This window comes from Bordetella genomosp. 10 (genome assembly GCF_002261225.1).
Classification (GTDB): Bacteria; Pseudomonadota; Gammaproteobacteria; order Burkholderiales; family Burkholderiaceae_B; genus Bordetella_C.
Map to the genome: position 1 here is coordinate 2,103,318 of NZ_NEVM01000001.1, position 56,220 is coordinate 2,159,537.

The following is a 56,220-nucleotide window of genomic DNA, read 5'->3' on the forward strand; positions in this document are numbered from 1 at the left end:
GGCGAAGGACTACAGCCACATCCTCTTCCCGGCCACGGCGTCGGGCAAGAACGTGGCCCCGCGCGTGGCCGCCAAGCTGGACGTGGCGCAGATCTCCGACATCACGGCCGTGGAGTCGGCCGACACCTTCCAGCGTCCGATCTACGCGGGCAACGCCATCGCCACGGTGCAGTCGGGCGACGCGGTGAAGGTCATCACCGTGCGCACCACCGGCTTCGATGCCGTGGCGGCGACGGGCGGTTCGGCGGCGGTGGAAAACGTGACGGCGGTGGCCGACAGCGGCCTGTCGTCCTTCGTCAGCCGCGAAGTCGCCAAGAGCGACCGTCCGGAACTGGCCGGCGCGCGCGTGGTGGTGTCGGGCGGGCGCGGCATGGGCAGCGCCGAGAACTTCCACATCCTGGAGCCGCTGGCCGACAAGCTGGGCGCCGCCCTGGGCGCTTCGCGCGCCGCGGTGGACGCCGGCTATGCGCCCAACGACTGGCAGGTGGGCCAGACCGGCAAGATCGTCGCGCCGCAGTTGTACGTGGCGATCGGGATCTCGGGCGCCATCCAGCACTTGGCCGGCATGAAGGACTCCAAGGTCATCGTCGCCATCAACAAGGACGCCGAGGCGCCGATCTTCGGCGTGGCGGACTACGGCCTGGTCGGCGACCTGTTCGAGCTGGTCCCGCAACTGGCGAGCGCGCTTTAAGTAGACCCTCGCCATGACAACGCCCCGGCATCGCCGGGGCGTTGTCGCGTCCGGGGTCCGTCATGCCGTGTCCGGGGCCGTGTTGGCGTAGACTGGCGGATATTCCTTCAGGCTGCCACATCAGGCAAAATCAGAGCGCGCCGCCCATGCCGTGGCCCCACGCGCCCATGCAGCCGTTTCGGAGACGACATGACGTATACCGTACCGCTCGCGGACATCCGCTTCGTTCTCAAGTCGCTGGCCGGGTTGGACCAGGTCCTGGCCCAACCCGGCTTCGAGGACGTTTCCCCCGACCTGGTCGACGCCATCCTGGAAGAGAATGCGCGCTTCGTCGAAGGCGTGGTGGCGCCCTTGAACCGGGCCGGCGACATGCATCCGCCCACCTGGCGCGATGGCGCCGTGACGACCTCCGCCGCCCACGTCGAGGCCTTCAAGGCCTATGCCGCCGGCGGCTGGCAGGGCCTGCAGCATCCCGCCCAGTGGGGCGGCCAGGGCCTGCCCAAGGTGGTGGCGGCCTGCGCCAACGAAAACATCAACGCCGCCAGCCTGGCGTTCTCCCTGTGTCCCTTGCTGACCGACGGCGTCATCGAGGCCTTGCTGACCGTCGGTAGCGAGCAACTGCGCCAGACCTACGTGCCCAAGCTGGTGTCGGGCGCCTGGACCGGCACGATGAACCTGACCGAGCCGCAGGCCGGCTCCGACCTGGCCCTGGTGCGCACCCGCGCCGTGCGCCAGGACGACGGCAGCTATCGCCTGAGCGGCCAGAAGATATTCATCACCTACGGCGAGCACGACCTGGCCGAGAACATCATCCACCTGGTGCTGGCGCGCACGCCGGACGCGCCCGCCGGGGTCAAGGGCATTTCGCTGTTCGTCGTGCCGAAATTCCTGGTGACGGCGCAGGGCGAGCCCGGCGCGCGCAACGACGTCTGGTGCGCCTCGCTCGAACACAAGCTGGGCATACACGCCAGCCCGACGGCCGTGCTCTTGTACGGATCGGGCAAGGGCGAGGTGGGCGAGGGCGCGGTCGGCTATCTGGTCGGCGAGGAAAACCGCGGCCTGGAGTACATGTTCATCATGATGAACGCCGCGCGCTATGCCGTCGGCCAGCAGGGCATCGCCGTGTCCGAACGCGCCTACCAGCAGGCGCTGGCCTATGCGCGCGAGCGCGTGCAGGGCCGCGCCATCGAGGGTTCCGCCGGCCCGGTCGCCATCGCGCATCATCCGGACGTGCAGCGCATGCTGCTGACGATGCGGGCACTGACCGAGGCGACCCGCGCCGTGGCCTACGCGGCGGCGGCGGCGCGCGACCTGGCCGTTCATCACCCCGACGCCGACACCCGCGCGCGCAACCAGGCGTTCTACGAATTCCTGGTGCCGGTGGTCAAGGGTTTCTCCACCGAGTGCGCGGTGGAGGTTGCCTCGCTGGGCGTGCAGGTGCACGGCGGCATGGGGTACATCGAGGAAACCGGCGCGGCCCAGCATTACCGCGACGCGCGCATCCTGCCGATCTACGAAGGCACCACCGCCATTCAGGCCAATGACCTGATCGGCCGCAAGCTCCTGCGCGACGGCGGCGCGACGGCACAGGCCATGCTGGAGGCCATGGGCGGCACCGCGGCCGAGCTGGACGCCGAGGCGGCCGCGGCGCAGGCGGCCGGGCAGCAGGAGGACGCCGCCGCCATCGGCCTGCTGCGCGACAACCTGCGCCGCGCCATGCATGCCCAGGCCGAGGCCCTGGGATTCATGCGGAACCAGGCGGCGGGCAACGTGCGCGCGGTCTTCGCCGGCAGCGTGCCCTTCCTGATGCTGACCGGCGTGCTGCACGGCGGCTGGCAGATGGCGCGCGCCGTGCTCGCCTGCCGCAAGATGGCGCGGGCGGGGGAGGGGGACGCCGCTTTCCTGCAAGCCAAGCAGGCGACGGCGTTCTTTTATGGCGCGCATATCCTGCCGCGCGCCGGCGCGCTGGGCGCGGCCGTGCGGGCCGGCGACATCGTCGATACCTGGGCGGCCCGCGCCAATATTACTTAGCGTTATATAAACCGTCAGCTATTGTTGTTTTACCGCCCTGACGAAATGATGAAGAATGCCGCCATGCGGGCAGTTTCGAGGGCCGCCGCTTAACTGCTGGACTTTCACCTGATGAGGATCACCATGAGCCAATTGCGCCTGGGCGACACCGCCCCCGACTTCGAACAGAAATCTTCCATCGGTCCTATCCGTTTCCACGAATACCTGGGCGATAGCTGGGGCGTGCTGTTCTCGCACCCGGCGGACTTCACGCCCGTCTGCACCACCGAGCTCGGCTATACCGCCAAGCTGGCCGACGAATTCGCCAAGCGCAACGTCAAGGTGCTGGCGCTGTCGGTCGACCCCGTCGATTCGCACACCAAGTGGATCGACGACATCAACGATACGCAGAACACCAAGGTCAACTTCCCCATCCTGGCCGACGAAGACCGCAAGGTTTCCGAGCTGTACGACATGATCCACCCGAACGCCAACGCCACGCTGACCGTGCGCTCGGTGTTCGTCATCGATCCCGCCAAGAAGGTGCGCCTGATCATCACCTATCCGGCCAGCACCGGCCGCAACTTCAACGAAATCCTGCGCGTCATCGATTCGCTGCAACTGACCGACAGCCACAGCGTGGCCACGCCGGTGAACTGGCAGGACGGCGACGACGTCATCATCGTCCCGTCGTTGAAGGACGAGGAAGTCATCAAGCAGAAATTCCCCAAGGGCTACAAGGCCGTGCGCCCCTACCTGCGCATCACGCCGCAGCCGAACAAGTAAGGCCGAACAAGTCAGGCCGACGACGAACGTCGGATCCTGAACCCTGAACGTTGAACGTTGAACGCCGGCATCCGGAAGGATGCCGGCGTTTCTTTTTGTCGCGCCGCCTTGCCTGCATTGCCCGGCGGTATTTCATCCAGCAATAAAGAACAAAGATCTTATTCGTTGGGAATGCAGGCAGGGCCCTTCACAATGCCGTACGCCTAATGCCTCGTAAGCATGAAAACCCTATATCGACACGACTGCGGGGAATGATGAAAACCAGCTCGGACAAGCGCGCGTTTCTGAAGCAATCCCTCGCCCTGGGCGCGGCCGCGGCCAGCGGCGGCCTGGGCATCCTCGGCGCCATGGCCTCGGCGCGGGCCGCGGACACGCCCAAGCCGGTCGAGCTCCTGAACGTTTCCTACGACCCGACCCGCGAGCTGTACGCCCAGTACAACCCGGTCTTCGCGAAGTACTGGAAAGCCAGGACCGGCCAGGACGTGGTCATCAAGAATTCGCACGGCGGCTCGGGCGCGCAGGCGCGCACCGTCATCGACGGCGCCCCCGCCGACGTCGTCACGCTGGGCCTGGCGCCCGACGTCGAGGCGCTGGTCACCCACGGCGGCTGGGTCAAGGAAGGCTGGCAGCAGCGCCTGCCGCACAATTCCTCGCCCTACACCTCGACCATCATCCTGCTGGTGCGCAAGGGCAATCCCAAGAACATCAAGGATTGGGACGACCTGGTCAAGCCGGGAGTGTCCGTCATCACGCCCAATCCCAAGACGTCGGCCGGCGCGCGCTGGAATTACCTGGCGGCCTGGGAATTCGGCCGGCGCAAGTTCGGCGGTGACGCCGGCGCCAGGGACTTCGTCTCGAAGCTGTTCAAGAACGTGCCGGTGCTGGATTCGGGCGCGCGCGGCTCGACCATCACCTTCGCCCAGCGCGGCGTGGGCGACGTGCTGATCTCCTGGGAGAACGACGCCTACCTGGCTTTCAATGAATTCGGCCCGGGACAGTTCGAAATCGTCGCGCCCAGCGTCAGCATCCTGTGCGAACCGACGGTGGCCGTGGTGGACAAGAACGTCGACCGCAAGGGCACGCGCGCCGTGGCGGAGGCCTACCTGAACTATCTCTATTCGGATGCGGCGCAGGACATCATCGGCCGCAACTTCTACCGTCCGACCGGCGAGCAGGCCAAGGCCAAGTACGCCAAGCAATTCGCGCAGATCGACCTGGTGACCATCGACAAGAACTTCGGCGGCTGGCCGGCGGCCAACAAGACCCACTTCGCGGATGGCGGCGTTTTCGACCAGATCTATGTCAAGCAATAGGCCAGGAATATTGCGCGGGGCCGCCCTCGGCGGCCGCCGCGGAGAGCACCCATGACCCAGGTTTCCGCCGCCGATACCCTGGAGGCCGCCGCGCTCGCGCATGGCGGCCTGCGCGTCGTCGTTCCGCCGCCCCCGGGCCGGCGGCGGGGACGCCGCGTGCTGCCCGGCTTCAACCTGACCCTGGGGGTGACGCTGTTCTACCTCGGGTTGCTGGTATTGCTGCCGCTGTCCGCCCTGTTCATCAAATCCTTTGCCCTGACCTGGCCGCAGTTCGTCGCGGCGGTGTCCTCGCCGCGGGTGCTGGCCGCGTATCGCGTCACCTTCGGCTCCTCTCTCATCGCCGCGCTCATCAACCTGGTGTTCGGGCTGCTGGTGGCCTGGGTGCTGGTGCGCTACCGCTTTCCCGGCAAGCGCATCCTGGATGCCCTGGTGGACCTGCCTTTCGCGCTGCCCACGGCCGTGGCCGGCATTTCCCTGGCCGCGCTGCTGGGGCCCAATGGCTGGATCGGCCAGCACCTGGCGCCGCTGGGCATCAAGCTGGCCTACACGCCCGCCGGCATCGTGGTGGCCCTGACCTTCATCGGCCTGCCTTTCGTCGTGCGCACGGTGCAGCCGGTGCTGGAGGACGCGGAAAAGGAACTGGAGGAAGCCGCCGCCAGCCTGGGGGCGACGCCGTTCCAGATCTTCCGCAAGGTCATCCTGCCGTCGATCGCGCCCGCGCTGCTGACCGGCTTCGCCATGGCCTTCGCGCGCGCTGTCGGCGAATACGGTTCGGTGGTGTTCATCGCGGGCAATATGCCCATGGTGTCGGAAATCACGCCGCTGCTCATCCTGGTCAAGCTGGAGCAGTTCGACTATGCCGGCGCCGCCGCCGTGGCGTCCGTCCTGCTGGTGGCGTCCTTCCTGTTGCTGCTGGCCATCAACGGACTGCAGTTCTGGCAGCGCAGGCTGCATGGAGGCAGGCCATGAGCGTATCTATCCGGCCAGCAGCGCGCCGGGGCGAGGCGCGCTGGGTGCGCGTCGCGTTGATCGCCGTGGCGGCGGTCTTCCTGCTGTCCTTCCTGGTGCTGCCCTTGAGCGTGGTGTTCGCGGAGGCCTTCCGCAAGGGCGTGGGGGCATACTTCAACGCGCTGGCCGACGACGATTCGTGGGCGGCCATCCGCCTGACGCTGCTGACGGCCGCCATCGCCGTGCCCCTGAACGTGGTGTTCGGCCTGGCCGCCGCCTGGGCCATCGCCCGCTTCGAGTTCCGCGGCAAATCCGTGCTGGTCACCCTGATCGACGTGCCTTTCTCGGTATCGCCGGTGGTGGCGGGGCTGGCCTACATGCTGGTGCTCGGCGCCCAGGGATGGATAGGCCCCTGGCTGATGGACCACGACCTGAAGATCATCTTCGCCGTGCCCGGCATCGTCCTGGTGACCACCTTCGTGACCCTGCCGCTGGTCGCGCGCGAGCTGATTCCGCTGATGCAGGCCCAGGGCAGCGAGCAGGAGGAGGCGGCCGTGGTGCTGGGCGCCGGCGGCTGGCGGACGTTCTGGCACGTGACCTTGCCCAACGTCCGCTGGGGACTGATCTACGGCGTCATTCTTTGCAATGCGCGGGCGATGGGGGAATTCGGGGCGGTGTCGGTGGTATCCGGCCATATCCGCGGCCTGACCAATACAATCCCCCTGCAAGTCGAAATTCTCTACAACGAATACCAGATCCAGGCGGGCTTCGCGGTGGCGTCGCTGCTGGCCTTGCTGGCGCTGCTGACGCTGTGCGTGCAGTCCTTGCTGGCGTGGCGCCATGAGCGGCGCGTCCGGCAGGCGGGCCACGCCGAGGCGGAGGCGCCGCCGGCCGGCGCGCAGGCGCCGGGCGCCAGGCCGGCCTGCGCGGCGGCCTGAGGCGCCGGACCGAAGCATCGGACTGAGGCATCATCGGATCGAACCCCGGGCCAGGAATCGCACCGCGCCGCGGGAAGGAACAGACAGGATAGACATGGATATCGAAATCAAGGCGGTCAACAAGCGCTTCGGCAATTTCCAGGCCTTGCGCGACATCAATCTGCATATCGACTCGGGCGAGCTGGTGGCCTTGCTGGGACCGTCCGGCTGCGGCAAGACCTCGCTCCTGCGCATCATCGCCGGCCTGGAAACCCCCGACAGCGGCAGCGTGTATTTTTCCGGCGAGGACAGCACCGACGTGCACGTGCGCGACCGCCAGGTCGGCTTCGTTTTCCAGCATTACGCGCTGTTCCGCCATATGACGGTGTTCGAGAACGTCGCCTTCGGCCTGCGCATCCGGCCGCGCGCCCAGCGTCCGTCCGAAGCCGCCATCCAGGAAAAAGTCCATGCCCTGCTGAACCTGGTGCAACTGGACTGGCTGGGCGACCGCTATCCCGCCCAGTTGTCCGGCGGCCAGCGCCAGCGCATCGCCCTGGCGCGCGCGCTGGCGGTCGAGCCGCGCGTCCTGCTGCTGGACGAGCCGTTCGGCGCCCTGGACGCCAAGGTGCGCAAGGAGCTGCGGCGCTGGCTGCGCCGCCTGCATGACGAACTGCACGTGGCCAGCGTTTTCGTGACGCACGACCAGGAAGAGGCGCTGGAAGTCGCCGACCGCGTGGTCGTCATGAACGCCGGCCGCATCGAGCAGGTCGGGACGCCGCGGGAGGTCTGGGAGCATCCCGCGACGCCTTTCGTCTACGGCTTCCTGGGCGACGTCAACCAGATCGCCGGCCACGCCGCCGGCGGCATCTGGCGCGCCAGCGGGGTGTCGCTGCCGGCGCCGTCCTTCGAGGGGCTGGATGAGCAACGCGCGGTGGCCTACGTGCGGCCGCACGAGCTCGAAGTCCTGCGTTACGCGCCGGCCACCGACGGCATCGCCGTGCGGCTGAACCATGCCTACCTGGCCGGTCCCAGCGCCTTCCTCGAACTGTCGCGCGAGGACGGCGGCCTGCTGGAGGCCCAGGTGCCCGAGGAAGATTTCCACGCGCTGGGGCTGAACGAAGGCGAACAACTGCTGGCGCGTCCGCGCCGCGGCCGGGTTTTCGCGGCCGAAACCGAAGCGCGGCGCGCGTAAAGGCATACGCATCATGGAGTCCGCGTCATGAGTTCTATCCCTGGCGTCCGCGCCGCGCTTTCTTCAGCCGTCGCGCCGTCCGGCCTGGCCGCCGATCGCTCCACCGGCCTGCCCGCCGATCTCGCCGGCAAATGGCGGGCGCTCGGGCAGCGCCTGGCCGATATCGCGCGTCGCTATCCGGACGCCGCGCTGGCCTCGTCGCTGGCGGCCGAGGATATGCTGTTGACGCATGCCATCCTGGACGGCGGCATCGGGCTGGGCATCTTCACGCTGGACACCGGCCGCCTGCATGCGGAAACCCTGGCGCTGCTGGACACGATAGCGGCGCGCTACGGCCGCCGGCCCGAGGTCTTCCACCCCCAGGCCGACGCGGTGCGGGCGCACGTCGACGCGCACGGCGCTTATGCGTTCTACGAGAGCGTGGAACTGCGCAAGGCCTGTTGCGAAATCCGCAAGGTGGAGCCGCTGCGCCGCGCGCTGGCGGGCCGCAAGGCATGGATCACCGGCCAGCGCCGCGCCCAGTCCGCCACCCGCGCCGACCTGCCCGAAGAAGAGCAGGACGTCGTCTTCGGCCTGTACAAGTTCAACCCGCTGGCCGACTGGACCGAAACCGAGGTCTGGACCGCGATCCGCGCCTTGGGCATCCCCTACAACCCGCTGCACGACCAAGGCTATCCCTCCATCGGCTGCGAGCCCTGTACCCGCGCCATCCGCCCCGGCGAGGACGTGCGCGCCGGCCGCTGGTGGTGGGAGTCGTCCGATTCCAAGGAATGCGGCCTGCACGCCGGCAACCGTTTTTCGATCAAGTCCCAGGCGCCGTGATCCTGGCCCCGCGTCCCGGAAGCTTCGCAAGAACTTCCGCGGCACGGCGCCGGGTTCCGGCAAGTCCCCACAGGTCCGATATGTCCACCGTACAACAACACACCCGCAGCCATCTGGATTGGCTGGAATCCGAAGCCATCTTCATCCTGCGCGAAGTCGCCGCCGAGTGCGAGCGGCCCGTCCTGCTGTTTTCCGGCGGCAAGGATTCCTGCGTCCTGCTGCGCCTGGCGGAAAAAGCCTTCCGCCCGGGACGTTTTCCCTTCCCCCTGCTGCACGTGGACACCGGCCACAACTTCGGCGAGGTGATCGATTTCCGCGACGCCCGCGCCGCCGAGCTGGGCGAGACGCTGATCGTGCGCAGCGTCGAGGATTCGATCGCGCGCGGCTCGGTGGTGTTGCGGCGCGAAACCGATTCGCGCAATGCCGCGCAGGCGGTGACGCTGCTGGAAGCCATCGCCGAGTTCGGCTTCGACGCGTGCATCGGCGGCGCGCGCCGCGACGAAGAGAAGGCGCGCGCGAAGGAGCGCATCTTCTCCTTCCGCGACGAGTTCGGCCTGTGGGATCCGAAGAACCAGCGGCCCGAGGTCTGGGACCTCTACAACACCCGGGTGCATCGCGGCGAGAACATGCGCGTGTTCCCCATCTCCAACTGGACCGAGCTGGACGTCTGGCAGTACATCGAACGCGAGCAACTGGCCTTGCCGTCGATCTACTACGCCCACCGGCGCGACGTGGTGCGGCGCAACGGCCTGCTGGTGCCGGTGACTCGCCTGACCCCGTCCCGGGACGGCGAGCAGGTCGAGAACCTGTCGGTGCGCTTTCGCACGGTCGGCGACATCTCCTGCACCTGCCCCGTGGCGTCGGAGGCGTCGGACAACGCCGCCATCATCGCCGAGACCGCCATCAGCGACATCACCGAACGCGGCGCCACGCGCATGGACGACCAGACCTCGGAAGCGTCCATGGAACGGCGCAAGCGCGAAGGGTATTTCTAAGCATCCAAGCACCGACCGGAATCGAACCTCACCATGAACGCCATCAACGACTCCTTCCTGCCGTCCGCCGACGGCGGCGTCATTCGCCTGATCACCGCCGGTTCGGTCGACGACGGCAAGTCCACGCTGATCGGCCGCCTGCTGTATGACAGCAAGGGCGTGTTCGCCGACCAGCTCGACGCCATCGCGCGCGCCAAGCACAAGCGCGTCAGCGGCGACGGCATCGACTTCTCCCTGCTCACCGACGGGCTGGAGGCGGAGCGGGAGCAGGGGATCACCATCGACGTCGCCTATCGCTACTTCGCGACGCCCCGGCGCAAGTTCATCATCGCCGACGCGCCCGGCCATGAGCAGTACACGCGCAACATGGTGACCGGCGCCTCCACCGCCGACGTCGCCGTCATCCTGATCGACGCCACGCGCGCCGCCGACGGCCGCTTGCTGCCGCAGACCAAGCGCCACAGCATGCTGGCGCATCTGCTGGGCATCCGCCACATCGTGGTCGCGGTCAACAAGATGGACCTGGTCGATTGGGACCAGGCGGTGTTCGCGCGCATCGACGCCGCCTATGCCGGCCTGGCGCGCCGCATCGGCATCGAGCGCTACCAGGCGCTGCCGATCTCCGCGCTGCGCGGAGACAACGTGGTGAACCGTAGCGAGGCCGCGCCCTGGTACGAAGGCCAGCCGCTGCTGTCCTTGCTGGAAGCGCTGGACACGCGCGACGCCGCCGCCGACGCGCCCCTGCGTTTTCCGGTGCAATGGGTGTCGCGCCATGACGGCGACACGGCGACCGACTTCCGCGCCTATGCGGGCCGCCTCGCCAGCGGCATCCTGCGCGTCGGCGATGAAGTGGTGGTGCAGCCCGCCGGCGCGAGCGCGCGCGTGCGCCGCATCCTGGCGCACACGGAAGCGCGCGCGCACGCCCATGCGGGCGACTCCGTCATGGTGGAGCTGGATCGCGACGTCGACGTATCGCGCGGCGACGTGCTCGCGCACGCCGATGCGCCGGCGCGCGTCGCGCGCGAGTTCGAAGCGGAGCTGTGCTGGTTCGATGCGCAGGCCTTGAATCCCGCGCGCAAGTATCTGCTCAAGCACGGCACGCGCTTGACCTCGGCGCGCATCAAGGAGGTGCGCACGCGCCGCGACATCCACGAACTCGATGAGATCGAAGCGCAAGGCAGCGCATTGTCGATGAACGATATCGGCCGCGTGGTGATCGCGACGCGCGATGCGTTGGCGGTGGATGCCTATGCGCAAAACCCGGCCACCGGCGCCTTCATCCTGATCGACGAAGCGACGCACCAGACCGCGGCCGCGGGCATGCTGCGGTGAACGCCGGCGGGGCGGTTTGTCAAGCCCCGCCGTTGTACTGCTGAAGTGATCACTCTCGCTGAAAGACAGCGTTCATGCGGGTTTTGCGGCAAAGCCACAGCAGAAAAATTTAGCTCCGCACGCGCCGTGGTCTTGGAGTAAAGTGAACCGTCGTCGCAAAACGACGATCAGTGGGTTGCATAAAGTACTGGATGCTTGTACAGTACTTTCATGGAACGCACCGATCATTTTGTTTCCGCCGGTTCTGGGTCCCCGGCTGCCGCCCCCGCCGCCTTGCGCGGTCGGGGTGCGGTTACTAATGTCGGCCATCGCTTCCAGCAAGACGAGCGCAGCGCCGCCGTCGATCACGACCCCGCTCAAACTGTCCCCGTTTATTTCCAGCCGCCCCGCGGATTGGCCACCACCGTGGCGGTCGAGCAGGCGCGCCGCATCCTCTCCCGCAACGATTCGCCGGATATCGGCTTCGACCAGGCCATCAATCCCTACCGCGGGTGCGAGCACGGCTGCGTCTATTGCTACGCCCGGCCCACCCATGCCTACCTGGGCTATTCCCCCGGCCTGGACTTCGAGACCCGCCTGGTCGCCAAGGCCAACGCCGTGGACGCCCTGCGCGCGGAACTGGCGCGGCCGGGCTATCGCGTCTCGCCCATCAACCTGGGCTCCGCCACGGATATCTACCAGCCCATCGAGCGCGACTGGCGCCTGACGCGCGGCCTGCTCGAATTGCTGCTGGAAACCGGCCATCCGCTGACCCTGGTGACCAAGAACGCCCTGGTCGAGCGCGACCTGGACCTGCTGCGCGCCCTGGCCGAGCGCAACCTGGTCGCCGTGTACGTCAGCATCACCTCCCTGGACAACGACCTGTCGCGCACGCTGGAGCCGCGCGCCTCGGCGCCGCAGCGCCGGCTGCAAGCGGTGCGCACGCTGGCCGAAGCGGGCGTGCCGGTCGGCGTCCTGGTCGCGCCCGTCATTCCCTTCATCAACGACGTCTACCTGGAACGCATCCTCGAAGCCGCTGCCCACGCCGGCGCCTACTACGGCAGCTATACCGTGGTGCGCCTGCCCTGGGAAGTGAAGGATGTGTTCGAACAATGGCTGCTGGCCCATTTCCCCGACCGCGCGCAGCGCGTGCTGCACCGTATCGAGGACATGCGGGGCGGCAAGCGCAACGATCCCCATTTCGGTACCCGCATGCGCGGCACCGGCGCCTGGGCCGATCTGCTGCGTCAACGCTTCGAACTGGCCGTGCGCAAGCACGGCCTGAACCGCCAGCGCTTGCTGCTGGACACCCAACGATTCGTCGCGCCGTCCCCCGTGGGCGGCGCGGCGGGACGGCAGGTCCGGGCGCCGTCCCCGCAATTGAGCTTGTTCGACCCGCCCGGCCCCGCTGTTTCATCCGCCGCGCAGACGCCTACGCGCTAGCCAGGAGCCCATCATGACCGTTGCCGCTCAACCGCAATTTTCCGCCCCGTTTCCCCGTGAATTCTCCGGCAGCATCGCCGGCACGTTTGGCGCCATCGCCGGCGCGACGCCGGGCGCGGCCCCGGCCGGCCGGCGTCCGGGCAAGCTGCCTGGCAGGCTCGCCGGCAAGCTCACGGGGAAATGGCCGTTCCGCCCGGCGCCCCAGGACCAGGTTCCCGCAGGGCGGGGCGCCGAGGGCGCCGTGGGCGATACCGCCCGGCCGGCGCCCGCATCCAGCCCTGCCATCCCCGCCGGGAATCCCGCCCGCGGCGGCGAAGTCAGCGTTCGCGAAATGGTGACGGATATCCTGCTCGTCGGCATGTGGGGCGCCATGATCCCCGGCTTGATGTGGCTGGGCGCCGCGCTGGGATTCTGACCCGGCGGGATACCGGGCAGGTATGACGCCTATACCTCTTGTCCCTTATCCCCTTGCCCCTTACGTAACTGACTGATTTCATGTAGAATTGCGCGTTTGCCAAAACTCATCCTCTGCGTGCGGCTAAAACGGAAGCGTTTCTGTCATGGAAACGTTGGCCCGTAGCCACGTCCCGCATGGCATATCCCTATAACGCGTACGCACATAGTGCATGCGCTCATGTGCGTCTTCTTATAAGCGCCCATGTATAGGCGTTCATGCGGCCGTGGAAACCAACAGTCGTGGCGAATCTACTGGCGAAACATCCTGTCGGCCGACCTGTGCCTTCTCCCCGAAGGCGCATGAAGTCCGTCGCGATGGCCACGAATCCCGCACAGACATGATGAATCTGGAGTTCATATGAACCTCATCGCTATCCTGGAACAGGAAGAAATCAAGCGCCTGCTGGGCGACAACAAGACGCTGCCCGAGTTCGCCCCCGGCGACACCGTGGTGGTCAACGTCAACGTGGTTGAAGGTAACCGCAAGCGCGTCCAGGCCTTCGAAGGCGTGGTCATCGCCAAGCGCAACCGCGGCCTGAACTCGTCGTTCATCGTGCGCAAGATCTCGTCGGGTGAAGCCGTCGAGCGTACGTTCCAACTGTACTCGCCGCAAATCGCCTCGATCGAAGTGAAGCGTCGTGGCGACGTGCGTCGCGCCAAGCTGTACTACCTGCGCAACCGCTCGGGCAAGTCGGCTCGCATCAAGGAAAAGCTGGTCAGCCGTCAGGCTGCCGCCCAGTCGGCCAAGGCCGCGTCCTGATCGCGATGTCCGCCTCCGGCATGCGAGACCGGCCTTCCGGCTTGTCCGCATGCCAGGAGGCGGAGGCAAGGGCGGCGGTGGTATGCCGCGCTTTCCGCGACTGCATGGGAAAGGCTCCCATGGGAAAAGGCACCCTGCAGGGTGCCTTTTCCATTCCCGGCCCTGACAGGGTATTCTTCATAGGCTATTCCCCACGGGCTTATGTCTGACTCTTCTTCTCCTTCGCGGCCGCGCCGTCCTTCCGTGCGGCCGTTTTTCGATCCGGCGACCCAGCCCTGGGTCACGGCCGATGATGGTTTGCCGCCGTTGCCTTCCGAACGCCTGACGGAGCCGGCCTTGCGCCAGCGGCTGGCCGGGCCCACGTCGTGGTCGGTGCAACTGCCCCTGAACGACGACACCCGTTATCCGGGACGCGAGGGTCCACCCGTGCTGGCGGCCGTGCTGGTGCCGCTGGTGTCCCGCCCGGACGGGGTGTCCGTGATGCTGACCCAGCGTGCCGCGCACCTGCACGACCATGCGGGGCAGATCAGCTTTCCCGGCGGCCGTATCGAGGACAGCGACCCCAGTCCGGTGGCGGCCGCCTTGCGCGAAGCGCAAGAGGAAACCGGTTTGGCGCCCGATTATGTCGACGTGCTGGGCAGCATGCCGTCCTATATGACGGCCACCGGTTTTTCCATTACGCCCGTCGTCGGCCTGGTGCAGCCGGGATTCACCCTGGCGCCCGATGCGTTCGAAGTGGCGGAAGTGTTCGAAGTGCCCCTGCGCTTCATCGTCGACCCGGCGAACCATCGCCTGCACCGCGCGGAATTGGCCGATGGCCGGGTGCGGCAGTACTACTCCATGCCCTGGGGCCGTTATTTCATCTGGGGCGCGACGGCCGCCATGCTGCGCAATCTGTATTACCTGCTGGGCGGCGGACGTTAGCTACAACCACAGGCCATAACCACGGCCATAACCACGGACACAGCGCGCGGGCGCCGGTTTCAGTACCGCGCCTGCGCCGCGTTTTCCTCCACGATGCGCTGATAGAGCGCATGGCGCGCCGGCTCGATCAGGCCCTCGCGCAGGGCGGCCAGGACGCCGCAGCCGGGCTCATGCAGGTGGGCGCAGTTGTAGAAGCGGCAGTTCGCCACGAAGGGCGCGAACTCCGGGAAGCCGCGCACGATGTCCTCGCCCGAGAGATGGCCCAGGCCGAAGGCCTGGAAGCCGGGCGAGTCGATCAGGTCGCCGCCCTCCGGAAGATGGTATAGCCGAGTGCTGGTGGTGGTGTGCTTGCCCATGTCCAGCGCGGTGGAATGTTCGCGCGTGGGCGCGGCGGCGCCCGGCACCAGGGCATTGAGCAGCGTGGATTTTCCCATGCCACTCTGGCCCAGCAGCAGGTTGGCGTGGCCGGCCATGTGCGGCGCCAGGACGGCGCGGGCGTGGTCCGGGTCCTGGGCGCTGACTTCCAGCACCGGCACGCCCAGGCGGGCGAGCGGCGCCAGCCGCGCGCGGGCCTCGGCCAGCCCGGTTTCCAGGTCCACCTTGTTCAGGACCAGATAGGGCTCGATGCCGGCGCTCCAGGCGCCCGTCAGGGCGCGGCCGGCGAGGTCGTCGGAGAAGGTGGGTTGCACCGCCACCACGATGAACAGCCGGTCCACGTTGGCCGCGAACTGCTTGCTGCGCATCTCGTCGGAGCGGTACAGCAGGTTCTTGCGCGGCAGGATGGCGTCGATGGCGCCTTCGTCGCGTCCCTCCAGGGAAACGGTGACCTGGTCGCCGACGGCGGCGCCGGTCTTCTTGCCGCGCGGAAAGCACAGGCGTTGCGTGCCGTCGGCGAACTCGACCAGGAAGTGCCGGCCGTGGGCGCCGATGACGCGGCCCTGGACCTGGGGCGCGCGGTTGGCCGGGGAGGGGCTGCCTTGCTGGCGCGCCCTCATGGCTGGACTGCCACCACCGGCGCGACGGGCGCCTGGCTCAGGTGCCGGATGCGTATCGCCGCCGGCGGGTGGCTGTCATAGAAGGCCGAATGGATGGGATCGGGGGTCAGCGTGGCGGCGTTGTCGTCGTACAGCTTGACCAGGGCGGACACCAGTTGCCTGGCCGAACTCTGTTCCGCGGCGTAGCGATCGGCCTCGAATTCATCCCGGCGCGAATACCAGCTCGCCAGCGGCGTGAACAGGAAGGTGAAGACCGGCACCACCATGAAGAGCAGCAGCAGGGCCATGGCGTCGTTGCGGCCGCCCAACTGGGGCATGACGCCCAGTTGCGTGTAGAACCAGGGTTGCCCCGCCAGCCAGCCGAGCAGGGCGAAGAAGCCGAGCGCCAGCACGAAGCTCATGACGATGCGCTTGACGATGTGGCGGTGGGCGAAGTGGCCCAGTTCGTGCGCCAGCACGGCCTCGATCTCGGGGCCGTCCAGGCGCGCCAGCAGGGTGTCGAAGAACACGATCCGCCGCGATTTGCCGAAGCCGGTGAAATAGGCGTTGCCGTGGCCGGAGCGGCGGGAGCCGTCCATGACGAACAGGCCGTCGATGGCGAAGCCGCAGCGCTGCGCCAGTTGCCGGATGCGGCTGCCCAGTTCGGCATCCTCCAGGGGCGTGAACTTGTTGAACAGCGGGGCGATCAGGGTGGGGCCCAGCAGCAGGGTGAGCAGGCTGAAGCCGACCCAGAGGGCCCAGGCCCACAGCCACCAATAGGCGCCGGCGCGCGCCATCAGCCACAGCACGGCGGCGGCCAGCGGCAGGCCGATGACCGCCGTCAGGATCAGTCCCTTGACCGTGTCCCGGAAAAACAGGCCCGGGGTCATGCGGTTGAAGCCGAAGCGGCCTTCCAGGCGGAACTGGCGCCACAGCGTGAAGGGCAGTTCCAGCAGCCCCAGCAGCAGTCCCACCACGGCGATCAGCAGCAGTTGGCGCGCGAAATCGTTGTCGACCAGGCCGGAAATCCAGGTGGCGATGGCCTGCAGGCCGCCCAGCAGCGTCAGCACGATGAGGACGGCGGCGTCAAAAAAGCGTTCTTTCAGGCCCAGGCGGACGCGCGCCACGGTGTAATCCGCCGCGCGTTGATGGCTGACCAGGCCGATACGGGCGGAAAATTCCGGCGGCACGGCGTCGCGATGGCGCACCACGTGCCGGATTTGCCGGCTGGCCAGCCAGACCCGGACGGTGATGCCTGCCAGCAGCAGGGCGACGAACAAGAGTGTAAGCATGGGAACGATGAGCAGCCGGTGTGAGAAAATCGCGGTTTTATAAGGCAAATTATATGGCTCTGAACGAGAACCGCCTGGTTTGGCTGGATATGGAAATGACCGGCCTGGATCCGGAAAAGGAACGCATCATCGAAGTGGCGGTGGTCGTGACCGAACCCGACCTCACCGTGGTGGCCGAAGGACCGGTCATCGTGGTGCACCAGCCCGACAGCCTGCTCGACGCCATGGACAACTGGAACAAGTCCACGCACGGCAAGAGCGGCCTGATCGACAAGGTCAAGGCCTCGACCGTCGACGAAGCCCAGGCCGAGGACATCCTGCTGGAATTCCTGGCCAGGCACGTGCCGGCGGGCAAGTCGCCGCTGTGCGGCAATACCATCAGCCAGGACCGCCGCTTCATGTTCGCCTACATGCCGCGCCTGGAACAGTTCTTCCATTATCGCAACCTCGACGTCAGCACCCTGAAGGAGCTGGCGCGCCGCTGGCGCCCGGAGGTCTACCGCGGCTTCGACAAGAAAAGCCGGCACGAGGCGCTGGCCGATATCTACGAATCGATCGCCGAGCTGGCCTATTATCGCGAGCATTTCCTGAAGGTCTGAGCGGCCGGATTGCCGGGAGGGGGCTCCATGCGATTCAGCCTGCGCCAGATGGAGGTGTTCCGGGCCGTCATGCTGACCGGCTCCATCAAGGGCGCTTCCAGGCTGCTGTTCACCTCGCAGCCCGCTCTCAGCCGCATCGTCGCCCACACGGAAAGCACGCTGGGCCTGGCGCTGTTCCGCCGCGTCAAGGGCAAGCTGGTGCCCACCGTGGAAGCCGAGGCCCTGTACCGGGAGGTCAACCACTGCTATGAGCACGTGCTGCGCATCGACGAGTTCGCCCGCGGCCTGGCCAGCGGGCAGTCGGGCACGCTGAACCTCGCCTGCAGCCCTGCTCTCAGCCGCGGCGTGGTGGCCGCCACGATCACCGAATTCGTGCGCCAGTATCCCAATATCCAGGTGAATTTCGTCCAGACCCTGCTCAACGGCATGGCGCAGGAAGTCCTGAGCAAGAAAGTGGACCTGGCGATTTCGGTGCTGCCCATCGAGCATCCCAACCTGCGCGTGGAGCCGTTTCTGGAGGGACGCATGGTGTGCGTGGCGCCGCGCGGCCACGCCCTGTCGCGCAAGCGGCGGGTCAGCCTGGCCGATCTGGGCGGCTATCCGCTGATCGCGCATCATCCCGGCATTCCCTTCGGGCAACTGGTGTCCTCGGCCTTCGAAAAAGCGGGCGTGGCGATGCGGGTGTCCGTCTACATCCACCAGACCGACATGGCGTGCAGCCTGGTGCGCGCCGGCGCGGGCGTCGCCGTGGTCGACCAGTTCACCATGGCCGGCATGGCCTGGCCCGGCATCCAGGTGTTGCCGCTGGCGGAGGACATTCCCTTGCAGCCCAGCATCGTGCGCTCGGTCTTCGATACCGGCCGCAGCCACGCCGACAAGTTCATCGAGCTATTGCGCAAGGCGTCGTGACGGGCCGCGCGGCGAGCGAGGCCGCGGTCTCCCCCTCAGAATTCCTCCAGGAAGCGCATGCGGAAGCGGCGGCCCTTGATGTTGCTGCCGGAGATGCGTGAAAACGCCTGCTTGGCGATCTGGCGGTCCAGGGCCACGTAGGCGTTGAATTCGGTGATGTTGATCTTGCCCACCTGCTCGAAGGCCAGGCCGCCGTCGCCGGTCAGGGCGCCCAGCAGGTCGCCGGGACGCAGCTTGTCCTTCTTGCCGCCTTGTATGCACAGCGTGACCATGGGCGCGCGCAAGGGCCGGTCGGCCTTGGGCCGCAGCGATTTGATGTCCGCCCATTTCAGGGGCGCCCCCTGGTATTCCTCGATCAGGTTGGCCCAGCGCATTTCCTCCGGCGAGCACAGGCTCAGGGCCAGCCCTTTCTGGTCGCCGCGGCCGCTGCGGCCGATGCGGTGCACGTGGACCTCGGTGTCCTTGGTCACGTCCACGTTGATCACGGCGCCCAGGTTCTGAATGTCCAGGCCGCGGGCGGCGACGTCGGTGGCGACCAGCACGGCGCAACTGCGGTTGGCGAACTGGATCAGGATTTCGTCGCGCTCGCGTTGTTCGAGGTCGCCGTTCAGGGCCTGGGCGCTGGTGCCCTGGGACCGCAGGTGTTCGACCAGGTCATGGCTGCGGATCTTGGTGTTGCAGAACGCCAGCGTGGAGACCGGACGGAAGTGGGTCAGCAGCGTGGACACGGCTTCCAGCCTTTCGTCTTCGCCGATCTCGTAGAAGATCTGTTCGATGCGGCTGGCGTCGTGCAGGGCTTCCACCTTGACCTCGGCCGGATTGCGCAGGAAGCGCGCGCTGAGCTTGCGGATGTTGTCGGGGTAGGTGGCCGAGAACAGCAGGGTCTGGCGCTTGGCCGGGCAATGCGAGGCGATGGCGACGATGTCGTCGTAGAAGCCCATGTCGACCATGCGGTCGGCCTCGTCCAGCACCAGAGTGTCCAGGCCGGAGAGGTCCAGGCTGCCGCGTTCCAGGTGGTCCTGGAGCCGGCCGGGCGTGCCCACCACCAGGTGCGCGCCGCGGGCGAGCGATTCGGCCTGGGGACGCGCGGCGGCGCCGCCGCACAGGGTCAGTATCTTGACATTGGGAATCAGGCGGGCCAGCCGGCGCAGTTCCTGGGCCACCTGGTCGGCCAGTTCGCGGGTCGGGCAGACGACCAGCCCTTGCGGGACCAGCCGGCCGGCATCCAGCTTCTGCAGCACGCCCAGGCCGAACGCCGCGGTCTTGCCGCTGCCGGTCTTGGCCTGCGCGATCAGGTCGCGGCCTTCCAGGATGAGCGGCAGGCTCTGCGCCTGGATCGGCGTCATGTGTTCGAAACCCAGGCCTTGCAGGTTGTCCAGCAAGGCGGGCAGGAGGGGCAGGGAGGAGAAGGGCGTGTTGGTCACAATGGGGCGGGTCGCGAAAACCGCGGAATGTTGGGCTGACTGTGCTGTTTCGACCGACAGTGTATGCCTTTGCCGCCGCCCCGAGGCAACAAGCGATTAGCTTCAGGCTATACCCCACCGCCGATTCAGCACTCGCCACCGGCGGCACCGGTGCCTAGGATGCCGGCAGAGGGATCCGGTCCGGCATCCCCGCGCATCGTTGGAGCGAGACGGAAATGAAACTGGGTTTGATCGGGGTAGGCAATATCGGCCGGCACTTCGCGCAGCGCCTGCTCGACGCGGGCCATGAGCTGCTGGTGCACGACCGTTCGGCCGCGGCGCAGGCGCGCGCCGTGCAGGCCGGCGCGCGCGGGGTGGACAGCGTGCGCGCCTTGGCGGCCGCCGCGCCGGTCGTGCTCCTGTGCCTGCCCATGCCGGCCATCGTGGCCGAAGTGGCGCTCGAACTGGCGGACGTCCGGGGCTTGCGCATCGTGGTCGACATGTCGACCACCGGGCCGTCGGTCACCAAGGAGGTGGAGGCGATCCTGTCGGCGCACGGCGTGACGACGATAGGCGCGCCGGTCAGCGGCGGCACGGTGGCGGCGGAAAAGGGCACGCTGGCGGTCATGGCCGCCGGTCCGCGCGCGGCCTTCGAGGAAATGGAGCCGGTGCTGCGCACGATCGGCAAGAACCTGTTCTACCTGGGCGAGGACGCCAGCCTGGGCCAGACCACCAAGATCATCAACAACACCCTGTACGCCACCAGCATGATCGCCAGTTGCGAGGCGCTGGTCTACGGCGTCAAGGCGGGCCTGGACCCGCGCACGCTGCTGGACGTGATCAACGTTTCCAGCGGCCGCTCCTTCGCCACCCTGGAGCGCATCCCGCAATGCGTCCTGGACCGGAGCTTTCCCGTGCGCTTCACGACCGAGCTGCTGCACAAGGACGTCAAGATGTGCCTGGACGAGGCCGAGAAGCTGGGCGTGCCCATGCGGGTCAATCCGGCGGCGCGCCAGTTCCTGGCCTTCGCGCTGTCGCAAGGCGACGGCCCGCGCGACAACGTCGAGGTCATCCGCCACATCGAACGCTGGGCCGGCGCCGAGTTCGGCGCCAAGCCGGGCGAGTAAGCGCGGCGCGCGGTTCCGTTCGCGCGAGACGCGAGTGCATCAATAAAAAGAAGACCTTCCCGTTCCAGGCGCCATGCATCACGCCGCGCGCGTCGCGAGCCGCATGAGGCCGCCGGGAAGGTCGTGAAAACGACGAGGAGATTTCGATGTTGCGACGTTTCGTTGCGGTCCTGCTTTGCGCCGCGCCCCTGCTGGCCGGCGCGGCCTATCCGGAAAAACCGATACGCCTGATCGTGCCGTTTCCGCCGGGCAGCATTACCGACGTGGTGGCGCGCAGCCTGGCGCAGGGCCTGAACCAGGAATTGAAGCAGCCCATCGTGGTGGAGAACCGGGCGGGCGCCAACGGCCTGGTGGGCACCGCTTCGGCGGCCCGTTCGGAGCCGGACGGCTATACCTTGTTCATGGTGGGCGTCAGCACCGGCGCCAGCAATGTCAGCGCCTTCCGTTCGCTGCCTTACGACCCGCGCAAGGACTTCGCCCCGATCGGGCTGGTGGCGGATGCGCCTTTCATGCTGGTGACACGCGCGGACCTGCCGGTGAAGAACGTGCAGGACCTCGTGAAGTACGCCAAGGCCCATCCGGGCAAGCTGTCCTACGGCTACGGCTCGGGCAGCGCGCAGTTGTGCGCGGCGCAGGTCGTCGCCATGGGCGGCTTCCAGGCCACGCCGGTGGCGTATCGAGGCGTGCCGCAGGCCATGACGGACTTGATGGGCGGCACCATCGATTTCACGATCGCCGACATGGTCAACGGCTTGCAGCAGTCGCGCGCCGGACGGGTGACCGCGCTGGGGGTGACCAGCAAGGCCCGTTCGGCGCTGGCGCCCGACATCCCGTCGCTGTCCGAGGCGGGCCTGACGGGTTACGACCTGACCGTGTGGTTCGGCATGGCCGCGCCGGCGGGAACGCCCGACGCCATCGTGCAGCGCGTCAACGAGGCTTTGCGGCATGCGCTGGGCGAGGCCGCGCTGCGCGAGCAATTCAAGGCCAACGGACTCGCCGTGCGCTATTCGTCCGCGGCGCAGTTCAAGCAGGTGATCGATACCGAAATCGACAAGTGGGGAAAGATTTTCGCGGACGCGAAATTGACGCCCCAATGACCATCGGCGGGCTCGCCCGCTTTCCTTCATCCATTCACTCACATCTCCAGGAGCCAGAGACATGCCCGTGGAAATCCGCAAGAAACTGCTGACCGTCGAATCCATTTACCACGAGGGCGGTCCCCCGCGCGGCGAGCCGATCAGGATGGCCAGCATCGCCGTGGTGTTGAAGAATCCCTATGCCGGCCGCTACGTGGAGGACTTGTCCGGCCTGGTGGAGGACGCCAAGGTGCTGGCCAAGGCCATCGTGCCCGAGCTGCTGGCCGCGGTGGGCGGGCCCGACAAGGTCGAGGCCTACGGCAAGGGGGCCATCGTCGGCCTCGCCGGCGAGCTGGAGCATGGCGCCATCTGGCACGAGGCGGGCGGCTGGTCCATGCGCGCGGAGTTGCCCAAGGCCAAGTCCATCGTGCCGGCGGCCAAGGTGGTGGCGTCGGCGGGGACGCGGTTGCAGATTCCCATGCATCACATCGAAGCAGCCTACGTGCGCAGTCATTTCACCACCATGGACGTCGGCGCCATCGACAGTCCCCGGCCCGACGAGCTGCTGTATGCGCTGGTCGTGTCCACCGGCACGCGCGTGCACGAGCGGCTGGGCGGATTGCGCGCCGACAAGATAAGCGTCGGCGACGGACAGCGTTGAAGCCGCGCGCGGCCGCCGGCCAGCCATGCCGGACCGCCGGCGGCCGCGATTCGTGGCGTATCCGAGCGATGTACCTGACAGAGCGGACACGATAGTCCGCCGGAGGAGACAAAATGACAAGCAGACTCGCGGCCGCGTGCGCGGCCTTGTTCTGTTCCGCGGCGTTGCAGTCGGCCCAGGCCGCCCAGGCAGCCGATACATGGCCGGCGCGGCCCGTGACGCTGGTGGTGCCGCTGGCGCCGGGCGGCAGCACGGATTCGACCGCGCGCCTGATCGCGCAGCGCCTGCCGCACTACCTGGGCCAGCCGGTGGTGGTGGAAAACCGCGCCGGCGCGGGCGGCAACCTGGGCGCGGATCACGTGGCCAAGTCGCCCGCCGACGGCTATACCTTCCTGTTCTCGACCACCACGCTGATCGCCAACGTGACCTTGTACAAGAACATGCCGCTGGACGTGCGCAAGGACCTGCAGCCGGTCTCGCGCGTGTCGCTGATCCCCAATGTCCTGATGGTCAACACCAAGCTGCCCGTGACCTCGCTACAGTCCTTCATCGACTACGCGCGCGACAGCAAGACGCCCGTTTATTACGGCTCGGCGGGCAACGGGACCTCGCAGCACCTGTCCGGCTCGCTGTTCAACGAGATGGCGCACCTGCACATGCAGCACGTGCCGTACAAGGGCGGCGCGCCGGCCAACATGGATCTGTTGTCCGGGCAGATACAGGCGGTGTTCTCGCCGCTGGTCGAGGTGCTGCCCTTCATCGACAGCGGCAAGCTGCGGCCGCTGGCGGTGACGACCGCCCGGCGCTCGCCGCGGCTGCCGGACGTCCCGGCCGTGGCGGAGACCTTGCCCGGCTACGAAATCGTGCTGTGGAACGGCGTCTGGGCGCCCGCCGGCACGCCGGCGCCCATCGTCGACAAGATGAACAAGGCCATCAATGCGGTGCTGGGCGAGGCGAGCGTGAAGAAGACGCTGGCCGACCAGGGCTCGACGCCGGCCGGCGACAGCGCCGCGGCGTTCGGCAAGCTGATCGATGCGGAGATCGTCAAATGGGGCAACCTGGTGCGCGCCTCCGGCGCCAAGGTGGAATGAGCCGCCGGCGCGCCGCAAGGGTGATGGCGACGGCGACGGTATCGCAAGGGGGATGACAACGGTATCGTTATAGGCCTCGGTATCGTTATAAGCCCGTCATATGCCCGGGCGGCCGCCGGACCGCCCGGACCCCGCCTTGGGCAGGCGCCGGCGTCCCGGCTTTCCGGGATCGAACATCGTTTCTGAAGGAATGGGAAAAACATGAAACCCGTGTTGTTGGTGCTGGTGTTCCTGTCGGAAGAACATCGCGCCCTGGTCGCCGAACGCTTCGACATGATCTACGCGCCGAACGCGCAACTGGGCGCGGACCGCCGCAACGGCGAAGCGCAGATCGCGGCGCGCGGCCATGAAATCGAGGTGGTCCTGACCAATGGCACCAATGGCCTGCTCGCCAGCGAGATCGACCGCCTGCCGAAGCTGAGGCTGATTTCCACGGTCGGCGTGGGTTATGAAAACGTGGCGGTGGACCGCGCGCGCGAGCGCGGCATTCCCGTGTCGAACGCCGCCGGCACCAACGACGACGCGGTGGCCGACCACGCCATGATGCTGCTCCTGGCGGCCGTGCGCCGCCTGCCTTTTCTGAACGGCGGCGTGCGCCATGGCCTTTGGCGCGACGATATCCCGCGTCCGCCGCAGGTGTCCTTCCGCCGGCTGGGCATCCTGGGCATGGGCGCCATCGGCAAGAAGATCGCGCGCCGCGCGCTGGGCTTCCACATGGAGATCGGCTACCACAACCGGCGCCGCCGCGAGGACGTCGACTTCGCCTATTTCGAGGACCTGGCCAGCCTGGCGCGCTGGTCCGATTTCCTCGTGGTGGCGGCGCCCGGGGGCGCGGCGACGTACCACATCGTCGATCGCGCCATCCTCGATGCCCTGGGACCGCAGGGCGTCCTGGTCAATATCGCGCGCGGCACGCTGGTGGACACGGAGGCCGTGGCCGAGGCCTTGCGCGACGGCCGTCTGCACGCGGCGGCCCTGGACGTCTACGAGAACGAGCCGACGCCGCCTGCGGCGCTGCTCGGTTTCGACAACGCCGTGCTGACCCCGCACATCGCGGGCATCTCGCCGCAGGCCATCGACGCGTCGGTGCGCAAGTTCCTGGAGAACGCCGAGTGCTTCTTCGCGGGCAAGCCGCTGGTGACGCCGGTTTACTAAGGTAGGGCGCTGCGGCCGCCGGCTGAATCAGGCCGCTGCGGCTGCCGGTCCATTCAGACCGCTGCCGCTTTCGGCCGCATCAAGCCGCTGCCGCCTCCGGCGGCGGCGCCCGCAGCGTGCGCCGCACGATGCGCCAGTACCAGGCGTGCAGCAGCACGGCCGACAGGGCCAGGCCCGCCATGGCCATCAGCCACATGGTGCCGGCGCCGCGCGGCGAGTCGGGAATCAGCGCGTCGCGCAGCCAGTCCAGGCCGCCCGCGCCGGGACCGAAGCCCAGCCACCAGCCGCCGATCAGTCCGAACAGGCCCAGCGCCAGCACCTGCAGCAGCAGGGGCACCACCGCCACCTTGTAGGCGCGCAGCAGGTAGCTGTTGATGCACTGCATGGCGTCGAACAGATGGAAGACCGGGATGACGTACAGCAGGCTGGCCGCCACCGCGGCCACCTGCGGATTGTCCGTGTAGGCGGCGATGATCAGCGGTTGTCCCGTCCACAGCACCAGCGCCGTCAGCACCGCGCCCATCAGCCCGAGCGCCAGCCCGGCCAGCCCGGTGCGATGCGCCAGGCGGGGCTGGCGCGCGCCGATGGCCTGGGCCGTCAGCGCCGCGGTCGCCACGCCCAGCGCCATCGGCATCATGTAGCACAGCGCCGCCAGGTTGGACATGATCTGGTGGCCGCCGCTGACCAGCGTGCCTTCGCGCGCCACCAGCAGGGCCATGAAGGTGAAGGCGCAGACCTCGACCAGGTAGGAGCCGCCCATGGGCAGGCCCAGCCGCAGCAACTCCTTCAGCGGCGCCCAGCGCGGCCGCCCCAGGCGCAGGTGGAAGCGGGCGTAGTAGCGGTCGGCCCGCAGCATCCACAACCCCAGGCCCAGGCTGACCCAGGAAACGATGGCGCTGGACAGGCCGGCCCCCGTGGCGCCGAGCGCCGGCAGGCCGAGCTTGCCGTAGATCAGCACCCAGTTCAGCAAGGCCTTCAGCGCCACGCCGGCCAGGTTGATGCCCATGACCAGCTTGGGCCGCGACACGGCGGTGCCCAGGGCGTAGACGGTGCGGAACACCAGCGCCGCCGGCAAGGCGAGGACCAGGGCCCGCAGATAGGAGGCGATGCGCGCGCGCACCTCGGGCGCGACGTCGCCGGACAGCGACAGCCACACATCGGGGAACAGCATCAGGGCCGCGCCCACCACGGACAGGCCCAGGGCCAGCCATATCCCCTGGCCCCAGGTCGCGCCGACCTCGTCCGCGCGGCCGGCGCCGTAGTGCTGGGCGAGGATGGGAATCAGGGCATGCACCACGCCCATCAGCCCGACGAACACGGTGATGTAGACCGACGCCGACAGCGACATCGCCGCCAGGTCGTCCGGGCTGGCGTGGCCCGTCATGGCGGTGTCGAGTACGCCGAAGGCGATGCCCGCCCATTGGCTGATCAGGACCGGCCAGGCCTGGCGCGCGATGGCGCGCAGCGCCGCGCCGAAGGAGGCGGCCTGCGGAATGGACGCGCTCATCGGCTGGCGGCGGGGAGGGGACGGACGCGCAGCAGGCGGAAGACTTCCGTGCGGTCGGCCACGCGGCCGCCTTGCCACAGTACTTCGGCGCCGTCGCTGTAGGCGGCGGTGCCGTCCTTCAGGCTGTTGCGCGTCGTCTGTTGCAGCACCACGGTGCACTTGCTGTCGTAGGGGAAATTCAGGTTGTCGAAGACCAGGAAGGAAGCGCGCTGGCCGTTGCCCAGGCCCAGGCCGCGTATGCATTCCCCGGGCCGCACGTTCTGCGCGATGGCGGCCGCCAGCTCGTGCGACGCCTGGCGATAGCTGCGCGCATAGTCGACCGGGGGCTGCCACAGCAGCACCAGCAGTATCCAGGTGGAGGCCAGGCCCGCCGCCGACATGACCGTGCCGCGCCACAGGGCGGTGGGCCGCACGCGCAGGCGCCAGATGACCAGGGCGATCCAGCCCGCGGTGACCAGCAGGCCCAGCATCGTCGCCGGCCAGGAGATCTCCGGCACGTAGCCGGTGGTCTGGCGCGCGATGTTATGGGCGATCTTGGGCGGAATGCCGAAATTCAGCGCGACCCATCCCAGCCAGACCGTCGCGGCGGTCAGCGAAAAGCACATCACCGCGAACCAGTCCAGGGTGTTGACCACGGCGCGGCGCAGGGTGGGCAGGGAGAAGGCCGCCAGCACCGCGCAGGGCACCGACAGCATCACGAATTCCGATTCGCTGGGCTCGTCGATGAAGATCAGCAGCAGCACGGCGCAGATCATCAGGCACAAGGGCAGCCAGACGTGCGGCGAGAAGCACCAGGCGCGCCAGCGCCAGAGCGCCAGCAGCGCCAGCGGCCAGGTCGGCCACAGGTACCACGGCAGGTCGCGCAGGGTGCGCAGCAGGTCGGGCGCGTCCGGCCAGTCGAAATTGTTCAGGTTCCACAGCTTCCAGTTGCGGACCCAGTATTCGCTGGCGTGGGTGGCGGGTATCCACCATGCCAGGATCAGCACGGCGGCGACGAGGGCCACCAGGGGCAGCCAGCGGCGCCGCGACCACAGCGCGCTGCGCGGGTAGAAGGCCAGCAGCGCGGCCAGCATGGTCGGCGCCCCGCCGACCCAGCCGCGCGTGAGGAAGCAGCCGGCCAGCGACAGGCCCAGCGTGATGGCGCCGGTCAAGGGCCGGTCCAGCATGCGGGCCAGGGAGTAATACACCGCGGCCTGGCCGGCGATGATGGCGGGGATCTCGGAGGTCTCGTGTACCCGTTGCAGGATGCCGACCGTCGCCAGGAACAGCAGCAGGGCGGCGTCGGCCAGCATGCGGCCGTAGTCGCGCACCGTGGGCTCGCCGCCGAAGGGCAGGGCCAGCGGCTGCGCCTCGGCGCGGCGGCCCAGCAGGTAGGTGCCGTACCAGACGCAGCAGGTGGTGATGCCGAACCACAGCAGGTTGGGCAGGCGGCCGGCGGAAATATCGCCTATCCAGGGACCGAACAGCTTGACCGAGGCGGCGCCCACCCAGGTGATGAGGGGGCCTTCCTCGGCATGCGCCAGGTGGCCGACCTGTGGCAGCAGCCAGGCGCCGTCGCGCACCGCGGTCAGCATGGTCGCCAGCCCGACGACGTCGTCCGATTTCCACGGGTCGCGCATGAACAGGCCCGCGACGATGTAGGCCAGCGCGAGGCCGAGCAGGACCAGGCGGGGGAGTTTGACGGTGGCGGGGGCGGTCAGCCGTGCCGGCGTGGTTCGCGATATTGGTGACACGTACGTAATTTACCGGATAGTCTCTTGGGCTGCGCCTCTGCAAGCGAAAGCTGGGCGGACAAAAGTAACCGAAATCGACATTCGCTGCGTAAAAACCCGGTACGGACCCCCAAGTCGTGACGACCGGTGTCCGGCCCGCCGGCTTTACGCCGCGCGGCTCGCCCCATTCGCCGTCCGCCGGGCTTTCCTTGCGCTCCCGGCGGCGCGGCGATAAAAAAAGCAGCCCGCAGGCTGCTTTTTTGCGCGTGCGCCTTGCCTATCAGGCAGCAGCGCCGGGCTTGGCGGCGCCGGTGGTGCGGGCGAAACGGGCGCGGAACTTTTCCACGCGGCCGGTTTCGACGATGCGGGTTTGCGCGCCGGTGTAGAACGGGTGCGAATCCGACGTCACGTCGCACTTGAACAGCGGGTAGGTCTTGCCATCGAGGTCGATGGTTTCACGGGTGCCGATGGTCGAGCGGGTGATGATCTTCTTGCCGGTCTGGACGTCCAGGAACACCACTTCGCGGTATTCGGGGTGCGTGTTTTCTTTCATTTTCTTCCTCAGGGGTTGGGCGGGTCGCCAGCCGGCGCGGGTGCTTTGCGCTTGCCTGCCGTCGCTTGCCTGCCATCATTTCGGTGGCGTCATCTCGGTGGCGTCATCTCGGTGGCGGGGACGGCAAGAGGCCACGTATCCAAAAAGTAACTCACGATTCTAGCCCGGATCGCGGACACAGGGCAAGCGCTATCCGAGCTTGCCGTGTTCCGCCAGCGACATCACCGCGCCGCCGGCCACGATCAGGTGGTCCAGCAGGTGGATTTCCACCAGGGCCAGGGCGCGGCGGACGTGGCGGGTCAGGCGCAGGTCCGCCTCGGAGGGTTCGGCGCGGCCGGACGGGTGATTATGGGCCAGGATGAGCGCGGCTGCATGGTGCCGGAGGGCGTCGCGCACGATCTCGCGCGGATAGACGGCGGTCTTGGTGAGCGTGCCGCGCGACACCTCGCCGGTGGCGATCAGGCGCAGGCCGGTATCCAGGTAGAGGGCCAGGCAGTGTTCGACCTTCTGGTGGCCCAGCAGCGTCACGCAATATTGCTTGACGCGGTCGGGCTGGTCCAGCGCGCGCCCGTGCGCCAGTTCCTCGTGGATGGCGCGGCGTGCCAGTTCGAGCACGCTGAGGACCTGGCAGGTCTTGGCGGGGCCCAGCCCCGGGGTGGCCCGCAGGGTTTCGGGCGCCGCCGCCAGCAGGCCGCGCAGGCCGCCGTAGTGGTGGATGATCTGCTGGGCCAGCGCCATGACCGGCCGGCCGGGCAGGCCGGTGCGCAGCACCACGGCCAGCAGTTCGGCGTCGTTGAGCGCCGCGGGGCCCTCGCGCAGCAGCCGTTCGCGGGGCTGGTGGGCGGATTGTTCGTCGGGCTGTCCGGTGGACGTGGCCGAGGGTTGGGCAGGCGATATGTCGGGTGGCATTTCGGATGTCTGATGAGGATCCTGATGGCAGGAAGTGCGGTAGCGAGGAGAAGGAGGAGGCGGCAGGAAGGCAAAGCGGCTCGCGGCCGGAAAAAGCATCGGAAAAGCATCGGAAAAAGCATTTCGAAGAAAGCTTTAAAATCACTGTTTTGCTTTCCGCCTTAACGGTGACAGACCTTGAGCGCCGCAGCCGACTCCACGCAAGTTTTTGTCCGTCCGGACTCCTACCTGACCCTGCACTACCGCATCGTGCTGGCGTCCGGCCCGGCCGAGGGTTCCACCTTCGCTGATACCTTCAGCGGCCGGCCCGCCACCCTGCAGATGGGCATGGGCCAGTGGGCGCCCGGCATGGAGGCCGCGCTGCTGGGCCAGCCCGAGGGCAGCGTCTTCAGCACCACGCTGGCGCCGGCCGAGGCCTACGGCGACCGCAACCCGGACCTGATCCAGCGCGTCACGCGCGCCATGCTGGCCGAGCACGCGGGCGCCGACGCCACCTTCGAACCGGGCGACCTGGTCGAATTCAAGGCCCCTAACGGCGGCCGCTATTCGGGCATCCTCAAGAGCCTGGACGACACCGGCGCGGTGTTCGACTTCAACCATCCCCTGGCCGGCACGGCCCTGCGCCTGGACGTCGAAATCCTGGGGGTGTTGTGATGCGCGCCGCCGTCACGGTCACCGCCTTGGACGCCGAAGTCCTGCTGGCGCAGCCGCGCGGCTTTTGCGCGGGCGTGGATCGCGCCATCGACATCGTCGAGCGCGCGCTGGAGCTGCACGGCGCGCCCATCTACGTGCGTCACGAGATCGTCCACAACCGCTATGTGGTGGAAGACTTGCGCGGCAAGGGGGCGATCTTCATCGACGAACTCGACGACGCGCCGGCGGGCGGCATCGTGGTGTTTTCCGCCCACGGCGTTTCCAAGGCCGTGCGCGCCGAGGCCGAGGCGCGCGGCCTGCGCGTCTTCGACGCCACGTGTCCGCTGGTCACCAAGGTCCACGTGGAAGTCGCGCGCATGCGCAGCGCGGGCCGCGAAGTGGTGATGATCGGGCACAAGGGCCATCCCGAAGTCGAGGGCACGCTGGGCCAGGCGGCGGGCGGCATGCATCTGGTGGAGACGGTCGAGGACGTCGCGGCCCTGTCGGTCGCGGACCCGGAGAACCTGGCCTACGTGACGCAGACGACGCTGTCGGTCGATGATGCCGCGGCGGTGGCGGGGGCCCTGAAGGCGCGCTTCCCCAATATCGTCGAACCGCGCAAGAGCGACATCTGCTACGCCACCCAGAACCGCCAGGACGCCGTCAAGGTGCTGGCGCCGGAATGCGACCTGGTGCTGGTCGTGGGCAGCCCCAACAGTTCGAATTCGAACCGCCTGCGCGAAGTGGCCGAACGCAAGGGCGTGGCCGCCTATCTCGTGGACGGCGCCGCCTCCATCGAGCCGGCCTGGCTGGAAGGGCGCAAGCGCATCGGCATCACGGCCGGCGCCTCGGCGCCCGAGGTGCTGGTGCGGCAGGTCATCGACCGCGTCAAGGAACTGGGCGCGGTGTCGGTGCGCACCATGCCCGGCCTGGAGGAAAGCGTCGCCTTTCCGCTGCCCAAGGAACTGTCGCGCAAGCTGACGGCGGAGTGATCGGGCGAGTAATCCTAGCCGGCCGGGTGGCCGGCTGAGAGATCGGCCTGGCTGGTGCTCAGGTCACCGGCGCCGGGTTGAACAGCGCCAGCGCGTTGTGCAGGCCCAGGGCTTCGGCGCGCGACTTCTTGCGGCCGCTGGCGACGTCCAGCATGTAGTGGAACAGCTCCCAGCCGACGTCGGCGATCGTGGCCTTGCCGGTGGCGATGCTGCCGGCGTTCACGTCCATCAGGTCGAACCAGCGCCGCGCCAGGTCGTCGCGCGTCGCCACCTTGATGACCGGCACCTCGGCCAGGCCATAGGGCGTGCCGCGGCCGGTCGTGAAGATGTGCAGGTTCATGCCGGCGGCCAGTTGCAGCGTGCCGCAGATGAAATCGCTGGCGGGCGTCGCGGTGTAGATCAGGCCCTTGGTCTTGAGCTTTTCTCCGGGCGCGAGCACGCCGGAAATCGCGGAGTGCCCCGATTTCGCGATCGAGCCCATGGCCTTCTCGACGATATTGGACAGGCCGCCTTTCTTGTTGCCGGGCGAGGTGTTGGCGCTGCGGTCCGCCATGCCGCGTTGCAGGTAGCGGTCGTACCAGTCCATCTCGCGGATCAGCGCTTCGGCCACTTCCGGCGTGGCGGCGCGCGCCGTGAGCTGGGCGATGCCGTCGCGGACTTCCGTATTCTCCGAGAACATCACCGTGCCGCCGGCGCGCACCAGCAGGTCGCTGGCGAAGCCGACCGCGGGATTGGCCGTGACGCCGGAGAAGGCGTCGCTGCCGCCGCACTGCACGCCGACCACCAGGTCCGAGACCGGACAGGTGACGCGGCGCCGCTGGTTCAGCGTTTCCAGATGGCGTTCGGCCGTCTGCATGATGTGCGTCACCATGGACTCGAAGCCGACGTGGGCCTCGTCCTGCAGCGTGACGGTGTCGACGCGGTTGCCGCGGTCGAGCAGGGGGATGCTGCCCGGCGGCAGGAGGCGGTCGGGCTGCAGTTTTTCGCAGCCCAGGCTGACCATCATCGCCGTTCCGCCGAAATTGGGGTTCTGGCTGATGTTGCGCAGGGTGCGGATGGGAATGATGGCGTCGGGCGCGTCGATGGCGACGCCGCAGCCGTAGGTGTGCTCGATGCCCACCACGCCATCGACGTTCGGATAGCGCGGCAGCAGCTCGGCGCGGATGCGCCTGACCGCATGTTCGACCACGCCCGAGACGCATTGCACCGTGGTCGTGATGGCCAGGATGTTGCGGGTTCCCACCGAACCGTCGGCATTGCGATAGCCTTCGAAGGTATAGCCTTCCAGCGGCGGCGCGGGCGGCGGCACGCGCGTGGAGATGGGCAGGTCCGCCAGGCCGGGGGCGGCGGGCATGGTGGTCACGCGTTCGTTGACCCAGCTTCCGCGCGGCAGTTCCTGCGCGGCATAGCCGATGGTCACGTGGTAGCGGACGATGGCGTCGCCGGGAGCGAGATCGCGCAGCGCGACCTTGTGGCCTTGCGGCACGTGCTCGCGCAGGACCAGGCCGTCGGGAAATTCGGTGCCGGCGGGCAGGCCGCCGTCATTGACGACGATGGCCACGTTGTCGTCGTCGTGGATGCGGATATAGACGGGGGCGGGCTTGGCTTGCATGGGGACCTGCGTCTCCTGGGCGGTTCTCGATATGTTTGTCATCGTACAACTTGAAGCCGGGTAGAGAGCATAGGCTTCGTGCTGACGCCACACAATATAAACCGATTACGCCCGCGATGCTTGTAAAAAAATGGGGTGGCGGAGAAGCTTTAAGTTATACGACAACGTACAACTTGAGAAACTCGCGCATAGGGGCGCCTGGCCATGGCCGGCGCGCCTCGCGCGTTCTCAGTTGTTCGTCACGTGCTCCTGGCCCAGATATTCATAGGCCTCGGTGTTCACGTGCGAGATGCGCCATTCCACCGGCATGCGGTGATAGGAATAGGCGACCCGGCGTATCTGCAGCAGCGGTTCGCCTTCCGCCACGCCCAGCCATTGGGCCTGGGCCGCGTCGGCCAAGCCGGTGCGCAGGCGTTCGTCGGTGCCGATGACGTTCACGCCGAAGGCATCCTGGTACAGGCTGTACAGCGTGCTGGGGCGGTCGCGCAACTGTTGCTCGGTCAGGCCGGGGAACAGGGCTTCGGGCAGGCAGATGTCGTCGACCATGACGACGTCGCCGTTGAGCGACAGCACGTTGTTGAATTCGAAGACGTGCGCGCCGCTGGCAAGGCCCAGCTTCTCACGCACCAGGGCCGTCGCGCGGGCGCGGCGAAAGCGCATCAGTTGCGTGGTGGGATAGGCCTTCTTGCCATCCTGGCGCACGACGCGGAAGAATTTGAAAAAATGCGGGTTGCGGGTATGCACCGCGACGTAGGTGCCGCGGCCCTGGTGGCGCACCAGGATATTCTCCGCCGCCAATTCGTCGATGGCCTTGCGCAAGGTGCCTATCGATACGCCGAAACGTTCCGCCAGCGCTTTCTCCGGCGGGATGGCGTCTCCCTGCTTCCATTCGCCATGCGCCAGCGCCGTCAGCAAGGCATGCTTGATCTGTTCATACAAAGGGCTGCCCAGCGGCATGACGAGAGGAGACAGGCTATTCATACAACACGTTCCGGAATCAGTGCGGGATTGTACCGCAAGAGGGCGGTTAGTTATATATATCATATGAATGAATATGCCGGCGCCTGGATATAAGGCCGCGCGACGCCCTGGTTTTTTCCTCGAGCATCGTTGCCCCGTTTCGTCGGATAAATTTGCCGAAAGAGTGACGCAAGCAAATTTGTTGTGCTATAGTTGCGGGCTCCTGACGAACGGTGCCTGGCAGCGATGCCAGAACGGTCGGGTCGGCGGGACGGATCGGAAGTTGGTTATTTTTCCAGCGCAACGAGTCCAGGTTTCGCCGCTTTAGCTCAGTTGGTAGAGCAGTTCATTCGTAATGAAAAGGTCGCCAGTTCGAATCCGGCAAGCGGCACCAGAAAAGTGAGAAGGGCCACCCAAGCGGGTGGCCCTTTTTGCTTTTGCTTTATTGTTTTTGCCTTTTGCTTTTATTCCCGCTTCATTCCAGCGGAGGCCGGCCAGAGGCGGGTGGCGCGGCCTGGGCGGTGTCGATGTGGCTGGACAGGGCATAGCCCTGTCCGCGGACCGCGTGCAAGGGCAGGTCGACGCCGTCGGCGACCGCCTTCTTGCGCAGGCGGCTGATCATCACCGACAGGGCGGCGGTGTTGTAGTGGTTCGATTCCAGCGTGTCGTTGATGGTCTCGACCAGTTCGTCGCGCCGCATCTGGCGTGTCGGATGGCGGGCCAGGGCCAGCAGAAGGGCTCTTTCGGCATTGCCCAATTGCAGCTTGCGGCCATCGGGCGTGACCAGGATCCAACCTTCTTCCGAAAGCCGCCAGCCGGTTTCTTGATGCGGTTCCAGATGCTGTCGCAGGTGCTCGAGCGCGCTATTGATCATGCGCAGGCCGGCGTTGAGCTGGACGACCGTGGCGCGTAAATCAGGACTCATACTCGTACTCAAAAAAGACAGAAGAAGTTGCTGCGATCACCGCCAGCTTGGAAGCGCCAGGCCGGTATGTTACTTGTTAAATACAAAGTCTGTATCCCATTTCGCATGACTGGCCGAGGTAAAAGGCAAAACGCCACGATCCTGATTCTGATTAAATCAAAAAAACAACGCGCGGCATGAACGCGGCGCGCGGGAAGAATCGGGGGCGTGACTATCGCGATGGACGCGCCATCGAACCGCACGGCCGGCATCGTCGCGACACGGCGCGCGCGGGAATGTCTTCGTGACGAGACGCCGGCTCCATGTGCGCGGGGCGTCGATCAGATTGCCGGCACGCCGAAACGGGCGTGCGCGGACGCTGGAAAAATCCGACGCGGATAAATGCTGCCGCAGTCAGTAATGTTAGTACCAAGCGTCAAAAATCAAAAACAAAAATCAAAAAGCCTCGACGCCGCGTGGCCGGGGCCGCTTGCTGTTTCTCCCGGAGAGGGCGTTTTTGTCATGGAGTTGCCCGGCAGCAAAAAGCCGCCTTGCGGCGGCTTTCTTCAGAAAAGCAAAAACCGCCTTGCGGCGGTTTCTGTTGTCGGTACTACGCTTTAGTGCGGTTTTGGCTCCCCGAGCTGGGCTCGAACCAGCGACCTGCGGATTAACAGTCCGTCGCTCTACCGACTGAGCTATCGGGGACCGGCGCTAAAGAAGCAAGACTATAGCACGTATTTTTTAGAGGGTGCAAGCGGGCCTGCGACTTTTTTCGATAAGGCAGCAAAATTTTTTCCGTGCGGCCCTGTTTTGCTCAGATTTTGCGCATGTTTCTGCCGAACTTGCGCAAGACTTGCTCAAGGTTGGAACGGCGAAGCGCGCGCCCTGCTCCCAATATCGCCCGTATATCGCCCCTGACAGAAAAAGTATTGGACGCTGTCCGGCGCGGCGACGGATAGTCGGGCCTGTCGTCACCTCCAATCCCACGCCCACTTCATGATCGAGTTCCTTCCGCCGGTCAGCATTCCCCCACAGGACCTGGCCCTGCGCCAGGAAATCCGCGCCTTCCTGGACGACGCGCTGGCCGGCTTCGCGCCGGACCTGCGCGCGCGTTCCTGGATGGGCTATGACGCCGACTTCAGCCGGGCGCTGGCGCGGCGAGGCTGGCTGGGCCTGACGCTGCCGCGCGCCTATGGCGGCGCCGAGCGCGGCCATTTCGCCCGCTTCGTGCTGTCCGAGGAATTGCTGGCGGCGGGCGCGCCGGTGTCCGCGCACTGGATCGCCGACCGCCAGAGCGCGCCCCTGATCCTCAAGTACGGCACCGAGGCGCAGCGCCGGTTCTACCTGCCGCGCATCTGCCGCGCCGAGGCTTTCTTCTGCATCGGCATGAGCGAGCCGGACGCCGGTTCGGACCTGGCCAGCATACGGACGCGCGCGCGGCCCGACGGCGCGGGATGGATACTGGACGGCGCCAAGATATGGACCACCAATGCCCAGCACGCGCACTACATGATCGCGCTGGCGCGCACCAGCGGCACGCCGGAGGACCGCCATGCCGGCCTGTCGCAGGTGATCATCGACCTGAAGGCGCCGGGGGTGACCGTGCGGCCCATCGTCGACGTGGCGGGCGACGCGCATTTCTGCGAGGTGTTCTTCGACCAGGTCCGCCTGGGGCCCGACGCCCTGATCGGGACCGAGGGCGACGGCTGGGCGCAGGTGAACGCCGAACTGGCGTTCGAGCGCAGCGGTCCGGAGCGCCTGTATTCCAGCATGGCGCTGGTGCAATGCTGGCTGGAGCGCTGCCGCGCCGTTCGCGATCCCGCGCACCACGCATTGACGGGACGCATCCTGGCGCAATTGGCGACCCTGCGTTCCATGTCGCTGTCCATCGCCGGGCGCCTTGCGCGCGGCGAAAGCCCGGCCGTCGAAGCAGCCCTGGTCAAGGACCTCGGCACCGAGCTGGAGCAACGCATTCCCGCACTCATCGGCGATGCGCTCGGCGCCGCGTCCGGGCCGCCCATCGACGACGCGCTGTGGCGGACCCTGGCTTATCTCGACCGGATGAGCCCCACCTTTTCATTGCGCGGCGGCACCCGCGAGATACTGCGCGGCATCATCGCCCGCGGCCTGGACATGCGCTGAGGAGAATCGCCTTGCATTACGCCAGTTTCCACGACGAAGCCGATATGCTCGGCGCCGCGTCCGAACGACTGTTCGCGGACACCTGCGCGCCCGCGGTATCGCGGCGGGCGCGGGCGGGGGAGCGGCCCGCCGCCGCCTGGGACGCCTACGCGCGGAGCGGCGCGCTGGACGCGCTGCTGCCCGAGGCGGCCGGCGGCGCCGGCCTGGGCCTGGGCGACGTGGCGTCCACCTTCCTCGCGGCCGGCTATCACGCGGCGCCCTTTCCCGCGGCGGATACGGTGCTGGCGCGCGCCTGGCTGGCCGGCATCGGCGCGACGCCGCCGCCGGGGGCGATCACGATCGCTCCCCAGGGATGGCGGCGCGACGGCGACGTCCTGCGCGGCGCGCGCGTGCCGTGGCTGTGCGTCGCCGATCATGTCCTGGCGTCGGTGGACGGCCAGGCCTGCCTGCTGCCGGTGTCCAAGGCCGATATCGCGCCCACGGCCCCGCATGGCGTCTTGAGCGCCAGCGCGGGCTGGGCGATGCGCGACGCGCAGATGCTTTCCGCCGAGGGGGCGCCCGCCCTGGACACGCTGGCCGCCTGCGGCTATGCCGGCATCGCGGCGGGCGCCATGGTTCGCGTGCTGCATCTCAGTCTTGCCTACGCCGGCGAGCGGCGCCAGTTCGGCAAGCAGATCGGCCGTTTCCAGGCCATCCAGCAGCAACTGGCGGTCATGGCGGAACAGGTCTGGGCCGCGCGCGGCGCCGCGGACCTCGTGCTGACGGGGCCGCTCGCCTGCCCGCGTCCCGAGGCGGCGGCGCTGGCGTGGGGCCGCATCTGCGAGGCCATCGTTCCCGTGTGCGATATCGCCCATGCCGTGCATGGGGCGATCGGCATCACGGAGGAACACGACCTGGGCCTGTACACCGGCAGCTTGCGCGAGTGGCGGCTGGCCCTGGGGAGCGAGTCCGCCTGGTACGCGCGGGTCGGCGCGGAGGCGTTGGCCAGCGATCTGCCGGCCCTGGACCTCGTGCGCCGGTTATGCGGCGAAGCGCTGGCCTGACAGAGGGATGACGCGGGTGAGCGATGTCGGTGACGACGGTGATGTCTGTGACGCCAGTAAGGTCAGTAACGACGGTGACTTGATGACATTGTCGATGGCCTTGGCGACGGCGCTCCCGCCTTACGCCGCCACCGCGGACTCGCCCGGCGCCAGGCAGTCGCGCAGCCGCAGCACGGCGGCGTTCGCGCCTTCGCGATGCGTGACCAGCGACAGCGCCAGCGCGCCGTGCGCGCGCGGGTCGGTCAAGGGCACGAAGACGACGTGCGGCGTCGTGTAGACGCGGGCCACGCCGGGCACCAGCGCCACGCCCATGCCGCTGGCCACCAGGCTGACCACGGTCTGCACCTGGATCGCTTCCTGGCCGATGCGCGGCGAAAAACCCGCGCTGCGGCATAGCTCCTGGGTCACGCCGTGCAAGCCCGGCACCATCTTGGGCGAGTAGACGACGAAGGTTTCCCCGCGCGCGGCGCACAGGGGCACGGATTCGCCTCGCGCCAGGGGATGGCCGCGCGGCGCCGCCAGGATCAGGTCGTCGCGCTCCAGCACCCAGCTCGACAGCAAGGGATCCTCCGCCGTGGGGCCGCGGACCAGGGCGGCGTCGATTTCGCCGCTGCGCAGCAAGGCCAGCAGGCCCACCGTGCTGTCTTCCCGCAATTCCAGGTCGACCTCGGGACAGGCGGCGCGGAAGGCGGGCAGCAGCCGGGGCAGCAGGGTGTAGGTGGCCGACCCCACGAAGCCCAGCCGCAGCGTGCCCCATTCTCCCAGGCCGACGCGGCGCGCGGCCTGGCGCGCCTGGTCGGCGTGATAGAGCGCCCGCCGCGCGTCCGTGACCAGGGCCTGGCCGGCGGGCGTGAGCGTGACGCCGCGCGTGCCGCGTTCGAGCAATTGCACGCCGACGAGATGCTCCAGTTTCTGTATCGACACCGACAGCGCCGGCTGGGCGATGTGCAGCACCTCGGCGGCGCGGCGATAGCTGCCGAGCTCGGCGATGGTGACCAACTGACGCAACTGACGCAAATCCATGACCATTATCAAATCCCGTATCATCCAATACGAAACGCTTCGGACCGCACGCAAGCGCCCACCTTAGCATGGGGCGCGAGGGCCAACCCGGCGGGCTGCCGGCCAGGGTCTTCGCGCCGTCGGCCGATGGCGGAGGCCCGCGAGCGCGCAAGGCGTCCATGCAAGCTAGCCACGCAAGAAAGCCAGGAAAGCAATCCACGAAAGCAAGCCACGCAAGTCATCCTTCGGGTCCTAAAACAAGAACGGAGAAAGCCATGAAATGCTATTGCGTCGTCGATTTCCATCAACCGCTGCAGGCGCGCGAGGTGGCCATGCCGGAAGCGCGCGATGCCGAGGTGCTGCTGAAGGTGCGGGCCGCCGGCGTGTGCCACAGCGACATCCATTTGTGGGAGGGCGGCTATGACCTCGGGCAAGGCAAGCGGCTGTCGCTCAAGGATCGCGGCGTCACGCTGCCCCTGACCTTGGGCCACGAGACGGTCGGCACGCCGCACGCGGCGGGACCGCGGGCCACGCAAGTCCAGGCCGGGCGCAACTATCTGGTCTACCCGTGGATAGGCTGCGGCGCGTGTCCGGCATGCGAGGCGGGGCGCGAGAACCATTGCGCGGCGCCGCGCTCCCTCGGCGTCTACCGTCCCGGCGGCTACGCGGAATACCTGCTGGTGCCCGACGCCCGCTACCTGATCGACATCGGCGACCTGGATCCCGCCACCGTCGCGCCGTACGCGTGCTCGGGCTTGACCACCTATTCGGCCTTGCGCCAGATCGGCCCCGACATCTATCGCGACCATCCCATCGTCATCTTCGGCGCCGGCGGCCTCGGCTTGATGGCCGTGGAGATCCTGCGCGCCCTGGGCGGCAAGGGCGCCATCGTGGTGGACATCGACCCTGTCAAGCGCGAAGCGGCGCTGGCCGCGGGCGCGCTGGCCGCCATCGACGGCAGCGCGCCCGATGCGGTCCGGCGGATCCTCGATGCCAATGGCGGCAAGCCCGTGCAGGCGGCCCTGGACCTGGTCGGCGCGCCGCCGACGACCGGCACGGCCTTCGATGCGTTGGCCAAGGGCGGCAAGCTGGTCATCGTGGGCCTGTTCGGCGGCGGCGCGACGTGGTCGCTGGCGCTCATCCCCATGAAGGCGATTTCCATCGTCGGCAGCTATGTGGGCAATCTGCAGGAGCTGGGCGAGCTGATGGCGCTGGTGCGCGAGGGCAAGGTCAAGCCGATTCCGGTGCACCGCTATCCGATGGAAGAGGCCGACGCGGTGCTGGCGTCGCTGGTGGCCGGCAAGGTCGTCGGGCGCGCGGTGCTGACGGCCTGAGCGGCCGGGCCGCAGGGGCCGTCCAGGCAAGCCGGGTCGCTTCGACGGCCCGGGCGTATCGGACCGCGCGGGCGGCCCGGGACGTCCCGGGCCGTCCAGCATCGCCATAAGCATGTGGTATCGCGCCATACCAAAGCCGTATTAGACGCGCGGGCGCGGCGTCTTTAGGATGGTCCGCCATGAAACCCGCTCACTCCCCGCAACAGGCTGCGCTCGGCGGCATACGCATCCTCGACCTGACGACCGTGGTCTTCGGCCCTTACGCCTCGCAGGTGCTGGCGGACTACGGCGCCGACGTCGTCAAGATCGAGGCGCCCGGCGGCGACTCCACCCGCAATACCGGGCCGTCGCGCGAAGCGGGACTGGCCGCCATCTTCCTGGGCATCAACCGCAACAAGCGCAGCGTGGTGCTGGACCTGAAGCAGCCGGCCGCGCGCGAGGCCCTGCTGGCGCTGGTCGACGGCGCCGACGTGCTGATGCACAGCATGCGGCCGTCCAAGATGGCCAAGCTGGGCCTGGATCCCGCCACCCTGTGCGCGCGCAATCCGCGGCTGGTGTACGCGGGGCTGTACGGTTTCGGCGCTGGCGGGGCCTATGACGGCCGGCCGGCGTACGACGACATCATCCAGGGACTGTCCGGCGTGGCCGACCTGATGCGGCGCCAGACCGGCGCGCCGCAATACCTGCCCACCATCGCCGCGGACAAGACCTGCGGGCTGGTGGCCGCGCACGCCATCCTGGCGGCGCTGTTCCAGCGCGAGCGCACGGGCCGCGGGCAGGCGCTGGAAGTGCCGATGTACGAATCCATGGCTTCCTTCGTGATGGTGGAGCACCTGTACGGCGGGCATCTGTCCTCGGCCCCCGGGGCCATGGGCTATCCGCGCGTGCTGACGCAATGGCGCCGTCCCTATGCCACCGCCGACGGCCATATCTGCATGATGCCCTACACCGATTCCCACTGGCAGCGCTTCTTCACGCACAGCGGGCGCGAGGACCTGGCCGCGGATCCGCGTTTCGCCGACATCGCGGCGCGCACGCGGCACATCGACACCTTGTACGCGCTTACCGGCGAGATCGTGGCGGGGCGCGACACCGCGCATTGGCTGGCGTTGTGCCGGCAGCTCGAAATCCCGGCCGCGCCGATCAACCGCCTCGAAGACCTGCCGGACGATCCGCACCTGCGCAGCGTGGGCCTTTTCGTGGACGTCGACGACGGCCATGGACAGGCCTACCGCTACGTCCGCAGCCCCGTTCGCCTGGCCGACAGCAAGGTGGCGCCGGCGATGGCGCCGCGCCTCGGCGAACATACCCGCGAGGTGCTGCGGGAAGCGGGGCTGAGCGAGGCGGCGATCGCCGAACTGGCTTTACCGATCAACCCTTGAAAAGGACAACGACGTCATGACATCCCAACCGCCGCTGCTGGGCCAGGGCTTCTACTGGCAGGACCTGAAGGAGGGCCAGCGCTTCCATACCTTCCGCCGCACCGTCACCGAGACGGACATCGTCAACTTCATCAGCGTCACCGGCATGCTGGAGGCCATCTTCATCGACACCACGTACGAGCACGGCGCGATGCGCGGGCGGCCGGCGCCGGGCGGCCTGACCTACGGGCTGATCGAAGGGATGCTGATGCAGACCATGGTGCAGGGCACCGGCCTGGCCTTGCTGGAAGTCCACAAGAAGATGCTCGCGCCCGTCGTGGCCGGCGACACCATCTGGGCCGAAGTGGAGGTCACCGGCGTCAAGCCGACGTCCAAGCAGAACCGGGCCGTGGTGACCTCGGCGATCACGGTCCGCAAGCAGGACGGCACCGCCGTCATGGAGTACACGGCCGTGCGCCTGCTGGCGGGCCGGCCCGCCTGAGGGCGGCAAGGCAATCCGATAAAGCAGTCCGATTAAAGCAGTCCGATAAAGCAATCCCACAAAGCAGTTCAACAAAGCAGTCCAATAAATAAAACGAGGAGACAACCATGTTTTTACGTGCAGCATGGGCCGCCGCGACGGCGGCCTGCATCGGCCTGCTGGCGGCCGCCCCCGCCGCCGTGCGGGCGGCCGATTGGCCCCAACGGCCGGTGACCATGGTGGTGCCGTTCCCGGCAGGCGGCCCGACCGACCTGGTGGCGCGCGTGCTCGCCCGCCAATTGACCGGGCAACTGGGGCAGACGGTGGTGGTGGAGAACCGTGGCGGCGCCAACGGCAATATCGGCATGCAACACGTGGCGCAGACGGCGGCGGACGGCTATACGCTGCTGTACAACACCTCGTCCATCGCGCTGAGCCCGAACCTGTACACCAAGCTGGGCTTCGATCCGCAACGCGCTTTCCAGGCCGTGACGTCGACGGCCGTGATTCCCCTGGTGCTGCTGGTGCATCCCTCGGTCCCGGCCAAGGATATCCAGTCCTTCATCGCCTACGCCAAGGCGCAGGGCGGCAAGCTCACCTATGCCTCGGCCAGCACCGGCAACGTCACCCACCTGGGCGCGCTGATGCTGCTGCGCGCCGTCGGCGCCCAGGCCATGCACGTGCCTTACCGCGGCAGCGCGCCCGCCATGACGGACCTGGTGGGCGGGCAGGTGCAGTTCATGACCAATACGCTGAACGATTCCCTGGCCTTCGTGCGCGACGGCAAGCTGCGGGCGCTGGCCGTCACGGGCAGCCAACGCAGCCCCTTGCTGCCGAACGTGCCCACCGTGGCCGAGACCGTCAAGCCGGGCTTCGAGGTGGGCGCCTGGCAGGGCGTCGTCGTTCCCAAGGGCACGCCGCCCGAGATCGTCGCGCGGCTCAATCGCGAGATCCTCAAGGCCTTGCAGACGGACGAAGTGCGCAAGCAACTGGCGGCGCAGGGCGCGCAGGTGCTGGGCAGCACGCCGGAGGCCTACCAGCAGTACATCCGCGACGAGACGCAGCGCTGGGGCGAGGTGATCCGCGAAGCGGGCGTGAAGCTGGACTGACCGGCGCGCCGGCGCCTTGCCCGGCGCCCTGTCCGCCCGGACCTGGTCTTGCGTCCCGGAGGTCGCGAACCTCCGGGACGCGATGAATAAATAGATAAATGAATAATTAGATGCCGCTGAACCAGTTGTAGCCCTGATCTTCCCAGTACCCGCCAGGATAGGTGTTGGTGACGAAGATCGCCATGATGTGCTTGGGATTCTTGAATCCGAGCTTGGTGGGCACCCTCAGGCGCAGCGGATTGCCGAAATCGGGGGGCAGGGGCGCGCCGCCGAAATCCAGCGCCAGGATGGTCTGCGGATGCAAGGCCGTCGACATGTCGATGCTGGAGTAATAGCGGTCGGCGCACTTGAAGCCGACATAGCGCGCGGTCAGGTCCGCGCCTATGCGTTGCAGGAATGTTTTCAGGGGCACGCCGCCCCACTGGCCGATGGCGCTCCAGCCTTCGATGCAGATGAGCCGCGTGATCTGGCTGGCCTGCGGCAGGCGGCGCAGGTTTTCCAGGGTCCATGCCTTTTTGTCCGCCACCAGGCCTGACACCTCCAGTTGGTAGTCGGACAGGTCGATGTCCGGCACGTTGTACTCGGGATAGAAGGCGTTGAAGGGGAAGGGCTTCGTGATGTCGCTCGCGCCGTAGGTGGGCGCCAGCTTGTCCTGGCGGAAAAGCCAGGCCTGCACCTTGTCGTTCCAGCGGGACATGGCCCACAGCACCTTGTCGAAGGTGTCGCCGTCCTGCAGGTTGCAGCCGGTCAGCATGGCCAGGCCGCCCAGGCTCAGGCCGCCGCGCAGCAACAGGCGCCGTTGCGCATTGGCCAGCGCGGTGCGTTGGGCGGGTTCGAGCACCAGCCTGGCGGATTTGCGTTCAGGCATCGTGGCCTCCGCGCGGCGTGGCCAGCGGCGCCCGATGCAACGGCGCCCGACCCGTGATCATCGGCGGCAGCGTGCGGGGCACGAGCAGCACCATCAGCACGTGCACGATGACGAACAGGGCCACGCCCGCCATGGCCAGGAAATGCACCACGCGGGCCGCCGCGAAACCGCCGAAGAGCGTGGTCAAGGCCTGCAACTGCACGGGTTTCCAGATGGCCAGGCCCGACAGCACCAGCAGCAGGCCCAGGAGCAGCACGCCGAGGTACATCGCCTTCTGCACGGCGTTGTAGTGGCCGGCGCGATGGCCGAGCCGCAGGCGCAGGGCCGCGGCCACGTCGCGCCGGACGTCCGCCGCCCTGACGCTGAACAGGTCGCGCCGCAGGTGTCCGTCGAGCGCGCCCGTCAGCAGGTAGAGCAGGCCGTTTCCCACCAGCAGCCACATCACGGCGAAGTGCCAGATGGTGGCCGCGCCCAGCCATCCGCCCAGGGTCGCCCACTCCGGGAAGGTGAACGGGAAAATGGGCGAGGCGTTGTAGATGCCCCAGCCGCTCATGAACATGCAGCCCATGGCATAGACGTTCACCCAGTGCGTCAGGCGCACCGGCAGCGTATGGACCCGCGCGCGGGCCGGCGGGCGAGGGGAGGAAGAAGCATGCACGGGGATGTCCTGATTACATCGGCGGTATGGTGCCGTCCTTGCCGATCACCACGGTCAAGGCGGTCAGCGCCCCGCCGTCGCCCTTCTGCGCGAAGACCAGCGCCGGCGCGCCGGTCTTCATCAGGCTGGCGTCGCCCGGCTCCAGGTAGACGATAGGCACGTCCGGCGGCACGGTGACGGTCTTTTCTCCTTCCTTGTATTTCACCTTCATCGTGGTGCCGCTGGTCGTCACCACGCTGCCCACGGTCCCGTTAGTCATGGAGCCTTTCTTGCCCTCGGCGCCTTCCCAGGGCCGGTTGCCTTCGCCCGATCCGCGCAGGGAGGCGGCGAAGACGTGGACCTCCAGCGCCTTCAGCGTCCCGTCGGGTTGCGGCACGGCGGCCGTGCCGACGAAGCTGTCCGGCTTGATGTCGCTGAGCTTCGCCAAGGACACCGCGCGGACCGGCACGTTGGCCGGCAAGGCGATGGTGGATTTCGCGCCGTTGCGGGCGGTGATTTCCAGCGAGGTGGCGCTGACCTGGTCTATCTTGCCGCGCAGGGTGGTGCGGGCGGGTTCCGCGTGCGCGGCGGCCAATCCGCCCGCCAGGAGGACGCCGGCCGCGAGGGCTTGGATCCGGAAAAATTTCATCATCTGTATCTCCACTGTCGTGTCCGGGGAAGCTCGATGATCTGCCCGCCCCCGGGACGCCAACATGACCCGCGGATGACAAAAATGTCATTAAGCGCCGGGCGCCGGCTCGATAGAATGCAGGCTTGAGACAGAGGTGACGCGTGCGGATATTGGTCGTCGAGGATGATGCGAGAACCGGGGAGTACCTGAAAAAGGGCCTCGGCGAATCCGGGTATGCCGTCGACTGGACGCGCAACGGCGCCGACGGCCTGCACATGGCCATGGAGGTCTCCTATGACCTGGTGGTGCTGGACGTCATGCTGCCCGGCCTGAACGGCTGGCAGGTCATGGAGGCCTTGCGCGGCAAGCGGGACGTGCCGGTGCTGTTCCTGACCGCGCGCGACCAGCTCCAGGACCGCATCCGGGGACTGGAGCTGGGCGCGGACGATTACCTGGTCAAGCCGTTTTCCTTCACCGAGCTGGTGCTGCGCATCCGCACGCTGCTGCGGCGCGGCGTGGTGCGCGAAGTGGACCAGTTGCGCCTGGCGGACCTGCATATCGACGTCCTCCGGCGCCGCGTCACGCGCATGGACACGGCGATCGCGCTGACCAACAAGGAATTCACGCTGCTGCACCTGCTGGTGCGGCGGGAAGGCGAGGTCCTGTCGCGCACCTTGATCGCCTCGCAGGTGTGGGACATGAACTTCGATAGCGACACCAACGTGGTCGACGTGGCCATCAAGCGCCTGCGCGCCAAGGTCGACCGGCCCTTCGAGCCCAAGCTCATCCACACGGTGCGCGGCATGGGCTACGTCTGCGAGGTGCGTGGAGACGCCGAATGCGTTCCCGCTCACTGACGCTGCGCACCGCGCTGCTGTTCGCGCTGCTGGCCGCCGTGGTGGTCAGCGTGGCCGGCGTGTATCTGTACATGTCCATGCAGGCGAACATGGTCGCGCGCAGCGATACCGGCCTGATCGGCCGCGTCGACCGCTACCGCTCCCTGTTGCAGGAAACCCTGCGGCTGGACGACATGCGGGCGCGTCCGCAGTTGTTCGAGAACATGCTGGGCAACGAACAGGACATCCTCGTGTTCCGCCAGCCCGGGCAGGCGCCGCTGGTGAACGTCAATCCCGGCGGCCAGGCGCTGCCCGACCTGGCGCCGGCGCCGCTGGGTCAGGACCTGACGGTGGGCGAGGTGCGCGGCCGGGAAAGCACGTTGGGCGTGCCGATCCGCTGGGTGGCCGCCATGACGGCCACCGCCGACGGCACCGCGCTGGAGGTGCTGGCCGGGCACGTGATGCTGGGGGAGACGCGCATGCTCCGCCAGTATCGCGAACAGATCGCGCTGGCCGTGCTGGCGGCCTTCCTGTCCATCGCCGTGCTGGGTTACGCGGCATTGCGGCGCGGGCTGCGGCCCTTGCGGACCATGGCCGCGCAGGCGGCGGGCATCACGCCGGGCAATCTCGACCGCCGCCTGAGCACGCAGGACACGCCGCACGAATTGCGCGAAGTCACCGCCTCGTTCAACGACATGCTGGACCGGCTGGCGGATGGCTACCAGCGCCTGGCGCAGTTCTCGGCCGACCTGGCCCATGAAATCCGCACGCCGATCGGCGCGCTGCTGGGAAACTGCCAGGTGGCGCTGTGCCAGCGCCGCAGTCCCGAGGAGTACGAAGGCGTGCTGGCCGCCAGCATCGAGGAGCTGGAGCGCATCGCGCGCCTGGTCGAGAACATCCTGTTCCTGGCGCGCGCGGACAACGCGCAATCGGCCTTGAACTACGCATCGCTGGACCTGTCGGCGGAGTTCGACCGCATCGCGGAGTATTTCGAGGGCCTGGCGGAGGAACGCGGCATCCGCCTGGCGTCCCGCGCGCACGGCCGCGTGCAGGCCGATCCCATTCTGTTCCGCCGCGCGCTGGGCAACCTGGTGGCCAACGCCGTGCGCTACGCGGATGCCGGCAGCGTCGTGACGTTGAGCGCCCAGGAGGGCCCCGACGCCGTGATGGTGCACGTGGAGAACGTCGGGCCCTTCATCGACCAGGAACGCCTGCACAAGCTTTTCGACCGTTTCTATCGCGCCGACGTGTCCCGCAGCGCGGATTCGGAGGCCAGCGGCCTGGGCCTGTCCATCGTGCGCGCCATCATGGCCCTGCACGGCGGCAGCGCCACGGCCGAGTGCATCGGCGCGGCAGGGGACGGCGCCTCCGGGCGGGTGCGCTTTACGCTGGCATATCCGCGCACGCCGGCCGGCATGGCCGGCGCGTCATCGGGCGCTTGAGTCGTCGGCCGCGTGAATCATCGGGCGCTTGCGTCCTCGGGCCTGCTTGTCCGGGGTCGCGGGCCTGTCTGTCCGGGACCAGAGGCCTGTTCGTCCGGGGCCGCGGGCCGGGTTCAGGCGCCGGCCGGTCCCAGCCGCATCGACAGTTCGACGTCGTCGGCGAACGGCACCGACAGGTAGCCGCTGTCGGGCGCCCGCACGCGCGCCAGGTATTCGGGGCAAAGGTCGGCGTTGTCGGCGACGATCAGCGCGCCGGCCCTGAGCCGGCCTTCGAGCCGTTGCAGGATGTCGGCGTAGAGCGCCTTGGCGCCGTCGAGCAGCACGAAGTCGATGGTCGCGGGAAGGTCGCGGGCCAGCGTTTCCAGCGCGTCGCCGGCGCGGATCTCGACGAGGTCGGCCACGCCGCCCGCGACCATGTGTTCGCGCGCCCTGGCGACCTTGGCGGGCTCGAATTCGCTGCCGATCAGGCGGCCGCCGCCGTTGTCGCGCAGGGCCGCGGCCAGGTGCAAGGTCGATATGCCGAAGGACGTGCCGTATTCGACGATGTTGCGCGCGCCGATGCCGCGGGCGAGCATGTACAGCAGCTTGCCCGTCTCGCGCGAGACCGGCAGCCAGAGGTCCTTCAGGCGGCCGTAGAGATCGAGATATTCGGTCTTGCTTTTCATCAGGCGCTCGCGTTCGTCGCGCGGCATGGCCGCCACGTCGGGACTGGTCGCGGCATCGGCCTGTTGGAACAATTGGGCCAGCAGCGGAGCCAGCGGGGCGGAGGTCAGGGTGGTCGTCATGGATGCTTCCGGATGTAGGTGAGGGATGCGCGCGCCGGCGGAAAGAACGCCGCGCGGCGCGCAATTTTTAAATGCGATTGTTTATTCGCATTTTTAAAGAATACGACGACGCCCCTTTGTTTTCTATTCGCATCCGGGCTCGCATTTTCGGGGCGGGAGATGCTTCTCCGCGCCGTGCCGTGGCCGCCTGGCAAATACGCACCGGCGGCATGCCGCCGCGCACAATCGCTCGCCGTCATCGCCATGTTGCTCGCATTCCTCCTCGCTTCCGGCGCACCGGGGAAAACCCCACTCTTTGCAAGCGTCGATTGCAAGGGGCGGGCGCGGCGCGGCAGCGTGGGGGAGGGTGACGCACCATTGGTAACACCCCGAAAGAGCCTGCAGTTCACTGTTCCGGCATTTGCGCGAGCATGAACGGCATATACGTCCCAGAGGAGCGAGCTGTGATCAGGTGGCATCATGTCGCGCGCGGCGTCATACGCGGCCGTGCTTTCTCGATCGAAATTGCCTCGGTCGAGGCGGGCTTCATCGCCCGTGCCCTGGTCGACGGCGCGCCGCCCATGGGCGAACGCTCGGTTTCCCATTCCGAACAAGCTGCGGTGGGCAAGGCGATGAGCCTGGCCTATGCCTATGCGCACGGGCAGGCGTCGCGCGGCAATGGCGCGGGCCTGGACGCGACGGCGTCCGGGCAACATCCGGGCGAGCGTCACATGCGGGCCGCCTGACCGGCGCGGTCCGCCCGCAACGGGCGGGAGCAGGAACAGGCGCGACCCGTGAAAGGCTTGCCCGGCGAATCGCGGTGCGCCAGCGCAGCGCGCGGCCGTGCGAGTCCGATATAGTCCTGTTTTCCAGACTATCGGACCGATTCCATGATCGAACGTATCCAGACGCCTCGCGCGCCCTTGCCGGCGGGGCACTATAGCCAGGCCATCAAGGCCAATGGTTTCGTTTTCGTGGCCGGGCAACTGCCTTTCGCGCCCGGTCCAGAGCGCCGCATGCCGGAGGGCATCGAAGCCCAGGCCCGGCAATGCCTGGAAAACCTGGCCGCCATCCTCGAGGCGGCCGGTTCTTCCGTCGATCGCCTGACCAGCGTGCAGTTGTTCATCCCCGACGTGGCGCTCTGGGGCAAGGTGAACGCGGTCTACGAAGCCTTCATGGGCGAGGCGCGGCCGGCGCGCACGGTCGTTCCCACGCGCGATCTGCACTACGGCGCCCTGATTGAACTGAATGCCGTCGCCGTCGCCGACTGAGGTCCGCGGGCAAGCTCGCGGCGACGCGCCGGCCGACAAGCGGATCGGCGTGACGGTGCTGACCGGCTTCCTCGGCAGCGGCAAGACGACCTTGCTCAATCGCCTGGTGCGCGCGCCGCGTTATGCGGGCGCGGCCGTGGTCATCAACGAGTTCGGCAGCGTCGGCATGGATCACCATCTGGTGCGGGCGAGCGCCGACACGGTGCGAGTGGTCGAGGGCGGATGCCTCTGCTGCCTGGTGGGCGGGGCCTTGGCCGATACCTTGCGGGACCTGTTCATGCAGGCGCTGCGGCGGACCATCGAGCCATTTCGCCACGTGGTCATCGAAACCAGCGGCCTGGCCAGTCCGGCGCCCATATTGTTCACGTTGCGGCACGAGCATTTCCTCGCGGAACGCTATGCCTATGCGGGCACCGTGGCGGTGGCCGACGCGCGCCAGTTGGCGGCCGCCGCGCCTTTGCCGCCGGAAATGACGCAGCAACTGGCGCTGGCCGACCAGGTGGTGATCGGCAAGGCCGACCTGGCTTCGGCGGGGGAAGTGGCGCGAGCGCGCGCGCGGGTCGCCATGGTGAATCCCTCGGCCCTGGTGCACGTGCCGGCGCCGGCGGGGGAGCTGCCTTCCGCCTTGCTGGCGGAAGGGGGGTATCGAAGAGGGACGTCCGCGCCCGGCGAGGCGCCGGCGGGCGGGTCCGGATGGCTGAGCCGCTACGCGCCGGTCGCGGGGAGCGGGCCGGCGCCGGACGGCGGATCCTATGGTCTCGTGGACGGCGGCCCGGCGCACGACGTGGCGGTCTGGACCCATGTGTACGCGCGGGCGCCTGCGCGGCCGTCGTTCCTGCTCGGCATGTCTTCCTTGCAGGCGTCCCTGGGCGAATCCTTGCTACGGGTCAAGGGGCTGGTTTCCTTCGCCGACGGCACGGGGCCCTGGGCGGTGCACGGCGTGCACCGCGAACTGTATCCCCTGGCGGACCTGGGGGGCTGGCCGGATGAGGACCATCGTTCCCGGCTGGTCTTCATCGCGCGCGGGATGACCGTCGAGGCGCTGGCCGCGAGGGTGCGGGCGGCGCTGGACTGAGCGCCGGCCGCCCGGCGCCGGCGGGTGCGATGCGTGCGTCCCGATTTTTCCCTTTACGGATAATGGCGCGTATAATCGATTGAATACCTGTAGCGCGGGCCGGGTTATTCCAATATCGCTTTGTTGGCCGGGCTTGCCGCGGGGTGCATGCAGCCTGTTTGCGATGTCCGGAACCCCGGATGCGCATTGAATATGCTTGTCGCGGTGCGGTCACCATGCTGCGCGGCGTGCGGCGCAAGGCGCGGTGCAAACGCGGTGCGAGCGCCATGCATGAAGCAGCGCTGTTGCCCCGCCAGGATTGCATTCCAGATCGAAATTCGGCGTAGCGCCGGACCGTCTCCACGGATGGCGGTCGTTGGCGGCCTGCCGCGTGGCGGGCGATTCGCGCTCCCCAACCTGTCCTGTTTTCGCTGTCCTGTCCAGCTTCGTTGGTCGAGGTCTTTTTGCAAGCTTCCCATTCGTCCATGCCGCCGTCGATGCCGGCGATCAACGCCGCCGCGATCGCCGCGGGCAAGACGGCCGCCATCCTGGCGGTGGCGTGCGCGGCCGTCGTGGCGGTTCTGGCCGTGGCGGGTGGCTGTGCTGCTGGGGAATGGGGCGTGGCCGCGATCGTATCCGCGGTCGTGATGGCCACGTTCAGTGACGCTTGCGGCGGCGCTGTCCGTGGTTTTTTCGGCGGCTTTTCCGGCAAGCGTGCCGCTGCGCGCGTTGGCCGCGCAATGGTTGGCCGCGCAATGATTTCCGCGTTGGGAAAACAAAAAAGGCCTGGCGGTTTCGCCAAGCCTTCTCTGTGTATCTGGTTGCGGGGGCAGGATTTGAACCTACGACCTTCGGGTTATGAGCCCGACGAGCTGCCAGACTGCTCCACCCCGCGTCTGAGAAAAGAATATTAACCCTCTTTTTGATTCATGGCAAGTCCTTTGTCTGTTTTTTTACCGCCGGGCCGCCCCAAGGTAAAAACGTCCCCTCGGGGGGCAGCAAGCGGCGCAAGCCGCGCGGCGTGGGGGCATTTTTTTTGAGAAAAGTTGAACACATCGATGAATGAAAGCGAGGCAACAATCGTCATCGAAGCCGCGTTGCTCTGCGCAACGCAGCCGATGCCGCGCGGTGAAATCCGCAAACTGTTCAACGATGACGATGGCATCGATGACGCAAAACTGGGCAGCCTGCTGGAAGGGCTGCAGCAGTCCTGGACGGATCGCGGCCTGGAACTGGTGTCGCTGGCCAGCGGATGGCGCTTCCAGAGCCGGCCGCACATGCAGCGCTACCTGCAGCGGCTGGATCCGGAGAAGCCTCCTAAATACTCGCGCGCCGTCATGGAGACGCTGGCCATCGTGGCCTGGCGCCAGCCGGTCACGCGCGGCGATATCGAGGATATCCGCGGCGTGACCGTGTCGTCGCAGATCGTCAAGACATTGGAGGATCGCGGATGGATCGAGGTCATCGGCCATCGCGATGCGCCTGGACGCCCCGCCTTGTTCGGGACGACGCGGCAGTTCCTTGACGACCTGGGATTGCGGGCGCTGGATGAGCTGCCGCCGCTGGAAGCCCAGGGCGCGGCCGCGGCGCTGGCGGGCCTGGACCTCGGCGGCGTCGAGATCGAGGAAATAGCGCCGGCTGACGAGGGCGCGGCCGGCGAACCCGCTCCGGACGCGGATGCGGATGCGCCGGATGGCGCCGCCGGCGCCGCGGCCGAGACGGCGGGCGAGCCCGCGGCGTCGGCGGCGATCGGCGCGGAGGGCGCCGAGGCGGAGGATGCCGTGGCAGCAGACGCCGTGGCGGAAGGTGCCGGTGCGCAGGATGACGGTGCGGAAAGTGCCGGGGGCGAAGGCGCCGTAGCGGAAGATGCCACGGCGGACGACGCTAAGGGGGAAATCGCCCAGGCCGAAGATGCCGCCCAGGGCGCCGACGGCGACGGGGCAAGTGTTGCTTCCGCGTCCGCGGTATCCGCCGAAGAGGCCGGTGAAGAAGGAATTGTGGATATTCCGCCCACGGAGGATGCACGGGCGGCGGCATCTGGCGTAGAATCCCCTTTATCGCCAGCCGCTGACGATGCCCCGCACGATGATGTGCGCCAGGCGACGGAGCGGACCGGCGCGGCCCACGCGGATATGGCTATCGCTTCCGCGGATGATTCCGGAGCTACCGGGAACAAGGCCGGCGCCGATTTGTCCATCGATCATGAAAACGAGCAACTGTCCGCCTTGGCGGCGTCCGTTGGCGGCCGGCCGGATATGCCGCCGCCTGGGCACGACACCATAGATCAGCCAGGCGACGGGGCGCGGGTCCCTCAACCCGCACGTACACCAGAGATAACGCCTCCCAGCGTCGCGCCGGAAATCGAGCCGCGGAGCGGGGAGCCTGAAATTCCGTCATCCACGCCGGACGCCGCGCCTGAACGGCCGTCCGAGCGGTCCGACGATGAGGACGCGCCCGGCGCGTTTCGCAAAGATAGAAATCCGGAGTAGTTCTAGTGACCATCAATAAGAAAGCGCAGGACGAAATCGTCCCCGTGAATGAACACGCGAATGCCGCCGGCGCCCCCGCGCAGGATGACGCCGCGGCGCCGGTGCGCAAGCCGCGCGCGCGCCGCGTGGCGCGCGCCGAGGAAGCCGGGTCGGCGCCTGCTTCGGTGGCCGCCGACGCGACCGCAACGGAAACGGCGGAGGCGCCCCGCGCCCGCGCTCCCCGCAAGTCGACGCGCGCCAAGACCGCCGAAACGGCCGCCGCGTCCACGATGGAAGCCGCGTCCGCCGGGCAAACCGGGACGACCCAGGCCGCGGCGGGCGCCGCCGCTGAAGGGAAGGCCGGGGCACCGGATGCGGGCCAGGCCGACGCCGCGCCGGCCAGGAAGCCGCGCGCCCCCCGTGCCCCGCGCGCGCAGGCCGCCGCGGACCAAGGCGCGGCGGGTCAGGTTGTTACGGGTCAGGCCGCCGCAAGCCAGACTGCCGCTGCCACGGGCCAATCTGGCCAGGCGGCCGAACCGGTCGCCACCCGCAATGCGCCCGCACAGGGCGAAGCGTCGAACGCCGCGCCGGTGCAAGTTGAAACCAAGCGCGCCGCCTCCTCGCGCAAGCAGGCGGCGAGCGCGGAGTCCCCAACCGCTTCCGCGGCCCCCGTATCCACGACGTCCGTGTCCGATACGGCAGCCTCCGCACCCGCGACGTCCACGTCCGCCGGTTCGGACACGGCGCCCGCCACGCAGGGCCAGGCGGAAGCCGGCGATGCGCCGGCTCCGCGCGCCCGGGGGCGCCGCCGCGCCGATGCGTCGGCCGAGGCCGTGGGCGAGCAGGACGCTGCCGTGCCGCCGCGGCGCGAGCGCGAACGCGCCGGCAAGCCGACCCGCAATCGTCCCGCCCGCGCGGCAACCGGTGAATCGACCCATGATTACGCGCCGGGCGATGCCGCGCCGGCGATGGCGCACGGCCAAAGCGGCGATCTGTTCGCGCCGGCCGCCCAACAACCCGCCCCCGCGTTCGAACCGGTGGCGGGATACGGTGAACCGGCATATGGCGAACCGGCCGCCGCGGGCCAGCCGCAAAACGGCGAAGGCGAGGGCGGCGCCCGCACGCGCGGCCGCAAGCTGCGCACGCCTTTCCGCCGCCGTCGCGGCGACGCGGTCGACAACGCCGGCGGCCATGGCGCCGCGAGCGGCGGCGACGCCGGCGAAGGCCACGCGGCCGCCGGCGCGGACCCGCGCGCCAACGACCGCGGCAACGAGCGCGAGGCCGAGCAGGCCCTGTCCTATCTGGAGAAGAGCGCGCGCATGGAGCAGCGGCTGGGCAAGTACCTGAACAGCGAGGTCGTGATGCCCAAGCTGCACAAGGTCCTGGCCGATGCCGGCATCGGTTCGCGCCGCGAAATGGAAGAGCTGATCGTCGCGGGCCGCGTGTCGGTCAACGGCGAGCCGGCGCACATCGGCCAGCGCGTGGCCGCCAACGACCAGGTGCGGGTCAACGGCCGCGTCATCGCGCGCATGAATACGCGCAAGCCGCCGCGCGTGATCCTGTATCACAAGCCGGCCGGCGAAATCGTCAGCCATGACGATCCCGGCGGCCGCGCCAGCGTGTTTGCCCGCCTGCCCAAGCTGCGCACCGGCAAGTGGCTGTCGGTCGGCCGGCTGGACCTGAATACGGAAGGCCTGCTGATTTTCACCACCTCGGGTGAAATGGCCAACCGCATCATGCATCCGCGCTATGGCACCGAACGCGAGTACGCCGTGCGCGTGCTGGGCACGATGGACGACGCGCAGCGCGCCTCGCTGGTCGAGGGCATCGAGCTGGAAGACGGCAAGGCCGCCTTCGGTTCCCTGGACTTCATCGGCGGCGACGGCAGCAATCGCTGGTATCGCGTGACGCTGCAGGAAGGCCGCAATCGCGAAGTCCGCCGCATGTTCGAAGCCATCGGCGTGACGGTCAGCCGCCTGATCCGCACGCGCTTCGGCGACATCGTGCTGCCGACGACCTTGCGGCGCGGCCGCTGGGAAGAGCTGGATCCGAATTTGTGTACGGCGCTGATGGTGCAACTGGGCCTGCTGCGCGACGATGACGACGGCGATGGCCGGCGCCGTTCCAAGCAGCCCGATTCGCACGACAGCGCGCTGCCTCCCGGTTTCGGCACGCTCGAGAACAACGGCATGAACGGCGCGCGCATCGGCCGGCGCGGCAAGCTGCAGGGCGGCAAGCCCGGCCGCAGCGGCCAGACGGCTTCCTCGCCGTCGGACCCCTTCGGCACCGGCCTGATGATCACCGGCGGCTATGCCAACGGCCATCCGCTGGGGCTCGATGGCGGCCGCGGCAAGGGTAGCGGCGGCGGTAATGGCAACGGCAATGGCAATGGCGGCGGCAACGGCAAGGGTGGCCGCCGCGGCGGAAAACGCGGTCCCGGCCAAGGCGGCCAGGGCGCGATGCAAGGCCAGGGCCAAGGCCAAGGTCAAGGGCAGGGCCAGGGACGCGGCGGCAAGTCCGGCCAGAAGTCCCGCGGCCAGCAGCATGGCGGCAAGAATCCCAACGCGCGTAAGGGCGAAGGCCCGCGCCAGCTTGCCCAGCCGGGCGCCGAAGGGCAGCCCAAGGGACCGCGCGCGGCGCGTCCGCCCAAGGGCAATCGCAGCGGCAAGCCCGCGGCTCCGCAGGGCAAGGCGCGCGGTAATCGCGGCGGCGGTGGTGGCGGCGGCGGTTCGCGCGGCGACGATTGGCAGCCGCGCGGCGCCTCGGCGCACGAGTCGCGCATCGGCATCGCCGAGCTGCGCGGCCGCGGCAGCCGCTGAGGCATCCCATATTCCGTAACTCCTCGACGCAGCAGGCAATTTCCCGAAAATCTGATAAAATCTCAGGTTTTCGCAGGCTCGTCGTTTGTGCCTGCCTGTGCAGACGGCCGTTTTGGCGGCTGTTCGTGCCACGCGCGCATGGTTTCATGCCTGCCGCCGCACGGCGCAGGCGGGTTTTGGCGCTTCCGCGTGGCTGGCGTGACAGGGCAGGGCAGAGCCTTAGCAGGTAGGGCTTTCCGGTCTTCCGTCATCGTCCCCGGGGCTGCCAGGCCGCTGGCGAGTGAACAAATAAAGGCGGGTAGCGGGGCTTTCGAGGCCGCG

General features: G+C 68.0%; 52 protein-coding genes, 3 tRNA genes and 1 pseudogene (1 of these 56 cut by a window edge). 38 read left to right on the forward strand and 18 right to left on the reverse strand.

The features are described from left to right. The 14 genes from CAL29_RS09185 to CAL29_RS09250 all read left to right on the forward strand — a co-directional run. Positions 1-691, forward strand: partial view of an electron transfer flavoprotein subunit alpha/FixB family protein gene (locus CAL29_RS09185; RefSeq protein ID WP_094852562.1) — the 3' portion only. The gene continues 239 nt to the left of window position 1, outside the view; the window shows 691 of its 930 coding nt (coding positions 240-930); its start codon lies off the left edge, out of view; it ends in the stop codon at positions 689-691. A 189-nt stretch (positions 692-880) separates the two neighbouring features. Further along, on the forward strand, positions 881-2,722 hold the full coding sequence (locus CAL29_RS09190) for an acyl-CoA dehydrogenase (RefSeq protein ID WP_094852563.1): 1,842 nt from the start codon (positions 881-883) through the stop codon (positions 2,720-2,722). A gap of 123 nt (positions 2,723-2,845) precedes the next feature. Continuing rightward, positions 2,846-3,487, forward strand: a complete 642-nt coding sequence (locus CAL29_RS09195) for a peroxiredoxin (protein ID WP_094852564.1) — start codon at positions 2,846-2,848, stop codon at positions 3,485-3,487. A 251-nt stretch (positions 3,488-3,738) separates the two neighbouring features. Continuing rightward, positions 3,739-4,800 carry a sulfate ABC transporter substrate-binding protein gene (locus CAL29_RS09200; RefSeq protein WP_094852565.1) on the forward strand — a complete coding sequence of 354 codons (1,062 nt, stop codon included), beginning with the start codon at positions 3,739-3,741 and terminating at the stop codon, positions 4,798-4,800. Positions 4,801-4,851: 51 nt separating this feature from the next. Continuing rightward, entirely contained in the window at positions 4,852-5,769 is a 918-nt protein-coding gene (gene cysT, locus CAL29_RS09205; protein ID WP_094852566.1) for a sulfate ABC transporter permease subunit CysT, read from the forward strand. Then, positions 5,766-6,686: a sulfate ABC transporter permease subunit CysW gene (gene cysW, locus CAL29_RS09210; protein WP_094852567.1), complete on the forward strand. Its 921-nt coding sequence runs from the start codon at positions 5,766-5,768 to the stop codon at positions 6,684-6,686. The genes cysT and cysW overlap by 4 nt, the downstream gene beginning before the upstream one ends. A 94-nt stretch (positions 6,687-6,780) precedes the next feature. Beyond that, positions 6,781-7,857 (forward strand): sulfate/molybdate ABC transporter ATP-binding protein, encoded by a 1,077-nt coding sequence (locus CAL29_RS09215; RefSeq protein WP_094852568.1) that lies wholly within the window; start codon positions 6,781-6,783, stop codon positions 7,855-7,857. A 27-nt stretch (positions 7,858-7,884) separates the two neighbouring features. Beyond that, positions 7,885-8,679, forward strand: a complete 795-nt coding sequence (locus CAL29_RS09220; RefSeq protein ID WP_094852569.1) for a phosphoadenylyl-sulfate reductase — start codon at positions 7,885-7,887, stop codon at positions 8,677-8,679. Between the two features lie 80 nt (positions 8,680-8,759). Continuing rightward, positions 8,760-9,674, forward strand: a complete 915-nt coding sequence (cysD, locus tag CAL29_RS09225; protein ID WP_094852570.1) for a sulfate adenylyltransferase subunit CysD — start codon at positions 8,760-8,762, stop codon at positions 9,672-9,674. Positions 9,675-9,707: 33 nt separating this feature from the next. Beyond that, positions 9,708-11,006, forward strand: coding sequence for a sulfate adenylyltransferase subunit 1 (locus tag CAL29_RS09230; RefSeq protein WP_094852571.1), 1,299 nt, complete (start codon positions 9,708-9,710; stop codon positions 11,004-11,006). Between the two features lie 210 nt (positions 11,007-11,216). After that, the gene (locus CAL29_RS09235; protein WP_094852572.1) at positions 11,217-12,428 is read left to right on the forward strand and encodes a PA0069 family radical SAM protein; all 1,212 of its coding nucleotides are present in this window, start codon (positions 11,217-11,219) and stop codon (positions 12,426-12,428) included. 13 nt (positions 12,429-12,441) lie between these two features. Further along, positions 12,442-12,843 (forward strand): hypothetical protein, encoded by a 402-nt coding sequence (locus tag CAL29_RS09240; protein WP_094852573.1) that lies wholly within the window; start codon positions 12,442-12,444, stop codon positions 12,841-12,843. 399 nt (positions 12,844-13,242) lie between these two features. Further along, positions 13,243-13,644: a 50S ribosomal protein L19 gene (gene rplS / locus CAL29_RS09245; RefSeq protein WP_094852574.1), complete on the forward strand. Its 402-nt coding sequence runs from the start codon at positions 13,243-13,245 to the stop codon at positions 13,642-13,644. 201 nt (positions 13,645-13,845) lie between these two features. After that, positions 13,846-14,568, forward strand: coding sequence for a CoA pyrophosphatase (locus tag CAL29_RS09250; RefSeq protein ID WP_094852575.1), 723 nt, complete (start codon positions 13,846-13,848; stop codon positions 14,566-14,568). Positions 14,569-14,627: 59 nt separating this feature from the next. On the opposite strand, the gene rsgA is transcribed toward CAL29_RS09250, so the two are convergent. Continuing rightward, on the reverse strand, positions 14,628-15,563 hold the full coding sequence (gene rsgA, locus CAL29_RS09255) for a ribosome small subunit-dependent GTPase A (RefSeq protein WP_094852576.1): 936 nt from the start codon (positions 15,561-15,563) through the stop codon (positions 14,628-14,630). Next, on the reverse strand, positions 15,560-16,834 hold the full coding sequence (locus CAL29_RS09260) for a M48 family metallopeptidase (protein WP_094852577.1): 1,275 nt from the start codon (positions 16,832-16,834) through the stop codon (positions 15,560-15,562). Before CAL29_RS09260 ends, rsgA begins: the two co-directional genes overlap by 4 nt. A gap of 53 nt (positions 16,835-16,887) precedes the next feature. On the opposite strand from CAL29_RS09260, the gene orn reads away from it, so the two are divergent. Together orn and CAL29_RS09270 are read left to right on the forward strand one after the other, a co-directional pair. After that, positions 16,888-17,433, forward strand: coding sequence for an oligoribonuclease (orn, locus tag CAL29_RS09265; protein ID WP_094852578.1), 546 nt, complete (start codon positions 16,888-16,890; stop codon positions 17,431-17,433). Between the two features lie 27 nt (positions 17,434-17,460). Then, complete coding sequence (locus CAL29_RS09270; RefSeq protein WP_094852579.1) at positions 17,461-18,342, forward strand: LysR family transcriptional regulator; 882 nt, start codon at positions 17,461-17,463, stop codon at positions 18,340-18,342. A 35-nt stretch (positions 18,343-18,377) separates the two neighbouring features. Here the strand turns inward: CAL29_RS09270 and dbpA are convergent, their stop codons facing one another. Next, positions 18,378-19,766, reverse strand: coding sequence for an ATP-dependent RNA helicase DbpA (gene dbpA / locus CAL29_RS09275; protein ID WP_094852580.1), 1,389 nt, complete (start codon positions 19,764-19,766; stop codon positions 18,378-18,380). Positions 19,767-19,981: 215 nt separating this feature from the next. On the opposite strand from dbpA, the gene CAL29_RS09280 reads away from it, so the two are divergent. From CAL29_RS09280 to CAL29_RS09300, 5 genes are all read left to right on the forward strand, one after another. Further along, positions 19,982-20,872 carry an NAD(P)-dependent oxidoreductase gene (locus tag CAL29_RS09280; protein ID WP_094852581.1) on the forward strand — a complete coding sequence of 297 codons (891 nt, stop codon included), beginning with the start codon at positions 19,982-19,984 and terminating at the stop codon, positions 20,870-20,872. A gap of 146 nt (positions 20,873-21,018) precedes the next feature. Beyond that, positions 21,019-21,969, forward strand: a complete 951-nt coding sequence (locus CAL29_RS09285; RefSeq protein WP_094852582.1) for a Bug family tripartite tricarboxylate transporter substrate binding protein — start codon at positions 21,019-21,021, stop codon at positions 21,967-21,969. A 61-nt stretch (positions 21,970-22,030) separates the two neighbouring features. Continuing rightward, positions 22,031-22,609, forward strand: a complete 579-nt coding sequence (locus tag CAL29_RS09290) for an amino acid synthesis family protein (RefSeq protein ID WP_094852583.1) — start codon at positions 22,031-22,033, stop codon at positions 22,607-22,609. Between the two features lie 113 nt (positions 22,610-22,722). After that, positions 22,723-23,700, forward strand: coding sequence for a tripartite tricarboxylate transporter substrate binding protein (locus tag CAL29_RS09295; protein WP_094852584.1), 978 nt, complete (start codon positions 22,723-22,725; stop codon positions 23,698-23,700). A 201-nt stretch (positions 23,701-23,901) separates the two neighbouring features. Beyond that, the gene (locus CAL29_RS09300; protein WP_094852585.1) at positions 23,902-24,855 is read left to right on the forward strand and encodes a 2-hydroxyacid dehydrogenase; all 954 of its coding nucleotides are present in this window, start codon (positions 23,902-23,904) and stop codon (positions 24,853-24,855) included. Between the two features lie 79 nt (positions 24,856-24,934). On the opposite strand, the gene CAL29_RS09305 is transcribed toward CAL29_RS09300, so the two are convergent. The 4 genes from CAL29_RS09305 to radC form a co-directional block, all read right to left on the reverse strand. Beyond that, positions 24,935-26,362, reverse strand: coding sequence for an MATE family efflux transporter (locus CAL29_RS09305; RefSeq protein WP_094852586.1), 1,428 nt, complete (start codon positions 26,360-26,362; stop codon positions 24,935-24,937). After that, entirely contained in the window at positions 26,359-28,095 is a 1,737-nt protein-coding gene (locus CAL29_RS09310; protein ID WP_094852587.1) for an ArnT family glycosyltransferase, read from the reverse strand. The genes CAL29_RS09305 and CAL29_RS09310 overlap by 4 nt, the downstream gene beginning before the upstream one ends. Positions 28,096-28,354: 259 nt before the next feature. After that, entirely contained in the window at positions 28,355-28,627 is a 273-nt protein-coding gene (locus CAL29_RS09315) for a type B 50S ribosomal protein L31 (protein WP_094852588.1), read from the reverse strand. A 189-nt stretch (positions 28,628-28,816) separates the two neighbouring features. After that, positions 28,817-29,536 carry a RadC family protein gene (radC, locus tag CAL29_RS09320; RefSeq protein ID WP_094852589.1) on the reverse strand — a complete coding sequence of 240 codons (720 nt, stop codon included), beginning with the start codon at positions 29,534-29,536 and terminating at the stop codon, positions 28,817-28,819. A gap of 177 nt (positions 29,537-29,713) precedes the next feature. Between radC and CAL29_RS09325 the strand changes: the two genes are divergently transcribed. Together CAL29_RS09325 and ispH are read left to right on the forward strand one after the other, a co-directional pair. Then, on the forward strand, positions 29,714-30,190 hold the full coding sequence (locus CAL29_RS09325) for an FKBP-type peptidyl-prolyl cis-trans isomerase (RefSeq protein WP_094852590.1): 477 nt from the start codon (positions 29,714-29,716) through the stop codon (positions 30,188-30,190). Beyond that, positions 30,190-31,161, forward strand: a complete 972-nt coding sequence (gene ispH / locus CAL29_RS09330; RefSeq protein WP_094852591.1) for a 4-hydroxy-3-methylbut-2-enyl diphosphate reductase — start codon at positions 30,190-30,192, stop codon at positions 31,159-31,161. The genes CAL29_RS09325 and ispH overlap by 1 nt, the downstream gene beginning before the upstream one ends. Positions 31,162-31,219: 58 nt before the next feature. On the opposite strand, the gene garD is transcribed toward ispH, so the two are convergent. Beyond that, positions 31,220-32,773 carry a galactarate dehydratase gene (garD, locus tag CAL29_RS09335; RefSeq protein ID WP_256977275.1) on the reverse strand — a complete coding sequence of 518 codons (1,554 nt, stop codon included), beginning with the start codon at positions 32,771-32,773 and terminating at the stop codon, positions 31,220-31,222. A 228-nt stretch (positions 32,774-33,001) separates the two neighbouring features. After that, positions 33,002-33,754 carry a GntR family transcriptional regulator gene (locus tag CAL29_RS09340; RefSeq protein WP_094852593.1) on the reverse strand — a complete coding sequence of 251 codons (753 nt, stop codon included), beginning with the start codon at positions 33,752-33,754 and terminating at the stop codon, positions 33,002-33,004. A 297-nt stretch (positions 33,755-34,051) separates the two neighbouring features. On the opposite strand from CAL29_RS09340, the gene CAL29_RS09345 reads away from it, so the two are divergent. Further along, positions 34,052-34,127: transfer RNA gene (locus CAL29_RS09345), tRNA-Thr, on the forward strand. Between the two features lie 81 nt (positions 34,128-34,208). Here CAL29_RS09345 and CAL29_RS09350 read toward each other — a convergent pair. After that, entirely contained in the window at positions 34,209-34,658 is a 450-nt protein-coding gene (locus CAL29_RS09350) for a helix-turn-helix domain-containing protein (RefSeq protein WP_094852594.1), read from the reverse strand. A gap of 381 nt (positions 34,659-35,039) precedes the next feature. Between CAL29_RS09350 and CAL29_RS31290 the strand changes: the two genes are divergently transcribed. After that, on the forward strand, positions 35,040-35,258 hold the full coding sequence (locus tag CAL29_RS31290; RefSeq protein WP_179283953.1) for a hypothetical protein: 219 nt from the start codon (positions 35,040-35,042) through the stop codon (positions 35,256-35,258). Between the two features lie 8 nt (positions 35,259-35,266). Here the strand turns inward: CAL29_RS31290 and CAL29_RS09355 are convergent. Then, a tRNA-Asn gene (locus CAL29_RS09355) sits at positions 35,267-35,342 on the reverse strand. A gap of 291 nt (positions 35,343-35,633) precedes the next feature. Between CAL29_RS09355 and CAL29_RS09360 the strand changes: the two genes are divergently transcribed. Next, a complete protein-coding gene (locus tag CAL29_RS09360; protein ID WP_094852595.1) occupies positions 35,634-36,779 on the forward strand; it encodes an acyl-CoA dehydrogenase family protein in 1,146 nt (381 codons plus the stop codon). Positions 36,780-36,790: 11 nt separating this feature from the next. Continuing rightward, a complete protein-coding gene (locus CAL29_RS09365) occupies positions 36,791-37,822 on the forward strand; it encodes an acyl-CoA dehydrogenase family protein (protein ID WP_256977277.1) in 1,032 nt (343 codons plus the stop codon). Between the two features lie 120 nt (positions 37,823-37,942). On the opposite strand, the gene CAL29_RS09370 is transcribed toward CAL29_RS09365, so the two are convergent. After that, positions 37,943-38,845: a LysR family transcriptional regulator gene (locus CAL29_RS09370; RefSeq protein WP_256977278.1), complete on the reverse strand. Its 903-nt coding sequence runs from the start codon at positions 38,843-38,845 to the stop codon at positions 37,943-37,945. A gap of 254 nt (positions 38,846-39,099) precedes the next feature. On the opposite strand from CAL29_RS09370, the gene CAL29_RS09375 reads away from it, so the two are divergent. From CAL29_RS09375 to CAL29_RS09390, 4 genes are all read left to right on the forward strand, one after another. Beyond that, entirely contained in the window at positions 39,100-40,158 is a 1,059-nt protein-coding gene (locus CAL29_RS09375; RefSeq protein WP_094852597.1) for an alcohol dehydrogenase, read from the forward strand. A 179-nt stretch (positions 40,159-40,337) separates the two neighbouring features. Beyond that, complete coding sequence (locus CAL29_RS09380; RefSeq protein ID WP_094852598.1) at positions 40,338-41,540, forward strand: CaiB/BaiF CoA transferase family protein; 1,203 nt, start codon at positions 40,338-40,340, stop codon at positions 41,538-41,540. 16 nt (positions 41,541-41,556) lie between these two features. Beyond that, the gene (locus CAL29_RS09385; protein ID WP_094852599.1) at positions 41,557-42,021 is read left to right on the forward strand and encodes a MaoC family dehydratase; all 465 of its coding nucleotides are present in this window, start codon (positions 41,557-41,559) and stop codon (positions 42,019-42,021) included. Positions 42,022-42,128: 107 nt separating this feature from the next. Then, positions 42,129-43,109 (forward strand): Bug family tripartite tricarboxylate transporter substrate binding protein, encoded by a 981-nt coding sequence (locus CAL29_RS09390; RefSeq protein ID WP_094852600.1) that lies wholly within the window; start codon positions 42,129-42,131, stop codon positions 43,107-43,109. Between the two features lie 106 nt (positions 43,110-43,215). Here the strand turns inward: CAL29_RS09390 and CAL29_RS09395 are convergent, their stop codons facing one another. Genes CAL29_RS09395 through CAL29_RS09405 form a run of 3 tightly spaced genes read right to left on the reverse strand, consistent with a single transcriptional unit; the run spans position 43,216 to position 45,266 of the window. Then, complete coding sequence (locus CAL29_RS09395; protein WP_094852601.1) at positions 43,216-43,977, reverse strand: molybdopterin-dependent oxidoreductase; 762 nt, start codon at positions 43,975-43,977, stop codon at positions 43,216-43,218. Beyond that, a complete protein-coding gene (locus CAL29_RS09400) occupies positions 43,970-44,635 on the reverse strand; it encodes a cytochrome b/b6 domain-containing protein (RefSeq protein ID WP_094852602.1) in 666 nt (221 codons plus the stop codon). The genes CAL29_RS09395 and CAL29_RS09400 overlap by 8 nt, the downstream gene beginning before the upstream one ends. A 13-nt stretch (positions 44,636-44,648) precedes the next feature. Further along, on the reverse strand, positions 44,649-45,266 hold the full coding sequence (locus CAL29_RS09405; RefSeq protein ID WP_094852603.1) for a hypothetical protein: 618 nt from the start codon (positions 45,264-45,266) through the stop codon (positions 44,649-44,651). Positions 45,267-45,406: 140 nt separating this feature from the next. Here CAL29_RS09405 and CAL29_RS09410 point away from each other — a divergent pair, with 140 nt between their 5' ends. Both CAL29_RS09410 and CAL29_RS09415 read left to right on the forward strand, forming a co-directional pair. Continuing rightward, positions 45,407-46,102, forward strand: coding sequence for a heavy metal response regulator transcription factor (locus CAL29_RS09410; protein WP_094852604.1), 696 nt, complete (start codon positions 45,407-45,409; stop codon positions 46,100-46,102). Next, complete coding sequence (locus tag CAL29_RS09415; protein WP_094852605.1) at positions 46,084-47,523, forward strand: heavy metal sensor histidine kinase; 1,440 nt, start codon at positions 46,084-46,086, stop codon at positions 47,521-47,523. The genes CAL29_RS09410 and CAL29_RS09415 overlap by 19 nt, the downstream gene beginning before the upstream one ends. 113 nt (positions 47,524-47,636) lie before the next feature. Here the strand turns inward: CAL29_RS09415 and CAL29_RS09420 are convergent, their stop codons facing one another. Both CAL29_RS09420 and CAL29_RS31295 read right to left on the reverse strand, forming a co-directional pair. Next, a complete protein-coding gene (locus CAL29_RS09420; protein WP_094852606.1) occupies positions 47,637-48,308 on the reverse strand; it encodes an O-methyltransferase in 672 nt (223 codons plus the stop codon). Further along, positions 48,305-48,553, reverse strand: coding sequence for a hypothetical protein (locus tag CAL29_RS31295; RefSeq protein ID WP_143277642.1), 249 nt, complete (start codon positions 48,551-48,553; stop codon positions 48,305-48,307). The genes CAL29_RS09420 and CAL29_RS31295 overlap by 4 nt, the downstream gene beginning before the upstream one ends. A gap of 198 nt (positions 48,554-48,751) precedes the next feature. Here CAL29_RS31295 and CAL29_RS09425 point away from each other — a divergent pair, with 198 nt between their 5' ends. From CAL29_RS09425 to CAL29_RS09435, 3 genes are all read left to right on the forward strand, one after another. Next, on the forward strand, positions 48,752-49,033 hold the full coding sequence (locus CAL29_RS09425; protein ID WP_094852607.1) for a hypothetical protein: 282 nt from the start codon (positions 48,752-48,754) through the stop codon (positions 49,031-49,033). Between the two features lie 144 nt (positions 49,034-49,177). Beyond that, entirely contained in the window at positions 49,178-49,558 is a 381-nt protein-coding gene (locus CAL29_RS09430; protein WP_218831825.1) for a RidA family protein, read from the forward strand. Next, entirely contained in the window at positions 49,536-50,633 is a 1,098-nt protein-coding gene (locus tag CAL29_RS09435; protein WP_094852608.1) for a CobW family GTP-binding protein, read from the forward strand. Before CAL29_RS09430 ends, CAL29_RS09435 begins: the two co-directional genes overlap by 23 nt. Before the next feature lie 797 nt (positions 50,634-51,430). Here CAL29_RS09435 and CAL29_RS09440 read toward each other — a convergent pair. Further along, positions 51,431-51,507: transfer RNA gene (locus tag CAL29_RS09440), tRNA-Met, on the reverse strand. 163 nt (positions 51,508-51,670) lie between these two features. On the opposite strand from CAL29_RS09440, the pseudogene scpB reads away from it, so the two are divergent. Then, positions 51,671-52,630: pseudogene (scpB, locus tag CAL29_RS09445) on the forward strand (SMC-Scp complex subunit ScpB); the annotation flags it as partial. Between the two features lie 1,418 nt (positions 52,631-54,048). Continuing rightward, the gene (rluB, locus tag CAL29_RS09450; protein ID WP_094852817.1) at positions 54,049-55,899 is read left to right on the forward strand and encodes a 23S rRNA pseudouridine(2605) synthase RluB; all 1,851 of its coding nucleotides are present in this window, start codon (positions 54,049-54,051) and stop codon (positions 55,897-55,899) included. Positions 55,900-56,220 lie beyond the last annotated feature (321 nt).

Coding starts and splice junctions, on each gene's coding strand:
- CAL29_RS09190 (WP_094852563.1), top strand. CDS start 881: ATGACGTATACCGTACCGCTCGCGGACATCCGCTTCGTTCTCAAGTCG.
- CAL29_RS09195 (WP_094852564.1), top strand. CDS start 2,846: ATGAGCCAATTGCGCCTGGGCGACACCGCCCCCGACTTCGAACAGAAA.
- CAL29_RS09200 (WP_094852565.1), top strand. CDS start 3,739: ATGATGAAAACCAGCTCGGACAAGCGCGCGTTTCTGAAGCAATCCCTC.
- cysT (WP_094852566.1), top strand. CDS start 4,852: ATGACCCAGGTTTCCGCCGCCGATACCCTGGAGGCCGCCGCGCTCGCG.
- cysW (WP_094852567.1), top strand. CDS start 5,766: ATGAGCGTATCTATCCGGCCAGCAGCGCGCCGGGGCGAGGCGCGCTGG.
- CAL29_RS09215 (WP_094852568.1), top strand. CDS start 6,781: ATGGATATCGAAATCAAGGCGGTCAACAAGCGCTTCGGCAATTTCCAG.
- CAL29_RS09220 (WP_094852569.1), top strand. CDS start 7,885: ATGAGTTCTATCCCTGGCGTCCGCGCCGCGCTTTCTTCAGCCGTCGCG.
- cysD (WP_094852570.1), top strand. CDS start 8,760: ATGTCCACCGTACAACAACACACCCGCAGCCATCTGGATTGGCTGGAA.
- CAL29_RS09230 (WP_094852571.1), top strand. CDS start 9,708: ATGAACGCCATCAACGACTCCTTCCTGCCGTCCGCCGACGGCGGCGTC.
- CAL29_RS09235 (WP_094852572.1), top strand. CDS start 11,217: ATGGAACGCACCGATCATTTTGTTTCCGCCGGTTCTGGGTCCCCGGCT.
- CAL29_RS09240 (WP_094852573.1), top strand. CDS start 12,442: ATGACCGTTGCCGCTCAACCGCAATTTTCCGCCCCGTTTCCCCGTGAA.
- rplS (WP_094852574.1), top strand. CDS start 13,243: ATGAACCTCATCGCTATCCTGGAACAGGAAGAAATCAAGCGCCTGCTG.
- CAL29_RS09250 (WP_094852575.1), top strand. CDS start 13,846: ATGTCTGACTCTTCTTCTCCTTCGCGGCCGCGCCGTCCTTCCGTGCGG.
- rsgA (WP_094852576.1), bottom strand. CDS start 15,563: ATGAGGGCGCGCCAGCAAGGCAGCCCCTCCCCGGCCAACCGCGCGCCC.
- CAL29_RS09260 (WP_094852577.1), bottom strand. CDS start 16,834: ATGCTTACACTCTTGTTCGTCGCCCTGCTGCTGGCAGGCATCACCGTC.
- orn (WP_094852578.1), top strand. CDS start 16,888: ATGGCTCTGAACGAGAACCGCCTGGTTTGGCTGGATATGGAAATGACC.
- CAL29_RS09270 (WP_094852579.1), top strand. CDS start 17,461: ATGCGATTCAGCCTGCGCCAGATGGAGGTGTTCCGGGCCGTCATGCTG.
- CAL29_RS09280 (WP_094852581.1), top strand. CDS start 19,982: ATGAAACTGGGTTTGATCGGGGTAGGCAATATCGGCCGGCACTTCGCG.
- CAL29_RS09285 (WP_094852582.1), top strand. CDS start 21,019: ATGTTGCGACGTTTCGTTGCGGTCCTGCTTTGCGCCGCGCCCCTGCTG.
- CAL29_RS09290 (WP_094852583.1), top strand. CDS start 22,031: ATGCCCGTGGAAATCCGCAAGAAACTGCTGACCGTCGAATCCATTTAC.
- CAL29_RS09295 (WP_094852584.1), top strand. CDS start 22,723: ATGACAAGCAGACTCGCGGCCGCGTGCGCGGCCTTGTTCTGTTCCGCG.
- CAL29_RS09300 (WP_094852585.1), top strand. CDS start 23,902: ATGAAACCCGTGTTGTTGGTGCTGGTGTTCCTGTCGGAAGAACATCGC.
- CAL29_RS09305 (WP_094852586.1), bottom strand. CDS start 26,362: ATGAGCGCGTCCATTCCGCAGGCCGCCTCCTTCGGCGCGGCGCTGCGC.
- CAL29_RS09315 (WP_094852588.1), bottom strand. CDS start 28,627: ATGAAAGAAAACACGCACCCCGAATACCGCGAAGTGGTGTTCCTGGAC.
- radC (WP_094852589.1), bottom strand. CDS start 29,536: ATGCCACCCGACATATCGCCTGCCCAACCCTCGGCCACGTCCACCGGA.
- ispH (WP_094852591.1), top strand. CDS start 30,190: ATGCGCGCCGCCGTCACGGTCACCGCCTTGGACGCCGAAGTCCTGCTG.
- garD (WP_256977275.1), bottom strand. CDS start 32,773: ATGCAAGCCAAGCCCGCCCCCGTCTATATCCGCATCCACGACGACGAC.
- CAL29_RS09340 (WP_094852593.1), bottom strand. CDS start 33,754: ATGAATAGCCTGTCTCCTCTCGTCATGCCGCTGGGCAGCCCTTTGTAT.
- CAL29_RS09350 (WP_094852594.1), bottom strand. CDS start 34,658: ATGAGTCCTGATTTACGCGCCACGGTCGTCCAGCTCAACGCCGGCCTG.
- CAL29_RS31290 (WP_179283953.1), top strand. CDS start 35,040: ATGCTGCCGCAGTCAGTAATGTTAGTACCAAGCGTCAAAAATCAAAAA.
- CAL29_RS09360 (WP_094852595.1), top strand. CDS start 35,634: ATGATCGAGTTCCTTCCGCCGGTCAGCATTCCCCCACAGGACCTGGCC.
- CAL29_RS09370 (WP_256977278.1), bottom strand. CDS start 38,845: ATGGATTTGCGTCAGTTGCGTCAGTTGGTCACCATCGCCGAGCTCGGC.
- CAL29_RS09375 (WP_094852597.1), top strand. CDS start 39,100: ATGAAATGCTATTGCGTCGTCGATTTCCATCAACCGCTGCAGGCGCGC.
- CAL29_RS09380 (WP_094852598.1), top strand. CDS start 40,338: ATGAAACCCGCTCACTCCCCGCAACAGGCTGCGCTCGGCGGCATACGC.
- CAL29_RS09385 (WP_094852599.1), top strand. CDS start 41,557: ATGACATCCCAACCGCCGCTGCTGGGCCAGGGCTTCTACTGGCAGGAC.
- CAL29_RS09390 (WP_094852600.1), top strand. CDS start 42,129: ATGTTTTTACGTGCAGCATGGGCCGCCGCGACGGCGGCCTGCATCGGC.
- CAL29_RS09395 (WP_094852601.1), bottom strand. CDS start 43,977: ATGCCTGAACGCAAATCCGCCAGGCTGGTGCTCGAACCCGCCCAACGC.
- CAL29_RS09405 (WP_094852603.1), bottom strand. CDS start 45,266: ATGATGAAATTTTTCCGGATCCAAGCCCTCGCGGCCGGCGTCCTCCTG.
- CAL29_RS09415 (WP_094852605.1), top strand. CDS start 46,084: ATGCGTTCCCGCTCACTGACGCTGCGCACCGCGCTGCTGTTCGCGCTG.
- CAL29_RS09420 (WP_094852606.1), bottom strand. CDS start 48,308: ATGACGACCACCCTGACCTCCGCCCCGCTGGCTCCGCTGCTGGCCCAA.
- CAL29_RS31295 (WP_143277642.1), bottom strand. CDS start 48,553: ATGGCGATGACGGCGAGCGATTGTGCGCGGCGGCATGCCGCCGGTGCG.
- CAL29_RS09430 (WP_218831825.1), top strand. CDS start 49,178: ATGATCGAACGTATCCAGACGCCTCGCGCGCCCTTGCCGGCGGGGCAC.
- CAL29_RS09435 (WP_094852608.1), top strand. CDS start 49,536: ATGCCGTCGCCGTCGCCGACTGAGGTCCGCGGGCAAGCTCGCGGCGAC.
- rluB (WP_094852817.1), top strand. CDS start 54,049: ATGGCGCACGGCCAAAGCGGCGATCTGTTCGCGCCGGCCGCCCAACAA.